Origin of the sequence: Salegentibacter maritimus (genome assembly GCF_016236915.1) — a bacterium.
GTDB classification, from domain to species: Bacteria; Bacteroidota; Bacteroidia; order Flavobacteriales; family Flavobacteriaceae; genus Salegentibacter; species Salegentibacter maritimus.
This window is the reverse complement of record NZ_JAEHOK010000001.1, coordinates 287553-345223: the sequence shown is the minus strand read 5'-3', so window position 1 is coordinate 345223 and position 57671 is coordinate 287553. Positions and strand designations below refer to the sequence as shown.

The 57671-nt window shown below is 36.1% G+C and carries 55 protein-coding genes (2 of these 55 cut by a window edge); 28 read left to right on the top strand and 27 right to left on the bottom strand.

All coding sequences use genetic code 11. From position 1 onward, the window contains the following. Window positions 1-369 carry the start of a carboxypeptidase-like regulatory domain-containing protein gene (locus tag I6U49_RS01605; protein WP_193709759.1) on the bottom strand. The gene continues 894 nt to the left of window position 1, outside the view, so only the first 369 of its 1263 coding nucleotides appear in the window; the start codon lies at window positions 367-369; its stop codon lies beyond the left edge, outside the window. A 172-nt stretch (window positions 370-541) separates the two neighbouring features. On the opposite strand from I6U49_RS01605, the gene I6U49_RS01600 reads away from it, so the two are divergent. Then, window positions 542-1417: a cation diffusion facilitator family transporter gene (locus I6U49_RS01600; protein WP_198627324.1), complete on the top strand. Its 876-nt coding sequence runs from the start codon at window positions 542-544 to the stop codon at window positions 1415-1417. A 336-nt stretch (window positions 1418-1753) separates the two neighbouring features. Beyond that, window positions 1754-2227, top strand: a complete 474-nt coding sequence (locus I6U49_RS01595; RefSeq protein ID WP_193709757.1) for a UpxY family transcription antiterminator — start codon at window positions 1754-1756, stop codon at window positions 2225-2227. Window positions 2228-2271: 44 nt separating this feature from the next. On the opposite strand, the gene I6U49_RS01590 is transcribed toward I6U49_RS01595, so the two are convergent. Both I6U49_RS01590 and I6U49_RS01585 read right to left on the bottom strand, forming a co-directional pair. Further along, a complete protein-coding gene (locus tag I6U49_RS01590) occupies window positions 2272-5298 on the bottom strand; it encodes an SbcC/MukB-like Walker B domain-containing protein (protein WP_198627323.1) in 3027 nt (1008 codons plus the stop codon). A 3-nt stretch (window positions 5299-5301) separates the two neighbouring features. Further along, window positions 5302-6519, bottom strand: coding sequence for an exonuclease SbcCD subunit D C-terminal domain-containing protein (locus tag I6U49_RS01585; RefSeq protein WP_198627322.1), 1218 nt, complete (start codon window positions 6517-6519; stop codon window positions 5302-5304). 209 nt (window positions 6520-6728) lie between these two features. Between I6U49_RS01585 and trhA the strand changes: the two genes are divergently transcribed. The 3 genes from trhA (at window position 6729) to I6U49_RS01570 (ending at window position 8968) form a co-directional block, all read left to right on the top strand. Beyond that, window positions 6729-7379 (top strand): PAQR family membrane homeostasis protein TrhA, encoded by a 651-nt coding sequence (gene trhA / locus I6U49_RS01580; protein ID WP_193709754.1) that lies wholly within the window; start codon window positions 6729-6731, stop codon window positions 7377-7379. Between the two features lie 97 nt (window positions 7380-7476). Continuing rightward, entirely contained in the window at window positions 7477-8109 is a 633-nt protein-coding gene (locus tag I6U49_RS01575; protein ID WP_198627321.1) for a Crp/Fnr family transcriptional regulator, read from the top strand. 70 nt (window positions 8110-8179) lie between these two features. Continuing rightward, complete coding sequence (locus I6U49_RS01570) at window positions 8180-8968, top strand: sulfite exporter TauE/SafE family protein (protein WP_198627320.1); 789 nt, start codon at window positions 8180-8182, stop codon at window positions 8966-8968. A gap of 39 nt (window positions 8969-9007) precedes the next feature. Here the strand turns inward: I6U49_RS01570 and I6U49_RS01565 are convergent, their stop codons facing one another. Further along, window positions 9008-9889, bottom strand: coding sequence for a helix-turn-helix domain-containing protein (locus I6U49_RS01565; protein ID WP_198627319.1), 882 nt, complete (start codon window positions 9887-9889; stop codon window positions 9008-9010). Window positions 9890-9980: 91 nt separating this feature from the next. Here I6U49_RS01565 and I6U49_RS01560 point away from each other — a divergent pair, with 91 nt between their 5' ends. The 4 genes from I6U49_RS01560 (at window position 9981) to I6U49_RS01545 (ending at window position 13549) form a co-directional block, all read left to right on the top strand. Next, window positions 9981-10331, top strand: coding sequence for a DUF983 domain-containing protein (locus tag I6U49_RS01560; protein ID WP_193709750.1), 351 nt, complete (start codon window positions 9981-9983; stop codon window positions 10329-10331). Between the two features lie 251 nt (window positions 10332-10582). Further along, complete coding sequence (locus I6U49_RS01555) at window positions 10583-11884, top strand: cytochrome ubiquinol oxidase subunit I (protein ID WP_198627318.1); 1302 nt, start codon at window positions 10583-10585, stop codon at window positions 11882-11884. Between the two features lie 2 nt (window positions 11885-11886). Continuing rightward, a complete protein-coding gene (locus I6U49_RS01550) occupies window positions 11887-12927 on the top strand; it encodes a cytochrome d ubiquinol oxidase subunit II (protein WP_198627317.1) in 1041 nt (346 codons plus the stop codon). A gap of 7 nt (window positions 12928-12934) precedes the next feature. Continuing rightward, window positions 12935-13549 (top strand): class I SAM-dependent methyltransferase, encoded by a 615-nt coding sequence (locus tag I6U49_RS01545; RefSeq protein WP_198627316.1) that lies wholly within the window; start codon window positions 12935-12937, stop codon window positions 13547-13549. Window positions 13550-13702: 153 nt separating this feature from the next. Here the strand turns inward: I6U49_RS01545 and I6U49_RS01540 are convergent, their stop codons facing one another. The 5 genes from I6U49_RS01540 to I6U49_RS01520 form a co-directional block, all read right to left on the bottom strand. Beyond that, a complete protein-coding gene (locus I6U49_RS01540) occupies window positions 13703-15358 on the bottom strand; it encodes a bifunctional metallophosphatase/5'-nucleotidase (RefSeq protein ID WP_198627315.1) in 1656 nt (551 codons plus the stop codon). A gap of 69 nt (window positions 15359-15427) precedes the next feature. Next, entirely contained in the window at window positions 15428-15847 is a 420-nt protein-coding gene (locus I6U49_RS01535) for a DsrE family protein (protein ID WP_198627314.1), read from the bottom strand. Between the two features lie 34 nt (window positions 15848-15881). Next, complete coding sequence (locus I6U49_RS01530; RefSeq protein WP_198627313.1) at window positions 15882-16298, bottom strand: DsrE family protein; 417 nt, start codon at window positions 16296-16298, stop codon at window positions 15882-15884. Window positions 16299-16329: 31 nt separating this feature from the next. Beyond that, window positions 16330-16737 carry a DoxX family protein gene (locus I6U49_RS01525; RefSeq protein WP_193709743.1) on the bottom strand — a complete coding sequence of 136 codons (408 nt, stop codon included), beginning with the start codon at window positions 16735-16737 and terminating at the stop codon, window positions 16330-16332. A 52-nt stretch (window positions 16738-16789) separates the two neighbouring features. Further along, window positions 16790-17152 carry a hypothetical protein gene (locus tag I6U49_RS01520; RefSeq protein ID WP_198627312.1) on the bottom strand — a complete coding sequence of 121 codons (363 nt, stop codon included), beginning with the start codon at window positions 17150-17152 and terminating at the stop codon, window positions 16790-16792. Between the two features lie 517 nt (window positions 17153-17669). Between I6U49_RS01520 and I6U49_RS01515 the strand changes: the two genes are divergently transcribed. Together I6U49_RS01515 and I6U49_RS01510 are read left to right on the top strand one after the other, a co-directional pair. Continuing rightward, window positions 17670-18602: a sterol desaturase family protein gene (locus I6U49_RS01515; protein WP_198627311.1), complete on the top strand. Its 933-nt coding sequence runs from the start codon at window positions 17670-17672 to the stop codon at window positions 18600-18602. Then, a complete protein-coding gene (locus tag I6U49_RS01510) occupies window positions 18583-19929 on the top strand; it encodes an MBL fold metallo-hydrolase (protein WP_198627310.1) in 1347 nt (448 codons plus the stop codon). Before I6U49_RS01515 ends, I6U49_RS01510 begins: the two co-directional genes overlap by 20 nt. 79 nt (window positions 19930-20008) lie before the next feature. Here I6U49_RS01510 and I6U49_RS01505 read toward each other — a convergent pair whose 3' ends face one another. After that, entirely contained in the window at window positions 20009-20422 is a 414-nt protein-coding gene (locus I6U49_RS01505) for a PepSY-like domain-containing protein (RefSeq protein ID WP_198627309.1), read from the bottom strand. Between the two features lie 165 nt (window positions 20423-20587). Between I6U49_RS01505 and I6U49_RS01500 the strand changes: the two genes are divergently transcribed. From I6U49_RS01500 to I6U49_RS01465, 8 genes are all read left to right on the top strand, one after another. Continuing rightward, window positions 20588-21073, top strand: coding sequence for an acetyl-CoA carboxylase biotin carboxyl carrier protein subunit (locus tag I6U49_RS01500; protein ID WP_198627308.1), 486 nt, complete (start codon window positions 20588-20590; stop codon window positions 21071-21073). A 55-nt stretch (window positions 21074-21128) separates the two neighbouring features. Further along, complete coding sequence (gene accC / locus I6U49_RS01495; RefSeq protein ID WP_198627307.1) at window positions 21129-22571, top strand: acetyl-CoA carboxylase biotin carboxylase subunit; 1443 nt, start codon at window positions 21129-21131, stop codon at window positions 22569-22571. Window positions 22572-22694: 123 nt separating this feature from the next. After that, entirely contained in the window at window positions 22695-24236 is a 1542-nt protein-coding gene (locus tag I6U49_RS01490) for an acyl-CoA carboxylase subunit beta (RefSeq protein WP_198627306.1), read from the top strand. A 54-nt stretch (window positions 24237-24290) separates the two neighbouring features. Continuing rightward, window positions 24291-24431, top strand: coding sequence for a hypothetical protein (locus I6U49_RS01485; protein ID WP_193709735.1), 141 nt, complete (start codon window positions 24291-24293; stop codon window positions 24429-24431). Between the two features lie 211 nt (window positions 24432-24642). Next, window positions 24643-25224 carry a helix-turn-helix domain-containing protein gene (locus I6U49_RS01480; RefSeq protein ID WP_198627305.1) on the top strand — a complete coding sequence of 194 codons (582 nt, stop codon included), beginning with the start codon at window positions 24643-24645 and terminating at the stop codon, window positions 25222-25224. A 28-nt stretch (window positions 25225-25252) separates the two neighbouring features. Then, a complete protein-coding gene (locus I6U49_RS01475; RefSeq protein ID WP_198627304.1) occupies window positions 25253-26149 on the top strand; it encodes an NAD(P)-dependent oxidoreductase in 897 nt (298 codons plus the stop codon). A 107-nt stretch (window positions 26150-26256) separates the two neighbouring features. After that, complete coding sequence (locus I6U49_RS01470; RefSeq protein ID WP_193709732.1) at window positions 26257-26814, top strand: YeeE/YedE family protein; 558 nt, start codon at window positions 26257-26259, stop codon at window positions 26812-26814. A 9-nt stretch (window positions 26815-26823) separates the two neighbouring features. Beyond that, a complete protein-coding gene (locus tag I6U49_RS01465) occupies window positions 26824-27237 on the top strand; it encodes a DUF6691 family protein (protein ID WP_198627303.1) in 414 nt (137 codons plus the stop codon). Between the two features lie 158 nt (window positions 27238-27395). On the opposite strand, the gene I6U49_RS01460 is transcribed toward I6U49_RS01465, so the two are convergent. Continuing rightward, complete coding sequence (locus I6U49_RS01460; RefSeq protein WP_193709730.1) at window positions 27396-28022, bottom strand: trimeric intracellular cation channel family protein; 627 nt, start codon at window positions 28020-28022, stop codon at window positions 27396-27398. A gap of 252 nt (window positions 28023-28274) precedes the next feature. Here I6U49_RS01460 and trxB point away from each other — a divergent pair, with 252 nt between their 5' ends. After that, window positions 28275-29267 carry a thioredoxin-disulfide reductase gene (trxB, locus tag I6U49_RS01455; RefSeq protein ID WP_198627302.1) on the top strand — a complete coding sequence of 331 codons (993 nt, stop codon included), beginning with the start codon at window positions 28275-28277 and terminating at the stop codon, window positions 29265-29267. A gap of 90 nt (window positions 29268-29357) precedes the next feature. Here the strand turns inward: trxB and I6U49_RS01450 are convergent, their stop codons facing one another. The 4 genes from I6U49_RS01450 to I6U49_RS01435 form a co-directional block, all read right to left on the bottom strand. Continuing rightward, window positions 29358-30326: a Gfo/Idh/MocA family protein gene (locus tag I6U49_RS01450; protein WP_198627301.1), complete on the bottom strand. Its 969-nt coding sequence runs from the start codon at window positions 30324-30326 to the stop codon at window positions 29358-29360. A gap of 46 nt (window positions 30327-30372) precedes the next feature. Next, entirely contained in the window at window positions 30373-32079 is a 1707-nt protein-coding gene (locus tag I6U49_RS01445) for a sodium:solute symporter (protein ID WP_198627300.1), read from the bottom strand. Window positions 32080-32187: 108 nt separating this feature from the next. Further along, window positions 32188-34674, bottom strand: coding sequence for a PIG-L family deacetylase (locus tag I6U49_RS01440; protein WP_198627299.1), 2487 nt, complete (start codon window positions 34672-34674; stop codon window positions 32188-32190). 260 nt (window positions 34675-34934) lie between these two features. Next, the gene (locus I6U49_RS01435) at window positions 34935-35474 is read right to left on the bottom strand and encodes a mechanosensitive ion channel domain-containing protein (RefSeq protein WP_198627298.1); all 540 of its coding nucleotides are present in this window, start codon (window positions 35472-35474) and stop codon (window positions 34935-34937) included. A 474-nt stretch (window positions 35475-35948) separates the two neighbouring features. Between I6U49_RS01435 and I6U49_RS01430 the strand changes: the two genes are divergently transcribed. Beyond that, window positions 35949-37184, top strand: a complete 1236-nt coding sequence (locus I6U49_RS01430; RefSeq protein WP_193709724.1) for a U32 family peptidase — start codon at window positions 35949-35951, stop codon at window positions 37182-37184. Then, window positions 37184-37414, top strand: a complete 231-nt coding sequence (locus I6U49_RS01425) for a ferredoxin (RefSeq protein ID WP_193709723.1) — start codon at window positions 37184-37186, stop codon at window positions 37412-37414. The genes I6U49_RS01430 and I6U49_RS01425 overlap by 1 nt, the downstream gene beginning before the upstream one ends. 53 nt (window positions 37415-37467) lie before the next feature. Here the strand turns inward: I6U49_RS01425 and I6U49_RS01420 are convergent, their stop codons facing one another. From I6U49_RS01420 to I6U49_RS01400, 5 genes are read right to left on the bottom strand one after another with little or no spacing between them, the layout of a single operon-like run. Beyond that, window positions 37468-38052: a Maf-like protein gene (locus I6U49_RS01420; protein ID WP_198627297.1), complete on the bottom strand. Its 585-nt coding sequence runs from the start codon at window positions 38050-38052 to the stop codon at window positions 37468-37470. 7 nt (window positions 38053-38059) lie between these two features. Beyond that, on the bottom strand, window positions 38060-38971 hold the full coding sequence (locus tag I6U49_RS01415) for a geranylgeranylglycerol-phosphate geranylgeranyltransferase (protein WP_198627296.1): 912 nt from the start codon (window positions 38969-38971) through the stop codon (window positions 38060-38062). 8 nt (window positions 38972-38979) lie between these two features. Next, window positions 38980-39306 carry a DMT family transporter gene (locus I6U49_RS01410; RefSeq protein ID WP_198627295.1) on the bottom strand — a complete coding sequence of 109 codons (327 nt, stop codon included), beginning with the start codon at window positions 39304-39306 and terminating at the stop codon, window positions 38980-38982. Next, the gene (locus tag I6U49_RS01405) at window positions 39306-39818 is read right to left on the bottom strand and encodes a KdsC family phosphatase (protein WP_193709719.1); all 513 of its coding nucleotides are present in this window, start codon (window positions 39816-39818) and stop codon (window positions 39306-39308) included. The genes I6U49_RS01410 and I6U49_RS01405 overlap by 1 nt, the downstream gene beginning before the upstream one ends. After that, the gene (locus I6U49_RS01400; RefSeq protein WP_198627294.1) at window positions 39802-40563 is read right to left on the bottom strand and encodes a Rossmann-like and DUF2520 domain-containing protein; all 762 of its coding nucleotides are present in this window, start codon (window positions 40561-40563) and stop codon (window positions 39802-39804) included. Before I6U49_RS01400 ends, I6U49_RS01405 begins: the two co-directional genes overlap by 17 nt. 122 nt (window positions 40564-40685) lie before the next feature. On the opposite strand from I6U49_RS01400, the gene ccsA reads away from it, so the two are divergent. Then, on the top strand, window positions 40686-43874 hold the full coding sequence (gene ccsA / locus I6U49_RS01395; protein WP_232804605.1) for a cytochrome c biogenesis protein CcsA: 3189 nt from the start codon (window positions 40686-40688) through the stop codon (window positions 43872-43874). A 214-nt stretch (window positions 43875-44088) separates the two neighbouring features. Here ccsA and fumC read toward each other — a convergent pair whose 3' ends face one another. Then, on the bottom strand, window positions 44089-45486 hold the full coding sequence (gene fumC, locus I6U49_RS01390; RefSeq protein WP_198627293.1) for a class II fumarate hydratase: 1398 nt from the start codon (window positions 45484-45486) through the stop codon (window positions 44089-44091). Window positions 45487-45670: 184 nt separating this feature from the next. On the opposite strand from fumC, the gene I6U49_RS01385 reads away from it, so the two are divergent. Continuing rightward, window positions 45671-45847: a hypothetical protein gene (locus I6U49_RS01385; protein WP_176132705.1), complete on the top strand. Its 177-nt coding sequence runs from the start codon at window positions 45671-45673 to the stop codon at window positions 45845-45847. A 192-nt stretch (window positions 45848-46039) separates the two neighbouring features. Here the strand turns inward: I6U49_RS01385 and I6U49_RS01380 are convergent, their stop codons facing one another. From I6U49_RS01380 to prfB, 4 genes are all read right to left on the bottom strand, one after another. After that, complete coding sequence (locus I6U49_RS01380; RefSeq protein ID WP_198627292.1) at window positions 46040-48568, bottom strand: outer membrane beta-barrel family protein; 2529 nt, start codon at window positions 48566-48568, stop codon at window positions 46040-46042. Between the two features lie 119 nt (window positions 48569-48687). Further along, window positions 48688-49062 carry a hypothetical protein gene (locus tag I6U49_RS01375; protein WP_193709715.1) on the bottom strand — a complete coding sequence of 125 codons (375 nt, stop codon included), beginning with the start codon at window positions 49060-49062 and terminating at the stop codon, window positions 48688-48690. Between the two features lie 30 nt (window positions 49063-49092). Continuing rightward, window positions 49093-49434, bottom strand: coding sequence for an arsenate reductase (glutaredoxin) (gene arsC, locus I6U49_RS01370; RefSeq protein ID WP_193709714.1), 342 nt, complete (start codon window positions 49432-49434; stop codon window positions 49093-49095). Between the two features lie 67 nt (window positions 49435-49501). Further along, a protein-coding gene (gene prfB / locus I6U49_RS01365; RefSeq protein ID WP_193709713.1) for a peptide chain release factor 2 occupies window positions 49502-50600 on the bottom strand; the annotation gives its coding sequence in 2 pieces (ribosomal slippage) (window positions 49502-50536 and window positions 50538-50600; 1098 coding nt in all). A gap of 287 nt (window positions 50601-50887) precedes the next feature. Between prfB and I6U49_RS01360 the strand changes: the two genes are divergently transcribed. Continuing rightward, window positions 50888-51916 (top strand): threonine aldolase family protein, encoded by a 1029-nt coding sequence (locus tag I6U49_RS01360; RefSeq protein ID WP_198627291.1) that lies wholly within the window; start codon window positions 50888-50890, stop codon window positions 51914-51916. Between the two features lie 150 nt (window positions 51917-52066). On the opposite strand, the gene I6U49_RS01355 is transcribed toward I6U49_RS01360, so the two are convergent. Continuing rightward, window positions 52067-52390, bottom strand: coding sequence for a YbaB/EbfC family nucleoid-associated protein (locus tag I6U49_RS01355; protein ID WP_193709711.1), 324 nt, complete (start codon window positions 52388-52390; stop codon window positions 52067-52069). 63 nt (window positions 52391-52453) lie between these two features. On the opposite strand from I6U49_RS01355, the gene I6U49_RS01350 reads away from it, so the two are divergent. The 3 genes from I6U49_RS01350 to I6U49_RS01340 all read left to right on the top strand — a co-directional run bounded on the left by I6U49_RS01350 (window position 52454) and on the right by I6U49_RS01340 (window position 57322). Further along, complete coding sequence (locus I6U49_RS01350; protein ID WP_198627290.1) at window positions 52454-54580, top strand: S9 family peptidase; 2127 nt, start codon at window positions 52454-52456, stop codon at window positions 54578-54580. A 289-nt stretch (window positions 54581-54869) separates the two neighbouring features. After that, window positions 54870-55910 carry a PLP-dependent cysteine synthase family protein gene (locus tag I6U49_RS01345; RefSeq protein WP_193709709.1) on the top strand — a complete coding sequence of 347 codons (1041 nt, stop codon included), beginning with the start codon at window positions 54870-54872 and terminating at the stop codon, window positions 55908-55910. Window positions 55911-56056: 146 nt separating this feature from the next. Further along, on the top strand, window positions 56057-57322 hold the full coding sequence (locus I6U49_RS01340) for an aminotransferase class I/II-fold pyridoxal phosphate-dependent enzyme (protein WP_193709708.1): 1266 nt from the start codon (window positions 56057-56059) through the stop codon (window positions 57320-57322). 184 nt (window positions 57323-57506) lie between these two features. Here I6U49_RS01340 and I6U49_RS01335 read toward each other — a convergent pair whose 3' ends face one another. Continuing rightward, window positions 57507-57671 carry the end of a transporter gene (locus I6U49_RS01335; protein ID WP_193709707.1) on the bottom strand. Its footprint extends 810 nt past the window's final position, so the window shows 165 of its 975 coding nt (coding positions 811-975); its start codon lies off the right edge, out of view — the gene reads right to left on this strand; it ends in the stop codon at window positions 57507-57509.

Below are 57671 nucleotides of genomic sequence, written 5' to 3'. Positions count from 1 at the left end.
AACTTTTATTTCAGAAAGCTCTTCTACTACAGGATTAAGGTAAATTAGGGTTCCTTTCGCTTTAAAATAGCTTAAAGGTAAGTTTTTACTAAGGTAGCCCAAATAGGAAATACTAACCGTGGCAGGAGCTAAACCCTTAGGTACTTTTAAGGAAAATTTTCCTTCAGAATTACTAATTGTAGAAATATTGGTCTCGTTTACCGATATATGAGCATTGGCAATGGTGTTTTTATTATCGGCATTAAGTACTTCACCTTTATATTCTACAAAATCCTGGGAATTGGTTTGTGAAAAAGCTTTTGTATCCAGGGATATATAGCCAATAAGCATACCCGAAACAACAAGTAGTAGGATTTTTATATTTTTCATAGCTATAAGGTTTTGATATTCATATTAATATACGAAAAAAATGAAAAAAATAATAATAGTAGATTTTATATTTAGAAAATAAATTGGGCTGTTTTGTTTGGTAGGAATTGATAATAAACTAAAAAAATAACTAATTTCGAAAACGAGGCATAATTACATTCATTTCGTCATTATGGGGCACGAGCATCATCAGCATTCTTCAGGAAAAAATCTTAAACTGGCGTTTTTCTTAAACCTGGGATTTACTATTCTTGAATTTATTGGTGGAATCTATGTAAATAGTATCGCTATAATTTCAGATGCGGTACACGATCTTGGAGATAGCCTTTCGCTTGGAACCTCCTGGTACCTGGATCATAAATCTAAACAAAAAAGCAATTCTAAATTTTCTTTTGGTTATAGAAGGTTCTCTTTGTTGGGAGCTCTTATTAACAGTGTAGTACTTATTGGAGGGTCTGTTTATGTTATTTATGAAGCGGTGGAAAGGTTGATGTATCCAGAACATTCTGATGCTCAAGGGATGATGTTTTTCGCCATAATAGGAGTGGCTGTTAATGGGTTTGCCGCCTATAAATTAAGCAGTGGTAAAACCTTAAACGAAAAAGTAGTATCCTGGCATTTAATGGAAGATGTATTAGGTTGGGTTGCGGTATTGGTGGTCTCTATTATTTTACAGTTTAAGGATATTCATTATCTGGATCCCGCGCTTTCACTTGCTATTACTTTATATATTCTCTGGAATGTATTTAAAAGGTTAAAAGAAACGCTTTTTATTTTTTTACAGGGAACGCCGCGGGATATTAATTTAAAGGAGGTAAGGGAGAGAATTGAAAGTATTAAGGGGGTTGCTTCTACACATCACGTACATATTTGGTCTCAGGAAGGTGAACACCACGTTTTTACAGCTCACGTTAAACTTCACAATGTAAATGGGTTTCAAGAATATTTAAAATTGAAGGCTGAAGTTTTAAAAACTCTCGAAACCTATAATTTTGAACATTTTACGGTACAGTTTGAATTGGATTCTGAAACCTGTATTTTAGAATAACGAGTACTTTATTTGATAATCCAAAATCCGGGGCTTACCTCGAAATAAAAGTATATATCCATAGTATGCCTCGTTCCCTTACCTCGTGGTAATTCACTTCACTTTTTGCCCGAAAATTTTGCCTTGTGCTTTATTCTGTTTAAAGATTTTTCTAATTAATTCGCTATCAGTATTTCAATGTTTTATTTACCTTTTCATCAATTATTGCTATCTAATGTTCATTAAAATCTTTGTATTTTTGAATTAACTAATTAACCTAAATATCTTCAGAACCCCCTAATTTAAAGCAAGGGAGTTTGAAGTCCTGTATTGCATACAGACTGACAAAACTTAATTATGGCGTGGTACGTTTTATATACCAAACCTAGAACCGAAAAGAAAGTGGCTCAACGTTTGGAAGAAATGGGAGTAGCAGTTTATTGTCCTCTAATCACTGAAATAAAGCAGTGGAAAGACCGTAAAAAAAAGCTAAAAAGCCCCCTTTTTAAGTCTTATGTTTTTATTCAATTAAAGGAACAGGAACGTAATTTGGTTTTTGATGTTCCTGGTGTGGTAAAATATTTATTTTGGCTTGGAAAACCAGCCATTGTAAAAGACGAAGAGATAGAAGTTATTCGGAAATGGTTGAATGGCGAAAATGTAGATGATGCAAAAGTAGATCGCTTAAATGAAGGTGACCATATAAGTATTAAAAGTGGTGTCTTCAAAAATCAGGAAGCCATTATTCGTGAAGTAGGTAAACGAAAAATGAGGCTTATACTTCCAAAACTGGGATGTACCGTAGAGGTTTTAACGAAAGAAGTGGTTTAAAAAGTAATAAGTATTGCACAGAAAAGTTATCTGTTGTCATGAACTTATAACTTAAGCTCCAAACTACTATATCCCTGTCCGTTTCGGGTAAGTTGTATCTGAGTTGCAATACGCTCTTTTAAAGAGGCCACGTGACTAATAATTCCAATGGTTTTTCCAGATTCAGCCTGTAATTTTTCTAAAGTATCAAGGGTTTGGTCAAGAGTTTCAGGATCTAAAGTCCCAAAACCTTCATCTATAAATAAACTGTTAATCTCAACATTTCTTGAAGCCAGATCAGATAAGGCCAACGCGAGCGACAAGCTTAGTAGAAAGGTCTCTCCCCCCGAAAGGGTTTTAACAGATCTTCTTTGTCCGCCCATATCTTCATCAATGGCAATCAGTCCGTCGTCTTCATCTTCATTTGCTTTATCTATTTTGTATCGTTCACTCAGGTCCTTTAACCTTTTATTGGCCAGGTAAATTAATTGCGAAAGCGTAAGATCTTGTGCAAAATCATTAAATTTTTTCCCCTGTCGGTCTCCAATAAGTGTATTTAAAAGTCGCCAACGTTTACTTTGTTTTTCCTTTTCTGTAATTTGCTTTTTCAGTTGCTTTAACCTGGCCAGGTACTCATTATTATTTCCAAGTTTTCTTCGCAATTCTTCACAAACTGACTGTTTGGACTTAAATTCCTCCTGTTTTTTAGATTGTTCAACCCTTAAATCATTAGTAGTACGTTCACTTTCATTTTCTTTAAACTGCTTTAATTGCTTTTGCAGAGTAGAAATTCCGGTGGCAACAATACTTTTTTCTTTTAAAATAGCATCTTTTTTATCCTTTAACTCCAGAAAATTCTGACCCGGCAATAAAGCCCGGAATGCATTTTCAATAGACGTAAATCCTTTTTCTGTAACTTCCGGTTCGAGCTTTCGTGATAGTGCTTCATATTTCTTTGACTGCTCACTTAAATTTTGTTTTTGTTCTTTTAGGTTTTCTCCAAGATATTTTTTTTCGTGATTTAAGGCGTTCCATTTATCTGTTAGCTCTCGGTGGTCGTTTAGGATATTATTTCCCGAATAATTGGCTTCCAATTGCCGCCTTAGCAATGTGCCTTTGGTCAAAATATCATTTAAATCTTTTAAAATTGGTAAACCGCCGGCAATAGCGGTTAGTTTTTGTTTTATTGTTTCAAAGGCATCTAGACTTTCAAGTTTTGAATTAATTTTTCCGATATAGTTTTCCCAATCAATCTCTTCACTAAAATTGAAATCGGGATATTTTTCACTAAATCGTTGCTTGTTTTCCGAAATGCGATTTTCAATTTCAATTAATTCTTTCTTAGCTTTTTGCAAAGAGTCTTTTATATGTTCAAATCTAGATTGAGCCTTTGTAAGTTTCGTGTTTTTATCTTCTATTTCTTTACTTTTTGCTGCTATTTTTATTTCAAGCTCATCTTCAAAATCCGGAACATGCTCAGAAAAAGGATGCTCTAAAGCACCACAAAGCGGACAGGCTTCCCCGGTTTTAAGCGACTTTCTAAGCTCTTCTAATTTTGCGGTTTTTAGCTGATTTAATTTTTTAAGTTGAAGAATTTCTAAATCTTTTTTTAATGAAGAAAGATGGTCTTTTTGTAGCGTTATGGTTTTGGGCAGGCTTTCAAATTCCGGTTGGTTAGCCTCAATATCTTTTTTGATTCTTAAACCGCTTTCTTCAAGTTGAAGTTTTCTTTCAGAAAATTGCCGTGCTTCACGCGTCTTTTCTAAATGGTTTTTTAAACGCAATTTTTCGGAACTCAGTTTTTCTAAATCCACTTCTTTTAGCGCAATTTCAAGTTGCTTTTTCTCCCGAAGTTTTTTAGTTTGAAGTTTTTCCAACAGTTCCTTCCCGGTTTTTAAATCATGTTCTGGAAAGTCGATTTTTAATTCTCTTACTTCAGCTTTAAATAGCTGTAATTTACTTTTATATTCCAGTCCAAGTGAGTTTTTTTCATCCTGAAGTTTCCCTATTTTTTCGGTAAAAAGATTCAGTTTCTGTTTAAGGTTTTCAGCCTGAACATCTTCCTGAACAAATTCTTTTACCTGTTCAATAAAACTGCTGATATTCTTTTTAGTATCATTAATCTTTAAGGACGTCTTTGCCAGGTTGCTATCTAAGTCTTTTAATTCTTTTTGAAATCGGTTCCAGGATTGTAATTCTTCGGCAATACTTTGTATTTTTTCGTGCCGGTTGAGACTCGTACCGTATTCACTTTCAAATTCCTTAAACTGCCGATGCAGATTAACTTCCTGCTCCTCTAATTTATTGATTTCTTTTTCCTGTTTCCCGATGTTTTCTTTTAATTCTAATTGTTTTTCAATAAGCTTTAGGTCTTTTTGTAAAGCTTCGGTATCAGCGGTATTTTCTTTTAAATCTTTATTGAAATTTTCAAGATCTTCTTCAGAAAGTAAATAGGATTCAAAGAGCTTTATTTCATTTTGCTGGGCTTCAATTTCTTTAGTTTCGGCTTTAAAACGTTCAAAAGCCATCATACCTAATTGACGGTAAATGCCTGTACCGGTAATTTTTTCCAGTAGTTCGCCACGTTCTTCTTTTTTAGCCGAAAGAAATTTGGCAAAATCCCCCTGTGCCAGTAAAACCGACTTAATAAACTGATCGTAATTTAAACCGATTAACTCTTCATTTTTAGTAGGAACTTCAGATTTTTTAAGGTCTAATAACGAGTTATCTATAAGATTGGCAATTTCCATATTGTAATCGTTGAGATTGCCATTACGGTTTATTTCTATGCTCCAGGAAGAGGTAAAACGACCTGCTCCCGTTTCATAAGTTACTTTAGCATAAGCTTCTTTTTGGTTTCGGGTAAGGATAGCGCCTTTTTCCCTAATCTCTTTTTTACTAATCTTCCCAAGCCGGGGCACCTGGTTAAAAAGTGCCAGCGAGATTACATCTAGAATGCTGCTCTTTCCACTTCCGGTGGGGCCTGTAATGGCAAAAAGCGTATTTCCAGAAAAAGGAGTTGCTTCAAAATCTATGAAGTTCTCACCTTTTAATGAATTAATATTTTTAAAGGCTATATTTAAAATCTTCATAGGTTAAGCTTTTTTAGATTGGTGAACTTCCTCAAGAATTTCATTAAAAGCACTCATTAAATCTTTTCTGGTTTCTTCATCTTCTTCCTGTACTTCTACTAATTTTTTAAAGACATCTAAGGGTTGCAGATCTTCTAGTTGTTTTTTTTCTTCATAGAGTTCGCCGCTACCACTTATTTTATTTTTAAAACTTGCGCGATGCTTTACAATCTCATAGCCTTTAACCTCAAAATTACCCACTAATTGATCTAGTTCAAATATTTTGTTAGCATCAAAATGTTCTTCTTGAAGTTCAATTTCAATTAAAGAAGGCAGGCCTTCCCGGTCTTTTAATTCCCCTAGTTTTTGTTGAAGTTTTTCCAGGTTTCCGGTTATTTTTATTAATGCTCTAAAGCCTGGTATTTCTATACTTTTAGGCTCCCAATTGTTTTCAGTGTCCAATAGAAGGATTCGGTTTTTATTACTGCGTTCACTAAATGAAAGTGGAATAGGGGAACCGCTGTAAAAAGTGGGAGTGGCGGCATTTACCCTTTGTGGTTTGTGAATATGTCCTAGTGCGATGTACTTATAATAATCGCCAAACTGAAGCGCATTAAAAGCCGCCTGGTTTCCAATTTGAATATCACGCTCACTCTCTGAAGTTTCTGCACCGGCCGCAAAAAGATGCCCCATAGCAATACAGTCTACTTCCGGAAATTTGGTTTTGCAAATCTTAGCGGTGTCCACAAAGGTTTGTTGAATTCCTTTTCGTAAAGCTTCTAATCTATCTTCATAAGAATTTCCCTGGGAGGCTGTTCTTAAATCGGCATCCCGTAAATAGGGGATAGCTGCAATAAGAAGTTCGGTTTCGTTTTTACCATTTTTAACAGGAATAATGCACTCTGAAAGTTCTTGAGGCAAACCGCCAATAATATGTATATCTAATTCCCGCAACACTTCCTGAGGCGCATTTAGCATAGTAGGGGAGTCGTGATTTCCGCCGGTAAGTATTATTTTGCAGTCCAGACGCCTTAGCTTCATTAAAGCTTTAAAGTATTGTTGCCTTGCTTCCGAAGAAGGGTTGGCTAAATCAAAAATATCTCCCGAAACCAATAATACCTTTACATCGTTCTTAATAATACACTGGCAAAGCCAACTTATAAAAAGGTCAAAATCGGGTTGTAAACTATGCTTATGCAGTTTTTTACCTATATGCCAATCGGCGGTATGCAAAATTTTCATAGGATTCGATTAAAAATTGTGCTGGAGTGAAAGCCCGAAAATAATAAAAATTGATCGTTTAAATGATTCCATTTCATCTTGAATATTTTTACTTTTAAGTATTTAAGAAATTTACCTGCTGGCAAGGCAAAGAGCTATTTAATTGAATAGCTGAACTTCGGCAGGTCTTTTATTATTAAATATTAATTATTGAGCAAATGGCCGATGCTATGGAAAAAAATCCTCATCAAAAATACGATGCCCTTGAAGAAAAATTAAATATTATTTCTCACGGTTTTGGCCTGTTTTTAAGTGTTCTTGGACTCATTTTATTAATTATACGAGCTAGTAAACTTGGCGAAACGGTACACCTTGTAAGCTTTAGCATTTTTGGGGCGAGTATGATTTTATTGTACGCGGCTTCTACGTTTTACCATAGTGCAACCAAAAAGAGTCTTCGGTATAAATTAAACATCCTGGATCATGCCTCTATTTATGTACTTATAGCCGGAAGCTACACCCCTTTTGCACTTGTAACTTTAGAAGGCTGGATAGGCTGGACAATTTTTGGGGTGGTTTGGGGGTTGGCCCTCACCGGAATTATTCTTAAACTTTTCTTTACGGGAAAGTATAAAACCCTGTCTACTATTATGTATGTTTTAATGGGATGGATTATTGTTTTAGCCATCAAACCTTTATACGATAATTTAAGTTCGGGAGGTTTATGGTGGCTATTTGGTGGCGGAATTTCTTATACTATTGGGGCTGTATTGTTTAGTTTGGATAAAGTGAAATTTAACCATGCTATTTTTCATATTTTCGTACTTTTTGGAACCTTTTGCCATTATCTTTCAATTTATTTTTATGTGTTGCCCGGATAGACTTTCCATCAAAAACATATTTAATTATCAATTTAAACACTAATTTTAGCTTTTAAAAAACATCATTATAATATTTATAAATAGCGGAAACTAGTATATGTTACAGGAATTAAAAGATGCTTACGGTTTTATTTTTGAAGATAAACTTATTGAAGAGATTAATAGTGTAGGCCAACTTCAATTCAAAGCAAAAGGCGAAAAAATTATAGAAATTGGCGATTATGTAAAAATGATGCCTTTATTGATTGAAGGAGCTATTAAAATAATGCGTGAGGATAAGGAGGGCGATGAACTTTTGTTATATTTCCTGGAACGTGGTGATACCTGTGCCATGACGCTTTCCTGTTGTCTAGGTCAAACCAAAAGTGAAATAAGGGCTGTAGCTGAACGCGATACAAAATTAGTGATGATTCCTATTGAAAAAATGGAAGAATGGACTTCTAAGTACAAGTCCTGGCGTGATTTTGTTTTTGCAAGTTACCAGGCTCGTCTCACAGAAATGCTAGACACCATAGATACCATTGCTTTTATGAATATGGATGAGCGTTTAATGAAGTATCTTGAAGATAAAGCAAAAATTAACCAAAATGAAGTAATTAGCGTTACCCACCAACAAATTGCTTACGATTTACACACTTCCAGGGTGGTTATTTCCAGGTTGCTCAAAAAACTTGAACTAGACGGAAAGATAAAACTTCAAAGAAACAGTATAGAAGTCATGGCACTTTAGCCTTCTGTAACCCTTGTTACTGTAAAGACCCCATATTGCAATTAATTTTGCATAAACTTAAAAATAGAATATGGAAATACTAGGTTACTTTGGAGCATTAATTATTGGCGTTGTTTTAGGCTTAATTGGTGGTGGAGGCTCTATACTAACCGTTCCTGTGCTGGTTTATTTACTGGCTGTGAACCCTGTAACGGCTACAGCTTACTCTCTCTTTGTTGTAGGTACTTCTGCCCTGGTTGGGGCGCTTAAAAATATGCAAAAAAAACTGGTAGATTTTAGAACTGCTATTGTGTTTTCTATTCCTGCTTTTATAGGCGTATATGCGACACGAAAATATATAGTGCCTGCTATTCCAGAATCATTATTTAGCATTGGGGATTTTGAAATCACAAAAAACATCGGGATTATGTTGTTTTTTGCGATTATCATGATTCTGGCTTCAGTTTCTATGATTCGTGAAAACAGAAAAAAAAGGTCAGAGCCAGTGGCAGTAAGTTATAACTATCCATTAATTATAATTGAAGGTATAGTAGTAGGGGTGTTAACCGGGATTGTGGGTGCCGGTGGCGGATTTTTAATTATTCCGGCCCTGGTACTTCTGGCTAAATTGCCCATGAAAAAAGCGGTGGCCACTTCATTATTAATTATTGCAATTAAATCGCTTATAGGCTTTATTGGTGATGTTCAAAATATGAATATCAACTGGGCGTTTTTAGCTATTTTCACGGGACTTTCTATGATAGGAATGTTTATAGGGATATATCTCAATAAATTTATAGACGGAAAAAAATTGAAGAAAGGTTTTGGTTGGTTTGTCTTACTTATGGGAATCTATATAATCTGGGCAGAGATTTCCTAGAATTTTATAAGCTTAGATGAGAACAAAATTGAAATAATATCAATACTTCATTAAGTATCTTTTTTTAAACTCTAAAGGTGTTATCCCTGTTTTTGATTTAAAAAATTTAGAGAAATAGGCATAGTCTGAAAAGTCAAGTGTAAATGCGGTGTCTGCAAGATTTCCATTAGAATGTACAATTAAACGTTTTGCTTCCAGAATTATTCTTTCGGAAATTAATTGGCTAGTCGTTTTATTTATTGTTTTTTTTACCACTCTGTTAAGATGCTTAGTGGTTATGTTTAATTTATCGGCATAAAATTTAGGGAATTTCTCATTATAGAAATTCGTATTTATTAAATTCTCCAGAGTAGCAAGTATGTTGGGATAATTTGAGGAACTAAGTTTTTCTAAATCAATATTAAGTGTGTAGATTCTCGTTAGCTCTATATAAATGTTGTTAAGTAAGTTTACAATTTTTAGTTCCCTTAGAAGGTTCCTTTGTGAATACTCTTTATAAACTTCTAGAAACTTAAGCTGTAATTCATAATTTTTCTGGGAATCTAGTTCTATTACCGGAGGATTTTGATACGAATAAAAAAACGGAAAAGAAAAAAGCGTATGCTCCAAAAACTTAAGTTCATAAAACTCTTGAGAGTGAAAAAAGATAAATCCTTCGGGAGCTGTTTTAAATTTCCAAAAATGCGTTTGCCCCGGCTTTAAAAAGAAAACCATGCCGGGTTTTATAGTATAAGAATTAAAGTCAATTTCGTGCGTTCCGGTACCTTCGGTAAAAAGTACACACAAGTAGAAGTTATGACTATGTGGTTTATTAATCAAATTCTTATTAATCTGTATATGGTTAGAGAATGTATTTACATATACATCATTTATGGAGGCAGATTCTTTAAATTGATTAATATTTAAAATTGGTATTTCCATACAAATGTCCTAAAAGTACAAAATGTTGCGAATATATTGCAAGGATAACTCTTAAGTACTGCTTTATTTTTGCGATAAAATAAATGCTTTTATGAATAAAGTTATAAATGCTTTGCAATGTAAATGTCCTAATTGTAAAAAAGGTAACATTTTTAGGAATAGTGGAAACCTACTTTTATTGAGATTTCCCAAAATGAATGATTTGTGCCCTGTTTGCAATTATAAATTTGAGATAGAAACCGGCTTTTTTTTTGGAGCCATGTATGTAAGTTATTCTCTTTCTGTAGCACAAATGATAGCGAGCCTTGTATTGTTTTGGTGGCTTATTGATTTATCACCTTTAAGAGTTTTCTTTATTATTGTTCTAGTCGCATTTTTGTTGTGTACGGTTAATTTCAAATTATCAAGATCTATATGGATTTATCTGTTTTTCAGGGATTAAATAAAAAAGCCGTTGTATTATGTATGATGGAGGCTTAGGGATTCAATTCGGCTCCATGCAATTTTGGCCTATAAAAATAGCATCAAATTCTTATTCAGCTATTTTTTGATACACTCTAAAATGAATAAGAACAATTGTGCCTAAAGTATCCAAAATATGCCGATTACCGTCAGGATACCGCCAGGTTTTTCCCTAAATTTATGGGTTCAAAATTGAAATTTCTTTACACCTTAATTCGAAACTAAAAGTTGATGGAAAATTTAGATTACGCCCGTCTACAAATGGCCTTTACCCTTGGCTTTCATATTATATTTGCCTGTATTGGTATGGTTATGCCATTTTTTATGGTATTATCGCATCATAAGTGGCTTAAAACCAGAGATCCTATCTATAAAAGATTAACTATGGCCTGGCTAAAAGGAGTTGCCATTTTTTTTGTTACCGGGGCAGTCTCTGGTACCGCCCTTTCTTTTGAACTTGGAATGCTATGGCCAGAATTTATGAAGCATGCAGGCCCTATAATAGGGATGCCTTTTTCTTTAGAAGGTGCTGCATTTTTTGTAGAAGCCATTGCGCTTGGATTTTATCTCTACGGTTGGAATAAATTGCCCGAGAAATTTCATTGGTTTACCGGGATAATTATTGGTATTTCGGGTGTGGCTTCAGGTATATTGGTAGTTTCGGCCAATGGGTGGATGAATGCCCCTTCTGGCTTTGATTATATTAATGGCGAATTTACCAACATAGATCCTGTGGCAGCCTTGCTAAATCCTGCCTGGTTCACCCAAGCATTGCATATGACTTTAGCTGCGTTTGTAGCCACCAGTTTTGGGGTAGCCGGGGTGCATGCATTTCAAATTTTTAGAAAAAGAAATGTAGAATTGAACACTAAAGCTTTTAAAATCGCAATTGTTTTTGGGGCAATAGCTGCTTTCCTACAGCCTCTTAGTGGAGACCTTTCTGCAAAAGATGTAGCCGAACGCCAACCGGTAAAATTGGCAGCTATGGAGGCACATTATGAAACTAAAAAAGGTGCGCCACTTTATATTGGAGGGATAGTAGATGAAGAAAATCGAACAGTATCCCATAAAATTGAAATCCCGAAAGCTTTATCCTTTCTGGCATTTGGTGATTTTGATGCAGAGGTAAAAGGATTAAACGATTTCCCCGATGATGAGCTGCCTCCGGTTGCTATTGTTCATTACGCGTTTCAAATTATGGTAGGGATTGGGACTTTATTGATTTTTGCCGGACTTATTTATTTCATAAGTCTAAAAAAGAAAAACTGGCTTCATAGCAAATATTATTGGTTACTCTTTATAATAGTGGCACCCTTGGGCTTTGTTGCTGTAGAAGCCGGTTGGGTAGTTACCGAAGTTGGTCGCCAACCCTGGATAATTCACCAAATTATGCGTACAGAGGAAGCAGTGACACCAATGCCGGGTATGAAATATAGCTTTTTCTTTTACTTGTTCTTGTATACAGTTTTAGGATTAACGGTTACCTGGTTAATGAATCGACAAATAAAATCCCTAAATCAAACTAAAGATTAATTATGCTGTACGTAGTTTTATTTTTTCTGTTGTTTTCATTGCTCCTGTATGTGTTGCTTGGTGGTGCCGATTTTGGTGCCGGAATTGTAGAACTCTTTTCTTCTGCAAAAAACAGGGAACAAACCAAGGATACCATTTATAGGGTTATGGGGCCAATTTGGGAAGCAAATCATATTTGGTTAATCATTATGCTTGTAATTTTATGGGTAGCATTTCCGGCCTACTTCAACATTATGATAATATATTTACATATTCCCTTAACCCTGGTGTTGTTAGGAATTACCTTGCGTGGGGTTGCTTTTGTTTTTAGACATTATGATGCCGTTGTAGATGGTTCCCAATTTTGGTATAACTGGCTTTTTAGAATAGGAAGTTTTGTAACCCCGGTATTTTTAGGAATGTCTTTTGGAACATTAATTGGCGGTAAGATTATTATTACCGAAGATTATGAAAACTATGGGTTTTACGATCTTTTTATGCAACACTGGCTTAATATTTTTAGTTTGTTAGTGGGCTTATTTTATGCTGCGCTTTGTGCGTTTTTAGCTTCCACGCTTTTAATTGGAGAGGCCGATGGCAAAGCCCGAAAACACTATGTGAAAAATTCAGCTTTTTTTACTTCGGTTTTGGTAGGGCTGGGATTTATATTAATTAGTTTTGGATATCTCAACAACGTAAAATTTATAAAAGATTTTATACATAACCCGGTTTCCCTGGCGTGTGTAGCGCTATCTGGAGTTTTGTTAATTCCACTCTGGAAAGCTATTAAAAAGGAATATAGAATTGCCAGTAGATATCTGGCCATTTCCCAGGTTATTTTAATTCTTTTTGCAGCACTTTATGCTCATTTTCCCTATATTATAATTACTTCAGATAAGGAAGTAAGTCTGTTGGAAAATCTTGCGCCAGATGCTACCATTAGTAACCTGGCAATTATGCTCTTAATTGGTGGTTTTATAATTTTACCGGGCCTTTTTCATTTAATGCGTTCTTTTAATATGATTAAAGTACTTGAAAAACCTCAAAAAAATAACTCTAAATAATTCAGCTATGAATGAAGCAGAATCACATTGGCAAAATGTATATACAAAGAAATCTTATCCTGAAACAAGTTGGTACCAGAAAAAACCCGGTACTTCATTAAGTTTTATTCAGGAATTGGAACTGCCCTTTACTTCTAAGATTATAGATATTGGTGGAGGAGACTCTAATTTGGTAGATTTTTTATTGAAAGATGGTTATCGCGATATTTCAGTGTTGGATATCTCTAAAGCATCTTTGGAAAAGGCAAAAAACCGATTAGGGGAGGAGGCCGAAAAAGTAACCTGGATAAATGCCGATGTCACTTCATTTAAACCTACAAAAACTTATCATCTCTGGCACGATAGGGCTGCTTTTCACTTTCTAACGGAAGACCAACAAATTGAAAATTATTTGCAAATCCTGGAAAAATCGGTTATTCCCGGGGGTTATGTGATTATAGCAACCTTCTCAAAAAATGGGCCCGAGAAATGCAGCGGCCGTACTATCAAACAATATAATGATGAAGATCTCAAAAATTTATTGGCAGATAATTTTAATCTTCTAAAGAGTAAAAATATAGACCATACAACCCCAACAGGAGCCGTTCAGAATTTTACGTTTTGTTGCTTTAGAAAAAAATAGAAAACATTTAAAATTATCCAAATAAACAAGGCCGGATGAAAAGCTTATAGAATCTTTATTATTCCCCCAATCAGATTGACGATAACAGGCTTTTCATCCGGTCTTTTCTTTTATTAGCACCGCAAAAGGGTATAACACCCCGAGGTGGTTTACTTAGTGAAACTCATAGTTTGTGCCGGGTACGGTTGAGAATGATTTTTCTCCCAAAAACTCACAGTAAGACCTACCATCTAAACCTGGCGAAACAGGGGAGTTTTTTTGTAGGTACTCTTCTACCACTTCATGAATAGTATAATCTTTTACCTCTACATCTTTTACGTTTGGCATTCGGCATAAATTATCTATGGGGTCACCGGGGCGCACACAAGCTGAAATAGTATAATATTCCTCTTCTTGCATTTCTTCTCCGTTTACAGTAACCGATTGTATGCGTTCTCCTTTTTCATTTTGAGAATTAAAATCTACTTCCATGCCAGAGAATCTTACTAACCAACCGCCGAAGCGTTCGGTGGGGTTTTGGGCAAATGCATTGTGCATTTCATTCTCCAACCAATCTTTTATTTGTTTTCCACTGGCTCTCCCGGTTTTTATTTTTTCGTTTACCGGAAGCAAATTCCATAAATTGGCCCGGGTTATGGGAGCAGGCTCACCATTTTCTGGTACTATTGGATTTCCAAAACGAAAACCGTTAGAAATAGAGATATCGGCACCGGTTTTCCACCTTGCTGCATCGGTAATCATATTATCCATAGGGTTTTCTGCCGTTAAATATCGGTAAAGTGGGGTTGTGGTATAACCAACCACAGTTTCTAAATGTTCTTTGTAAGGTGCTTTTGCCTCTTTTACCAGTTTGGCAATTTCGGGGTCGGCCGGATATTTTTTAGGGTCTACTTCTATCAGTTCATACTCCTCATCTACAATTTCTCCATCCTTAAAGTATAGGTTAAGCTTTCCTACAAACGAACCAAATGCACCTGGCTCGGTTACTTTGGCATATTTGCCCTTAATGGGTTGCCTAACACGTTCGTGGGTGTCATTCCCAAAAATATAATCTACATCTTTGGCAATTGGGTTGCTGGCCAATTCTACCTGTTTAAAAATACCAAAATGGGTCACCAGGAACAGGGCATCAACTTTTTCCTCTTTTTTTACTTTCTGAATCAATTCTTTTACACCATCTTCCAATCCGCTAAAGTCAATGCCTTTACTAAAAATAGGGTTTTGCCTTACAGGAACATCGGGGTCATTTATTCCAATAAAGCCTAGTTTTACACCTTCAATTTCTTTAATCCAATAAGGAGGAAAAAGCTCTTTTTTATCTTTTTCGTGAAACATATTTTGAACAATAACAGGAGTTTCAAAGCCCTGCAAAACGTCCATCATTATTTTCTTGCCATAAACTACTTCCCAGTTTCCGGGTACAATAAGGTCATAATCCATATTTTTAATAATTTCTGGGAATATTTTTCCCTCAGAAAGTGCTGCATAGCCACTTCCCTGGATAAGATCGCCACCGTCAAAAATTACTGTATTAGGATTGTTGGCCCGTTCTTTTTCAAATAAGGTCTTAATATGTGCCAAACCACCACGTTCTTTAAATACAATTTCTTCATTTTCCCAAAACAATTCCGGGTGGGCATCTAATTGCCCATGAATATCTGCGGTTTGTAAAATGGTAATTTTAGTAGCTTTTTCTTTATTATTTTCCTGATCTTTCTTCTCTGCATCTTTACACGAGGCAAATAGCCCAATGGCTATAATCCCGGAAAACAAGAATGAGAGTTTCTTTATTCTTTTTTTGAAATTCATATGATAAGTATTGTTTTAAACTTTAATCAACCAGTATTATTAGCAGTTTTAGCTATAAGGGCTGAGACCCTAAAGCTCTATACTGTAATAATTTTTATTCTTCTGCAATTGTAAAAGATGGGTAAATGCATGGTTAACCACCTTTATATGCGGGTGTAGATCTTTGGGATTAATGTTTAGGTGATTTATAGAGAGTTTACAAACATAAATTTGTACACCCGCAGCCTCAGCTTTTTTGGTATAGCTGTCCATTTGCTCTTTATTTGTTAGTCCTTCTACATTACTGCCATAAAGCACTATCTGAAAATCGCCAAACTTGTTTCCGTCTTCTTTTTCTAAAGCTTCCGCAGTAAATATAATGGGGGTTAATTGTGGAATCTTTGAGGTTAAAACCACATAATTGTTTTTATTGGATGCTGGTTGGGTTTGTGCAAATCCCGAACCTCCCAAGATTATTAAAATGAATAGAATTCCTATTTTATTCTTCATCTCTATTATTTTATTTCGTTAAAATCAAATTCTTTTATAGCTCTATACTTGTATATCCTTTTTTCTGAAGTTGAAAATTATAGAGAATGCCATTTTCCACAATATCCATTTCAGACGGAATTTGTTTAGGGTCTACACCAAATTTATTGAGAGAGAATCCACAGGCCTTAAGACTAATATCCAGTTCTTTTGCCTGTTGAACAAAGCCTTGCATTTGGTTTTTATCGGTTAAGCCTTTTACGGTCTTACCGCAAACAATAATCTGAAAATCACCAAAATGATGTCCATCTTCTTTCTGTAATTCTTCTACTGTAATTAAAATAGGTTTTAGCTGCGGAATTTTTTTGGTTAAAACCACATAGTTGTTTTTTTCAGGATTGTAATTTTGGGCTTGTGAGCCTACAGAGAACAGCATAATTAAGGCCGTGAATATTAAAATTGAATTTTTCATTTTTGATAAATTTTATGGCTGAAGCAGCCGATTATATTTTTGTTGTTTGTTGATCTTTAAAATTGTTTAGGATAAAAAACAGGAGTCCGCCGGCAATGGCGATGTTTTTAAAAAGTGGCCCCAGGCTCGTAATTTGTCCAACCTGTACGGTAAGGGTTATAGGGATTAGAACAAGCATTAGAATTATTGCTGCCCAGCGTGTTTTAAAGCCTATTAGAAGGCCAAAACCTGCAATAAGCATAACTACACCAGACAGAATTACCAATATTTCGGGGTTTCCAAAAAAATAGGCGACTCCTTTAAAATTGGCTTGATCTATTCTTTTTACTGTTTTTTCGATATTAAGTAAATGATGTAAACTGGCCACGAGAAATATCCCGCTGAGCATCACCCTTAACAATTGAATAGAGCGACGACTCACTAAAATTTGTGAATTCATAAAACTTTAGAATTAGTGAATAATAATAGGTTCCGGGAAAAGGTCCCAGATTTTATATCATGTATGTCACTAATGCCTTTGGAGGGGGATAGTCTTTGGAGAAATAGCTGGAAATTACAGCTGGGTTTTGATAATTAAAATCGTGAAAATTATTTTTAATCTCCTGTCCAGGTAAATAAGGACTGCTAAAATAAAAGAAGCTATTGCATACAGCATCACTGGATATGACCAAAACAGAAGAATCCTGACTTAAAATATCGTCGGTAGTTTGTTGGGCACTTTTCTTACAAAAGGGATTTATCAATGCAATGCCTTCGGCATCCATTACGCTGTGAAGCATTCGGGCATCCAGTACCAGGAATTTTCCGAGGAAAATAGCGGTAAAAAAAATTACTATGTAAGTCTTGAATTGCATTTAAGGCGCGAAGATAAAACAAACCGTAGAAGCTATTTGTTACAAATGTTACAAATAGTTGTTAAAGAATATAGGCCTTAGAATTCTATTCAACTTTTAAAAGAAGAACTTGTTGTTGGGTGAAGCTGTCTGAAAATGTTTTAAAACCGTCATCTTAAATTTATTTAAGAGCCTGCCCCGATTCTTTATCGGGGATCTAACGTGTTGGTAATTAAAAACATGTTAAAAGCTGAAACAAGTTAAGCTTGACGAGAATAGACTTTTCAGACAGCCTCTAATCTATTAGTGTATATATCCCGGAACTAATACAGCCTTTAAACTTTTAAAATCATATTATTGGCACCGCCAAAGGTTTTATTACCCCGGGGCTTGCATGAAATTAAAAATTTGTTTCCAACGAATGCCTCGTGGGCTTGCCCCGAGGTAGTTTACAAAGTTGCTTTATGGCAACTGTAACAAAAGTTACTGCCCGAAGTGTAAGATTATTATATTTTTGCTGCAAGAAATTTTTAACTGTTTGGAAAAGTACATTCAAATAATAACCAATTCTTTTACCGGATATTTTAATTATTTGGTAAATGAAATTAGTAATCCATCCTGGACCAATTATTTTTATTGGCTTATAGGATTGTCAGTTTTGGTTTGGTTGCTGGAAATAGTGATTCCCTGGAGAAAAGATCAAAAGCTTTTCCGTAAAGGGTTCTGGCTGGATACGTTCTATATTTTATTTAATTTTTTTCTGTTTTCGTTGGTTGGCTATAATGCACTTTCTAATGTGGCTGTAGAATTATTTAATGATTTTCTGGGGCTTTTTGGAATTACCAATATTGTAGCTATAGAGGTTCAGGATTTTCCGGTTTGGGCGCAGTTGCTAATTATGTTTGTGATTGCAGATTTTATACAATGGAACGTTCATAGGCAATTGCATAAACAGCCCTGGCTATGGGAATTCCATAAAGTACATCACAGCGTAAAGGAAATGGGTTTTGCAGCACAGTTTAGATTTCATTTTATGGAAACCATAATATATAAATCGGTGCAGTATATTCCCTTGGCTATGATAGGATTTGGAATTCAGGAGTTTTTTGTAGTACATATGTTTGCAGTCTTTATAGGACATCTAAATCACGCCAATGTAGGTTGGAACTATGGGGTATTTGGGTATCTTCTCAACAATCCGAAGATGCATATTTGGCATCACGCAAAAGCGCTTCCGGAAGATAGGCCATACGGTATGAACTTTGGCTTAAGCCTTAGTATTTGGGATTTTTTATTTGGCACGGCCTATATTCCGAAGGAAGGCAAGAGTATAGAACTGGGTTTTGAAGGAGATGAAGAATTTCCTGAAGACTTTAAAAATCAAATGGCTTTTCCATTTAGAAAAAGTAAAGTGAAGAATCAATTTAATAACAATAAAAAAAGTATATATAATGAAAATAAAACAATTTAAAGACGAAGCCTTAGCGCATTATTCTTATGCCCTTGTAAGTAATGGTGAAATGGCACTGGTAGATCCCAGCCGTAATCCTATGCAGTATTACAAATATGCCGAAGAAAACGGGGCGAAAATTGTGGCAGTTTTTGAAACGCATCCGCACGCCGATTTTGTAAGTGGGCATTTACAAATCCAGCAAGAAACCGGTGCTAAAATTTATATCAGCGAGAAAGTTGGGGTAGACTATCCACATACAGCTTTTGATGAAGGAGATGATGTTAAAATAGGCAGTGTTAGTGTAAAAGCCTTGCACACGCCGGGTCACTCGCCAGATAGTTTAACTTTTATAGCTGAAGAAAATGGTGAAACAGCTATGTTTAGTGGAGACACCCTGTTTATTGGTAATGTAGGAAGACCAGATTTACGCGAAAAAGCCGGGAATATGAAGGCAAAACGCGTAGAATTGGCAAAGCAAATGTACCACACCATGCAAAACAAGTTTACTCATTTGCCCGATGATACTTTAATTTACCCGGCACACGGTGCAGGTTCCCTTTGTGGGAAAAATATGAGTGATGCTTCTTCCAGTACCTTAGGTAATGAGCGACAGGGCAACTGGGCTTTTAAAGACCAAACCGAAGAAGAGTTTGTAGCAGAAATCTTAAAAGATCAGCCTTTTATTCCTTCTTATTTTGGGTTTAATGTAGACTTGAATAGAAGTGGTGCTTTAAATGTACAAAAAGCAAAATATGGCGTGCCGGTAAAACTTAATGTAGATGAAGCACCAGAAGAGGGGGTAACTGTTGTAGACGCTCGTGATGGAGATGTTTACAAAAAAGGTCATCTATCCAACAGTATCAATATTATGGCCAGATCTCAAGGTGATAAATACGAAACCTGGCTGGGTGCAATTATAGAGCCCAATGAAGCTTTTTACCTGGTAGTTGAAAGCGTAGATCAAATTGATGATTTATTGGAAAGAACTGCAAAAATTGGTTATGAAAAGCAAATGAAAGGTGTATTAACTTTATCTGAAAAAGCTTCTAAAACTTCAGATAATTTCGACCTGGAAGATTTTAAAGCAAATAAAGAAAACTATACCATTGTAGATATTAGAAATGAAGGTGAAGTTGCAGAAGGTAAGATTTTTGAAGATGCGGTAGCTATTCCATTAAACGAACTAAGAAACCGTGCCGACGAGCTTCCCGAAGGTAAACCTTTTATGGTGCATTGCGCAGGTGGGTATCGTTCGGCTGCCGGAAGCAGTATTCTTGAAAATAAATTCAAAGATGCTAAAGTGTACGATTTAAGCGAAGCAATTAAAGAGTTTAGCGATAAATAATTTTTAGGCACTTATTTAATCAAAAATCCCCGTAAAATTATTCTCTACGGGGATTTTTTAATTTAAAGGGAAAAATCTATTAATTCATTTCTACAAAATTTCCTTTTGAATCAAATTTCAGTTCATCTCCATTTTCCAGTTTAACTTCGTGTCCTTCTTTATCCATTTCATATTCTATAATTTTAATATTTGAATGGTTTTTAGTTATGTAACCAGCAATATTAAGCGGTAAAGCTGGTGCAGGAATTCCGCTTTTACACTTTATTTCAGTCGGCTGGTTATTCTGGTCGAAACTAAGTTCGGTACCTTCAGACATTTTAATTTCAAATTTTTCCCAATTATCTCCTTTATCAATTTCTACAGTTTTAATTTTTTCATTCGGAAAAAGTTGCGAAACGTAGGCCGATACCATTTCGGGTAATTCAGATTTTTGAGCATGCCCAAAAGTGATTCCTAAAAATACCAATAAGCCTGTTAAAAATAATTTTTTCATAATTCTTAGTTTTTTGGTTTTACCCTAAAATAAGAAATGTAATTCAGGATTATTTTAAACTTTTGTGAATTTATACCGGGTAATTCTGATTTGTCTTTAAATTAGTTTCAAACGATTTTCTATATTTACAAAACAAGCTTCAAATTAAATTTGAAAAAAGAAACTATGGATAAAAATTATAAGGTTACCGTAAATGATGCCTATACATTTGAATTTACTAAAAACCAGATTGCTTCTCTAGATACTCAACAAATTACAGATAAACATTACCACTTATTGCAGGAAAACCGCAGTTTTAAAGCTGAAGTTGTTTCCAGAGATTTTCTGCAGCGACAATACAATATCAAAATTAATTCTAATACCTATAAAGTGGCCATTTCTAACGAGTTGGATTTACTTATAGAAGAAATGGGGCTTTCCCTTGGTGCTGCCCAAAAGGTCAATGATCTTAAAGCACCAATGCCGGGACTTATCCTTGAAGTAAATGTTAAGGAAGGTGATACGGTAAACGAAGGAGATTACCTGTTGGTTTTAGAGGCCATGAAAATGGAGAATACACTTGTAGCTCCCAGAGATGGAGTAGTTAAATCTGTTTCAGTTCAAAAAGGGGAAACCGTAGAAAAGAATCAGTTGTTAATTGAAATGGAATAATTCAGAAAATAAGGTTTAAAAAGCTTTTACTGAATTTAAATTCAAAATTATTAAAATGAAGAAAATATTAATAGCAAATAGGGGAGAGATTGCACTTAGGCTTATGAAGACCATTCAAAAAATGGGAATTAAAACCGTTGCCATTTTTTCTACAGCCGACAGGAATGCACCCCATGTAAAATTTGCCGACGAAGCCGTTTGCGTTGGTGAAGCACCGTCTAACGAGTCGTACCTTAAAGGAGATAAAATAATTGAAGTTGCGAAAGATTTAGGGGTAGACGGCATTCATCCGGGGTACGGTTTTTTAAGTGAAAATGCCAATTTTGCCGAAAATGTTGAAAAGAATGGTATTACCTGGATAGGTCCCGGCTCTAAAGCCATTAAAATTATGGGAAGTAAACTGGCCGCTAAAGATGCAGTAAAAGCATACGATATCCCTATGGTTCCCGGTATAGATAAGGCCATAACCAATGTGGATAAAGCCAAAGAAATTGCCAGGAAAATTGGCTTTCCTATTCTTATAAAAGCCTCTGCCGGTGGTGGGGGAAAGGGAATGCGTATTGTAGAAGAAGAAAAAGACCTTGAAGACCAAATGAAACGCGCTATCAGCGAGGCAGAGTCGGCTTTTGGTGATGGGGCCGTTTTTATCGAAAAATATGTTTCATCACCCAGGCACATAGAAATTCAGGTGCTGGCCGATTCCCACGGAAATTACCTTCATCTTTTTGAACGTGAGTGTAGTATTCAACGTAGACATCAAAAAGTAGTAGAAGAAGCACCCTCGGTGGTGTTAGACTACAAACTGCGGAAACAAATGGGAAAAGCAGCCGTAAAGGTGGCAAAGGCCTGTGATTATGTAGGTGCCGGTACGGTTGAATTTTTATTCGACGAACATAAAAACTTCTATTTCCTGGAGATGAATACCCGTTTGCAGGTAGAACATCCCGTTACCGAATATATAACGGGGATAGACCTGGTAGAGCAGCAAATTAAAATAGCCCGGGGCGAAAAATTAAATTTGCTACAGGAAGACTTAAAAATTAGAGGACACGCAGTTGAACTTCGAGTGTATGCTGAAGACCCTATGGATAATTTTATGCCAAGCGTAGGTAAATTGAAAAAATATACTATTCCAAAAGGAGCAAATATTCGGGTTGATAATGGTTTTGAAGAAGGGATGGAAGTTCCTATTTATTACGACCCCATGTTGTCAAAATTAATTACGTACGGGAAAACCCGTGAGGAAGCAATTCAATTAATGCTGAAGGCCATACATGAATACGAAATTGAAGGGGTAATGACCACGCTTCCTTTTGGTAAGTTTGTTTTTGAACATGAGGCATTTAGAAGTGGAAACTTTGATACCCATTTTGTAAAAAAGTACTATACCGCTGAAAAACTTGAAGATGAAATTCAGGAAGAAGCAAAACTTGCGGCATTGGTAGCTTTAAAAAAGTACCTTGAAGATAAGCAGCAATTGCGTATCCCTCAAAACTGAAATAATAATTCTTTTTGAGTTAGCATAAAGCATCTCTTGTCCATAAAATATTAAAGAAAAAATCAATTTCGAGTGATAGCTTGGAGTATGTAAATCTCGATAACTGAGTAAAAGAAAATATTGATGAGTCAGAATATAGAAAAGTTACAGGATAAAATTAAGAAGGCGAAACTAGGTGGAGGAGAAGATCGAATAGCCAGGCAACATGAGAAAAAGAAACTTACGGCCCGCGAACGTATAGATTATCTATTAGACGAAGGTTCTTTTGAAGAAATGGGGATTTTGGTAACCCATAGAACTACCGGGTTCGGAATGGAAGACCAAAAATTTTATGGGGATGGCGTGGTAACCGGATACGGTACCATTAACGGAAAACTGGTTTATGTTTTCGCCCAGGATTTTACCGTTTTTGGTGGTTCTCTTTCAGAAACACATGCAGAGAAAATTTGTAAGGTAATAGATCTTGCGGTAAAGGTAGGAGCCCCCATGATTGGCTTAAACGATTCAGGAGGAGCCAGAATTCAGGAGGGAGTAAAATCTTTGGGAGGCTATGCCGATATTTTTCATAGAAATGTAAAAGCTTCAGGTGTAATTCCACAAATTTCAGCTATTATGGGGCCTTGTGCCGGCGGAGCTGTTTATTCGCCTGCCATGACAGATTTCACCCTTATGGTGCAGGATACCAGCTATATGTTTGTAACCGGTCCAAATGTGGTAAAAACGGTAACCAACGAAGAAGTGACTTCCGAAGAGCTAGGAGGAGCTTCTACCCACGCCACAAAATCTGGGGTTACACATATCACTTCTTTTAATGATATTGCCTGCCTGGAAGATATCAGGAAACTGGTAAGCTATATGCCGCAGAATAACAAAAAAGCACCGGAAAAACTTCACTATACAATGGGAGACGAAATTCGGGAAGAACTGGATAGTATTGTACCCGACAGTTCTACAAAGCCTTATGATATGCATGAGGTAATAAAGGGAATTATTGATACAGATTCGTTTTTTGAAATCCATAAAGACTATGCCGAAAATATTATTGTTGGTTTTGCCCGCCTGGGCGGAAGAAGTATTGGAATTGTTGCCAACCAACCCATGAGCCTGGCCGGGGTTTTAGATGTAGATTCGTCTAAAAAAGCAGCTCGTTTTACCCGGTTTTGCGACTGCTTTAATATTCCATTGTTGGTATTGGTAGATGTTCCGGGGTTTTTGCCGGGTACAGACCAGGAATGGAACGGTATTATTTTACACGGGGCCAAGTTACTTTATGCACTTAGTGAAGCTACGGTACCAAAAGTTACCGTAATTACCCGAAAAGCTTATGGTGGGGCTTACGATGTAATGAATTCCAAGCATATTGGTGCCGACCTTAATTTTGCCTGGCCAACTGCCGAAATTGCCGTAATGGGAGCCAAAGGAGCTAGTGAGATTATTTTTAGAAAGGAAATTAAAGAAGCTAAAGATAGTGAAGCAAAACTGGCCGAAAAGGAAGCTGAATATGCCGAGACTTTTGCCAATCCTTTTGAAGCTGCGCAACGCGGATTTATAGATGAGGTGATTATGCCACAGGAAACACGTAGAAAATTGCTGAAAGGTTTTAGTATGCTGGAAAACAAGGAGGTACTAAGGCCAGAGCGTAAACATGGGAACATTCCCCTATAAATTAATTTGTTTTTGTTTATTTTTAGAACAATTAACACATAAAGATTAAAGAATATGTCTAAAATTACTACATCAAATATAAAGCTTGAAAGAAAAAAGTTAGAGTTGGAATTTGAAATCGCTCATAGGGTTTATGAAGACGATATATTATTAAGCCAGGCTTACGATGAAACAATCCTTCCTGAATGGGAGTAATACATATAAGATTTTTTTTAAGTACCATTAAAACTTAGGTTTATTGGCAAGGCCAAAGGGTGTAACACCTCGAGGTAGTTTACTTAAATTTAAACCAACAAAAATGTGTCTTATCCTACTGTGGGACAGACCTGGCGTAAATATGTCATAAGTGTGTCGCAAGATTTTTCCAGGCTTCAGTATAGATTTGCTAAAACATTAAATGATATTTATGAAAGATAATGAGTTAGCAAATAGATTAATTGAACTAAGAAAAAGAAAAGGTTTTTCCCAGGAGTTTTTAGCAGAAGAATCCGGTATTAGTTTAAGAACCATTCAGCGTATTGAGAAAGGAGAGACCCAACCAAGAGGAGATACTTTACAACGCATAGCTAAAGGGCTTGGTGTAACATCAGAGGAGCTTATTGATTGGAAGTTAGAAAAGAACAGCTCTTATTTGGTTTTGCTTAATACTTCGGCACTAAGCTTTCTTTTCTTCCCAATTTTAGGTGTTCTAATTCCTTTGGTGATGTGGGTTTCTAAGAAAAATAATGTTCATAAAGTGGACGAATTTGGAAAGGAAGTAGTCAATTTTCAAATAACGTGGTGTCTTTTCATATTTTTATTTTACCTGTTAATTTTTGTTAGGATTATTTTTGATATTTCTATTTCGTTGCGTTTAAACCCGTTAGTGATTACGGCATATTTTGTTATTCTTTATATTTTGAATGTAACTTTGATTGTTTATAATTCAATTAGAATAAAAAAGTCCAAAAGCCCTAAATATTTCCTTAGAATACCATTTTTAAGATAATTTTCAAGGATACGTTAGTGTAGATTATATGAAATTCAATAAAGTTGTTTGTGTAGACCATACTAAACTTAAAGATTGGGCCATAGAGGAGCTCCAGGAATATAGTAGCGCTGAGGTTACCGTCTATAAAGATAGCCCCGATTCAGAAAAGGAACTTATTGACAGGATTGGGAAAGCCGAAGCAATTATCGTTTCCTGGAAAACACAAATCCCTAAAAGTGTAATTAAAAAATGCGGTCAGCTTAAATATATAGGCATGGCTTGCAGTCTTTATGACGATGAATCGGCGAATGTAGCCGTAGATTTTGCGAGGGAAAAAGGAATTAGCGTAAAAGGAATTTTTGACTATGGAGATCCCGGAGTGGTAGAGTTTATAATCTCTGAATTAATTCAATTACTTCATGGCTTTGGTGAAAACCAATGGCGTGAAATGCCGGTAGAGATCACCGGTAAAAAGATTGGGATTATAGGTTTGGGTACTACCGGTCAATTATTGGCGAAAGCCTTACTGGCCCTCAACGCCGATATTTATTATTTTAGCAGAACCCGAAAAAGGGATTGGGAAGCTAAAGGCCTTACCTATTTACCATTGGAAGAACTACTAAAAACTGCAGAAATAATCTCGCTACATCTTCCTAAAAATACCAGGATATTGGGAGCGAGAGAGTTTAAACGCTTAGGTTCAGGTAAAATCCTAATCAATACTTCATTGGGGCTACCTTTTAACGAAAAAGCTTTTGTTGATTGGTTAAAAATTGAGACTAATTTTGGGATTTTTGATGGGGATGGAGGTGCGTCACTTTCTGAAGCTGTAAAAGAGATGAGTGGACTTATTTCCTATCAAAAAAGTGCCGGCTGGACTGCCGAAACCCAGGAGCGTCTATCTAAAAAAGTACTGGAGAATTTAAAATCTTATTCCGGGTAATACAATCATAATAGCTTTCGTAAATTTGATAGGTTTTTCCTGTAACAATTGTTACTGTCTTAATTGAAAATTTGCAGTTAATTTGCATTTCGAAAAAAAAAGAAACTATGGAATGGATTTTTGAGCCGTGGCCCTGGTATATAGCAGGACCACTTATTGCTTTAATAATGTTTTTACTAATCTTTGTTGGTAAAGGTTTTGGGATGTCTTCTAACCTAAGGACTATGTGTACGCTTTGCGGCGCAGATTCTAAAGCCGATTTTTTTGATTTCGACTGGAAATCTCAACGTTGGAACCTTATTGTAGTTGTTGGTGCCATAATTGGTGGTTTTATTGCCGCAAATTTTTTAAGCAACGATCTTTCTGTGGCTATAAATCCAGAAACTATTAGCAACTTAAAGGAACTGGGCTTTAATAGTGCAGGAGAGGCTTATTTGCCTACCGAACTCTTTACCTGGGAATCTGTAGGTGGTATCAAAGCTTTAATCATTCTTTTAGTTGGAGGAATTTTAATTGGCTTTGGTGCGCGTTATGCCGGGGGCTGTACCTCTGGTCACGCAATTTCAGGTTTAAGTAACCTGCAATTACCTTCTTTAATAGCCGTAATTGGCTTTTTTGTAGGTGGGTTACTAATGGTGCACATTTTATTCCCGTTAATATTTTAAATTGAAATTATGAGAAGTGTAGGATATTTATTGATAGGTATATTTTTTGGAATCGTAATGTTTAAATCTGAAGCTGCTTCCTGGTTTAGAATCTATGAGATGTTCCAGTTTCAATCTTTTCATATGTATGGAATTATAGGTTCTGCTTTGGTTTTAGGTGTAATTGGTGTTCAGGTTATTAAAAGGAATAACCTAAAATCTTTTTTCGGCCAAAGAATCACTTTTATTCCTAAGGAGAAAAGTTTTAGCCGTTATATGTATGGAGGGATTATTTTTGGATTAGGTTGGGCGCTTGCAGGTGCCTGTCCCGGCCCCATCTTTACCTTAATAGGTGCAGGTTTTATGCCTTTATTAATTGTTTTTGCGGGAGCACTACTAGGTACTTTTTTATACGGCCTACTTCGTAAAAAACTTCCGCATTAAAATAAAATGTTTCCCGGCTATATTTTGAATTTAATTAGCCGGGGGGCATTAGGTGCTTTAATTTATTGGCACCGCCAAAGGGTAGAATACCCCGAGGCTTGCCTCGAAATTAAAAATTTGTTTCCAAAGAATGCCTTGTGGGCTTGCCCCTAGGTAGTTTACTTTTTTTCGGAAGAAATATAGAAATAGGGGAGTGAAATATGATATTTTACTACAATTAACCTAATGGCAATTACAATTATTGAGGTGGTGAGATATATAATATCCCGATTAACCTCCAAATCGTGCATAATAACAAAAACCAGTCCGCCAACGATACAGGCAGTAGCGTAGATTTCTTTTCTAAAGATAACCGGAATTTCATTACAAAGTATATCACGAATAACACCGCCAAAAGTACCTGTCATGGCTCCTATGGCAACACAAATTATAGGATCGAGATCATTTCTTATGCCTATTTCTACTCCGGTAATGGTAAAGATTCCTAAACCAATAGTATCAAAAAGAAATAGCGACTTTTTAAGATAATTAATTTTGTTCCGAAAAATTATGGCTAAAATGGTAACTGCTCCAATTAAATACACATAAATGGTATTTTCCATCCAGGTAACGGGAGTATTGCCAATAAGGGTGTCCCTTAGGGTACCACCACCAATGGCAGTAACAAACCCAATAATAAAAATTCCGAAAAGGTCCAGCCTGCGGTCCATAGCTGCCAGGGCACCGGAGATTGCAAAGGCTATGGTTCCCAGGATGTCTAGAATATTAAATAAGGTAAATTCCATTTACTTGATATTCGAGAATTAAAAATCCCGGGGCTTTTCCCGAAATTATAGGTTATAATACAAATGCTTGGCCTATCTTTTTGATAGACGATTTTAGGCAAAGGTATAGTTAATTATGAAAAGCTAAGAATTTTTTCTTTTTTTGAACCAAATCTATACCTTCCAATTATTATTGAATAGTAAAACTTAATTAGATTCGTGTAAGTTTATAAGGAAACTTACTACTTTTGTAACATAGAAAAACAATATAAAATGAGCGATAAACTAGAAAGAATAAAGACGTTGATTATAGGATCTGGCCCAGCTGGATATACTGCGGCGATTTATGCAGCAAGAGCCGATCTTAAACCCGTAATGTATACCGGTCTTGAACCCGGAGGGCAGTTAACTACAACCACCGAAGTAGATAATTTCCCCGGATATCCCGAAGGCGTAGATGGTCCAAAAATGATGATGGATCTGCAAAAACAAGCCGAACGTTTCGGAACCGAAGTGCGTATGGGAATGGTAACCGAAGTAGACTTTAGTGATAAGGTGGGCGGAATTCATAAAGCCTGTATAGATAATTCTACCTGGGTTGAAGCCGAGTCTGTTATTATTTCTACCGGCGCTACTGCAAGATATTTAGGTTTGCCTAGTGAACAACGTTTACGAGGTGGTGGAGTTTCTGCTTGTGCTGTTTGTGATGGTTTTTTCTATAAAGGTCAGGATGTTGCTATCGTTGGAGGTGGAGATACCGCTGCCGAGGAAGCGACCTATTTGGCAAACATCTGTAATAAAGTAACGATGTTGGTTCGCGGTGATCAAATGCGTGCGTCTAAAGCTATGCAGCATCGTGTAAATAACACTAAAAATATAGATCTTCGTTACCACACCGAAGTTGATGAAGTTATTGGGGAACAAGTGGTTGAAGGTTTAAGTATGCTGAATAAAGAAACCGGTGAAAAAGAGAAAATTGAGATTACAGGTTTGTTTATTGCTATTGGCCACAAGCCAAATACCGATATTTTTAAAGACAAATTAACGATGGATGATACCGGCTATATTATTACCGAAGGTAAATCTACAAAAACAAATGTACCGGGAGTTTTTGCCTCGGGTGATGTTCAGGATAAGATTTATCGTCAGGCGGTAACGGCAGCAGGTACCGGATGTATGGCTGCTTTAGATGCTGAGCGTTATTTGGCAGAAGTGGAAAGCGAAGAAGGAGAAGAAGTGAAAACTACCAAAAAAGTAGAAGCTTAATTTCTTGAAAAATTATAGTAAAAAACCTCACAAATCTATAAGAGCTGTGAGGTTTTTTTGTTTTTGGAATATGTTTGCCAATTAGTTCTACTAATATTCTAAACCGATTTTGGTTCTAACCTTATCTAATAAATCAATTAGCTGCAAGCTTTTTTTGAAAGTCATTTCGGTACTTTCGGTTTTGCCTTCACGCAACATTTTTTGAACATGTTCGGCTTCAAAATTATAACCGTTGGAGCTTACGTTAAATTCTTTGGTGTCTTCCAATTCAGGAGTTTGAATAGTGATACTTGTAGGTTCATGAAACCTTTTATGTAAGGTAAGTTTAGCATTTTCAAACTGAATGATGGCCGCAGTAGATGTTTGTTCTATAATAGAGCTGCGCAAATTGGCTTTAACATTTTTTGGATATTTAAAAACCATGTTGCATTCTTTATCTATGCCGGTTTCACTAAATATTGCCTGTGCTTCAATATCTTCCGGAACTCCCAATGCACTTAGCGCCATAAAAATCGGATAAACCCCAATATCTAACAAACTACCACCTCCCAGGCTTTTATTATAGAGTCGTTTGTCTAAATCTACCGGTGCAGGAAAACCAAAATCTGCTTCTAAGCTCTCAATTTTTCCATATTTCTCAGACTCAATTAAATCAAGCACATATTTAAAATGTGGTAAAAATTGAGTCCACATGGCTTCCATTAGAAAAACTTGCTGTTTTTGTGCCCTGGCAATCATTTCTTCTACCTGTTTTTTATTGATCGCAAAAGGTTTTTCGCATAAAACCGCTTTTTTATTATCCAGGCATAGTAATGTATGTTCATAATGGAAAACATGAGGAGTGGCAATATAAACCACATCTAATGCTTCGTCTGTCAGCATGGTTTCGTAGCTGGAAAATAATTTTGTAGCTCCATGTGTTTCGGCAAAACTTTCAGCTTTGGTTATAGACCTACTGGCTACCGCATATAATTCGGCACCTTCTACATCTTTTAATGCAGTGACGAATTTTCCTGCTATTTTTCCGAGGCCAAGAATGCCCCATTTAATTTTTTTCATCTAAAATATAATTTGTCTTTTGCCATCAATTTAATGAACGGCATTATTAGCGATATTCTTTTATTTTATGTTCGGGGGTTTTTATGAATAATTCTAAAATTAAGGCAAGTGCCATAACCAGTAAGCATCCCGCCAAATTAAGCCATAAGTAGGGCATTACATCTAAAGTAAAGATGACAATTATTATAAACTGTGTAATTATAGCCGCTATAAAAACAGAATTACTATTCACTTTTTTAATAAAAAAGGCCAGTAAGAAAATACCTAAAACATTGCCATAGAAAATAGAGCCAATAATATTTACAAGCTGAATAAGATTGTCGAATAAATTAGCAAAACTGGCAAAAGCAATAGCTATAAGTCCCCAAATAAGCGTAAACCATTTAGATGCTTTTACATAATGTTCATCAGATTTTTCTGTTTTTCTACTTCTTTTATAAAGATCTATAGAAGTAGTAGAGGACAAAGCATTTAGTTCTGATGCGGTAGAAGACATGGCAGCCGACAGGATTACCGCCAGTAAGAGCCCGATTAGTCCTCTTGGTAGATTATTAAGGATAAAGTGAATAAAAACATAATCTTTATCGTTGCTTTCTGCATCTTTATCTGAAGCATCTATTAATTTCCTCGCTTTTTGTCTGGTTTCCTTTTCAGAAGCCTGTAACGAAGCCAGGTTTTCACGGTATGCTTCATTATTTTCTTTATTGAAATCATTATTCTCTGCGAATGCTATATGAAGGTTTTGCTTTTTTTGCTGAATGGCATCGTGCTCCTGCATTAAATCTTCGTATTGCCGGCCATAATCTGAATTCAAAACGGTTTCGGTAGCCGCAGGATTAAAATTAAGCGGGGCATTGTTAAACTGATAAAATACAAAAACCATCACGCCCACAAGCAAAATAAAGAACTGTAGAGGTACTTTTAGCATAGCGTTCATAATCATTCCCATTCTACTCTCTTTAACCGACTTACCGCCTAAATAGCGTTGTACCTGGCTTTGGTCTGTTCCGAAATAAGAAAGGGCCAAAAAACCACCTCCAATAATTCCGCTCCAAAAAGTATAGCGGTTTTCAAAGTCGAATGAAAAATCTAAAATTTCCATTTTACCACTGGCACCGGCAATTTCTAATGCATTGCTAAAGTTTATGTTTTCGGGAAGGTAACTTAGAATAATAAAGAATGCTGCAAACATCCCGGTTAAGATCACGGCCATTTGCTGTTTGTGGGTAACATTTACAGCTTTAGTGCCCCCTGCAACCGTATAAATAATAACAAGCGAACCTATAAGTACAGTAAGGCCAGAAAGGTTCCAGCCCAAAACAGCCGATAAGATTATGGCCGGAGCAAATATGGTGAGCCCGGCTGCCAATCCTCGTTGAATTAAAAATAAAATAGCGGTTAGTGTTCTGGTTTTTCTATCGAAACGAGATTCTAAATATTCGTAGGCGGTATAAACATTCAGCCTTTTATAAATGGGAATAAAAAACATACAAATAACCACCATGGCCAGGGGCAGCCCAAAGTAAAACTGCACAAAGCCCATTCCGTCGTTAAAAGCCTGCCCAGGAGTAGAAAGAAAGGTGATTGCACTGGCTTGCGTGGCCATGGTAGAGAGCCCAATGGTCCACCAGCGGGTTTCACTTCCACCGCCAATAAAATTGCGGGCACCTTTATCATTTTTTGTTTTATATACGCCGTATGCCACAATAAAGGCCAGGGTACCAAAAAGAATTAACCAGTCTATTAATTGCATATTATGAGAATAGGGACATGATGAAATAAAAAATTAGAATATAAGCAGCATTGGCTAGAAGAACCATGGTATAGGATTTATTCCATGTAAATTTTTCGGGTTTTTTCATTATTTTCCAATTGAAATCATATTAGCAAAAAGCCTGTAAGCACCAGCTACTCCAGCGGGGAATTGCCTAAAAAAGCTTAATCCGGTATAAATAAAATAACCTTCTCCATATTGCGCAACCAGTAAACTTCCATTTTTAGGAGACTCGTTTTCGTCTTGCATAGATAGGATAGGGGTAAACTCCTCGCTCCAGGAATCCGGAAAATAAAGTCCGCGCTCCTGAACCCAATTATCAAAATCATTTTTGGTGATTTTATTGGGAAAATTTAAAACCGGATGATTTTCGGCTAAAAACCTAACTTCAGCGGTTTCATCGGTTACACGATCGCGAGATAATTCTAATGGGAAGGGAGCTATTTTATTGGTAACCAAACCGCGACTGGTATTGTATTGTACAATTAAATTTCCGCCACTTTTTACATAATCAAAAAGTATTTGTTGCTTGAATTTTAAGTCTTTAAGCGTGTTTAATGCACGAATCCCCAGGACGATAGCATCGTATTTTTCTAAGGAAGAAGCGGAAATTGAAGCCGCATTTAATTTTTCTACACTATAGCCTATTTGCTCTAAACTTTCGGGAACCACATCGCCCGCGCCTTCAATATAACCAAGGAGTTTTCCTTTTTTTTCAATCTCTAAACGAGCAACTTTTAATTTTGAAGGAGTTACCAGGTTTTGCTTTGGAATATGTTTGTAGTCTATGGTGATTAATTTTTCTGAAAATTCCTTTCCGTTCACCAGGGCCGTGGGACTAATAAATGTTTCGTTTTGATTTTTGGGCGGAATAACCTGAAAAGAATGTATTTGAGTGCTACCTTTTTGTTGAAGCTGAAATTTTTGTTCTTCAGGTTTTATAGTCCAGCCTTCTCCGGCCGAAAGACTAACTTCTCCCTGTACATTTGCTTTTCCCGAAGTAAGTTTTACCGAAATTTTTTTGGGTTCGGCATTTTCAAAAATTACAATCTCGTCTTCAAACGAAATAGAAACCTCGGGTATCACCTCAAATGCCTGGTAGGTTTCTCCAAACACAGGGTCGTTGAATTTATAAACTATTGGCCTTTCAAAAGTTAGGCTAAGTCCATTAAAATCTAGTTGAAAAAGACTTTTGCTAAGTTCAGGTGTTTCTGGAAGTCCTCTTAATTGCTGGTCTTTTACTATATACATTCCGTTATTGGCAGTTTCTTTTAACCAATATGGCGTGGTGTATGGCGTGTTTTTAGGGATTTTTAGGCTTACTTCACTGTGCCAGGCGGTATTATTTTTCAAGTTTATTTGGGGGTGGGTTTTGGTGTTATTCGGACTTAATTCTACAGAATTTAAACTAATTGGAAAATCACTTCTATTTATCGCTTCTAGTTTTACCTGAACACTATCTTGCGGTGTAGCCGAAGCCCGGCTGGCTACTGCCTCTAAAAATAAGCCTGCGCTTGCATAGATAATGTCTTTAATTTCTTTGGTTTTTTGTTCTCGCCAGTGCTTATTGGGAAGTTTCTGTATTAAAGTATAAGCCTCTAAAAGTTTTGGCAAACTAGCTGCGGGATCTTTAAAATTGAAATCTTTTTCAACCTGGGTTAGGATTTCACCAATGGCTTTACCACCTTCTAGCTTATTCCAGGAGGTATCAATGTTTTTAAACACATTTTGTGACCGGAGGGTATCCCCTTTAATAGGTTCTAAGTATTCCATTTGACTGCCCCGCGAACCCGTACTCCCAAAGCCCTGAGATTGGTGTTGACTTCGGCTTAAAGAAGAAATTTCTGGATTTGATAGCCCTAGAAGTGGGAAATAGGTTCCGGTATCAAAGCTTATAAATTGGTTTTTATTGGCTTCTTCAAAAGCTTCCTGGCCGCCATAAAACCAGGGGGAAGTATTAAAATAAACGCGTTTAGATTGATGGGGTTTGGTAAATTCTAACTGTTCGTGGAATTTGGCCGGATTTGCTGCCGCTTCAAAAGCTTCCAGGCTTAATAAAGCAGAAGATGTATGATGCCCGTGGGTGGTACCCGGAGTTCTATGATCAAACCTATTAATTATAATATCGGGTTTAAAATTTCTAATAATCCATACCATATCTGCAAGTACTTTTTCTTTATCCCATATTTTTAGAGTTTCTACCGGGGTTTTAGAATAGCCAAAATCGTTAGCGCGGGTAAAAAATTGTTCGCCACCGTCTATTCGTCTGGCTGCAAGCAATTCCTGGGTTCTAATTACGCCTAATTGTTCTCTTAATTCGGACCCAATAAGATTTTGGCCTCCATCGCCCCGGGTTAAAGAGAGGTAGGCAGTTCTTGCATTTTTCTCGTTAGAAAAATAGGAGATTAAGCGAGTATTTTCGTCATCTGGATGAGCGCCAATATATAAGACAGATCCCAGGAAGTTTAGTTTCTTTATTTTCTGAAAAATTTCAGAAGCATTTAATTTTTCGGGTTGCTGTGCGTGTATATTCAGCAAAAAAAAGCAGCAAAGTAAACTAAGTAAGTTACGCATAAATCTTAAGGCAGTTAAATGAGGTTACCAAATATAAAAACTTTAGCCGCCTGAAGATAAGATTTTACCGGATAATAGGAGGTAAATGTCTGGGAACTTTCATTAAATTTAATATTTGTTTGTTATAAAGCAGGAGCTTAAGCCTAAGATCTTAAGTTTTTGAGTTAAACGATTTAAAAACGTTTTTTGAACTTTTTCAGGTAGCAAAATATCGTTGAATTATTGGTGACCTAAGTTGAAAAGAGTGCTTTTAATAAAAATTACAGGCTGCTTTTACCTTCATCAAGAAAAACGTCTTTGGCCACCAGGGATACTGCTTTTTGTAAAATAAGGTTATTGGGGTATGTGATAAGTTCACCGTCTAATGTCCTGAGGTGTAAATGAAAAGCCTTTATGTCTTCAATAACAGCTTCAACAGGTAGGTCTTTGTCATGAATCTTTATTTTATCCCCAATTTTATATGGGAAAGAAAAGAATAGAATAATCCCCGAAGTAATATTACTCAGTATAGACCAGATGGCAAAAAGTGCTACTCCCAGCACTGCAAAAACCGAAGAAAAGATAAGGGAGATTTCTGTAAGGCCAACCCCCCAGGCTAATGAAAGTAAGAATACAGCAATAAGTAGAATTAAAATATTAATATACTTGAACATTAGCCTGGTTCTCGTAAAATTAATTTCACTGCGTTTCCCTACTTTATGGGCTGCTTTTTTTAAAAGAAATTGAACAATTAATAAAACAAAAATGGTGGCTACCGTATAGGAGATTTCGGTTTTATATATTGAAAACACTTCGTACATAATTTATACTAAATTTTGATACAAAGTTAATCTAAAAAGCCAGTTCTAAATAGAAATAGAAGAAACAATTTTTTAAATTATTAGCGTGAATTATAAGTTAATGTGAATGAGTTTAAATTGCTCGTATTTAGCTATTTGTATTAGTTGATGTGCGTGTCTTATTTGTTTTTTATAGCTTGAACCTATTCATGAACGATGGTGTTTTGTATACTTTCAATTATAATACAGAAGCTCGATTTTTAGGTGGCTAGTATATGCAGATTAATGAAGTATAGCTAACAAAGTAAATTACTAATTCTATATTCGAGGTTAATTTTAAAAGCGTGTATAGAAATTTTAAAAAAGAACCAAAAATGTGCTAAAATATGATCGTGGTCAGTATGTGAAAATTGGCTTTTTACTTTTTTTGCAGTGTTTTTTATAGATAAGATACTTTTTGTAATCCCGGTAAAGTAAGCACTAATAAATTTTTGAATGAAGACAAAGATGGAACTAATGGCCCCAGCGGGAAATTTTGAATCTCTGCAGGCGGCTTTGGATAATGGCGCAGATTCAGTTTATTTTGGAATAGACCAGCTTAATATGAGGGCCAGGGCTTCTGTGAATTTTACGATGGAAGATTTACCTGAAATTACTAAAAGATGTAGTGCTAAAAATGTACGCACCTATCTTACCCTTAACACTATTATCTACGATCACGACTTATCGCTTATTAAAAGTCTTTTAAGGCAGGCAAAAGATGCCGGGGTAACGGCTGTTATTGCCTCCGATCAGGCGGTAATTGCTTCTGCAAGAGAGCAGGGAATAGCAGTACACATTTCTACACAACTTAATATTACCAATATTGAAACGGTGAAATTCTACAGTCTTTTTGCCGAAACTATGGTGCTTTCCCGGGAGTTAAGTTTAAGGCAGGTTAAAAAGATCACAGAACAGATTCAAAAAGAACAAATAAAAGGCCCTTCAGGCGAATTGGTGAAGATAGAGGTTTTTGGCCACGGTGCCTTATGTATGGCGGTTTCAGGAAAATGCTATTTAAGCCTTCATTCACATAATTCTTCTGCGAATAGGGGTGCTTGTAAACAGAATTGCCGAAAGAAATATACAGTTATAGACCAGGAAACCGGTTTTGAGATTGAGGTAGATAATGAATATATGATGTCTCCAAAAGATCTTTGTACTTTAGATTTTCTGGACCAGGTAATGGGTGCCGGTATAAATATCTTAAAAATTGAAGGACGTGGTCGTGCACCTGAATATGTAGCTACCGTAACCAGGGTGTATAGAGAAGCTTTAGATGCGCTATATGAAGATACATTTACTTCTGAAAAGGTTGAAATTTGGATGAAGAAGTTGGCCACGGTTTATAATCGTGGTTTTTGGAGTGGTTATTATTTAGGGCAAAAACTTGGAGAATGGAACAATACCTCGGGATCTCAGGCCACCCAGAAAAAAATTTATGTGGGCAAAGGTGTGCATTACTTCCCTAAAGCGGAAGTGGCTGAATTTAAAATAGAAGCTTACGATATCAAAAAAGGCGATAAGCTATTAATTACCGGCCCCAGTACAGGAGCCAAAGAAATTGATTTGAAAGAGTTATTTGTAGATGAAACCAGTGTGGAAAAAGCCATAAAAGGAGATTCTTGTACAATAAAACTGCCTTTTAGGGTAAGGCTTTCAGATAAACTTTATAAAATAGTAGAAGCTTAATGGTGGTAGTAACGCTACAGCGCAATAAATGTATTGGATGTAATTATTGTGTAGAGCTTGCCCCTGCACAATTTCAGATGTCTAAAAAAGATGGGAAATCGGTTTTGCTAAAAGCTAAAGATAATAAAGGTTTTCATACCCTTAAATCTCCAGATTATAGTATCCTGGCACCGGCTGAAGCGGCAGCAAATGCCTGTCCGGTTAAAATTATCAAGGTAAAAGCTATTTAAAATTTGGGTTGACTTTTATAAACTTTTGCTGTAGAACCAGAACAACAAATACCTTAAGCTAGATCTAGTAACTCCTGGTATACCAGGTGTGTGGGTAGGCCTACCACGTTAAAATAACTTCCTTCCAGTTTAGTGATTCCTATAAGTCCAATCCATTCCTGTATGGCATAGCCTCCTGCTTTATCAAAAGGTTTAAAATTTTTTACGTAATAATCAATTTCCCCGGGCGTAAGCTCTTTAAAGCTTACTTTGGTTTCGCAATTTACGGTAGATTGATGCTTATATGTAGTAAAGCAAACCGAAGTGAAAACGCTATGGCTTTTACCTGAAAGAGATCTAAGCATTTCTTTAGCTTCAGGTGCGGAAGAAGGTTTTCCCATTGCCTTTCTATCATTGTAAACAATAGTATCGCTTGTAATTAAAATTTGGTCTTTTTTTAATTCTTTCTGAAAAGCTTCGGCTTTTAATTGAGCGAGGAAATCGGTTATTTCTTCCTTTTGAAGATATTCTGGATGAACTTCTTTTACCGGTCTTACATCTATTTTGAAAGGGATGTCAAGATCTTTAAAGAATTGATGGCGTCTTGGTGAGCCCGAAGCAAGAATTATTTCTTTATTTTTTAAAAGTTCTTTTAACATAATAGGATTAACGTAAAAATTGATGAAAACCGATAGAAATAAGTCCGAAAAATAAAATAATTTTTAATACTAAGCTCAAGTGAGAGTAATCACTCTTTTTTTTCGCCTCCCAAATACGCACCTGAAAATAGAGTAGGGGCGCCAGGATAAAGGTTAAGGTGTAGATTACCAGAAAAGTATTTTCAAAAAGATAATTATAGATATAATATATAATGGCAACTACTGGTAGGATGCCAAGTGCAAAAATTATCTTATTGGTGCGCTTATGTCCTAAAATAATAGGGAGTGTTTGTATACCGGCATTATGATCTCCTTTAATATCTTCCTGGTCTTTTACCATTTCCCGTAATAAATTCAGTAAAAAGGCGAATACTGCGTAATCTATTAGAATAGAAAACAATAAGGATTGTATTTGCTTGTTTTGAGGGGAAATTGCCGGAAAAAGATCAAAAATAGCGGGCAATAGCACTACGAAAGCTACCAGAAAACTAATGATAATATTTCCTAAAAAAGGAATTTGTTTTAGATAACTCGCATATAAATAGAGAAGCGCCGAAGAAAAAATGAATATGGCTACAAAACCGGGTTTTTCAAGCAGGTTTGCCAGATAAAAGCCCAACCCAACGCCAATAATATTTAAAATTATAAATAGGTTGTTCGCTTTTTTTTCTGAAATCTTATTTCCAACAATTAGTTTTTTGGGTTTATTGACTTTATCGGCCTGGATATCATAAATATCATTAATCACATAGCCCGAGGCCGCAATACAAACGGTGGCCAGGGTTAAAAGCGAATAGCCAAACGCATTTAGTGTAATAGTAGCACCAAAGCCCTCAAAAAACGAAAACTTTATAAGGAGCAGGGTGAGGCATATAAAAATAAGGTTAGGCCATCTTACCAGCTTTAAATAGGCGATCATATATTAGATTATTCAGAAACAAACTTTAAACCTACAATTGAAATTATTAGCGTACTTAGAAAGAAAATACGCCAAAAGTTGGCAGGTTCTTTAAATATAAAAATCCCAAGTAAAACAGTGCCAACGGCACCTATACCTGTCCATACTGCATAGGCAGTGCCAATGGGTAGTGTTTGGGTAGCTTTATAGAGCAAAAACATACTGATGCTTAGGGATATTAAAAAACCTGCAAACCAAAGATTAGAGTTGTAACCGGTGGTAAGCTTTGTTTTTCCCAGGCAAAAGGCAAAGCCTACCTCAAAAAGTCCGGCGAGAATTAATAAAACCCAGTTCATTATGCTTTGTCAATCCATTTACCCTGAACTTTCATTACTTGTTCTATCACATCGCGAACGCAACCTTTACCTCCCTTTTTATGAGAAACATATCTGGAGATTTCTTTAACTTCTGCCACTGCATCTTGCGGGCAACAAGGCAGGCCAACAAGTTTCATAGGGTAATAGTCTGGGATGTCGTCTCCCATATAGAGTACGTTTTCGGCATTTATATTATAAATATCAAAGAATTCATCCATTTGTTCCACTTTATCGTGAATACCCAAATAAATATCATTTATTCCAAGGTCTCTTAGCCTTTTTCTTACTCCTTCATTTTTGCCGCCAGAAATAATACAAACCGTATAGCCGGCATTTTTTGCAGCTTTAAGTGCATAACCATCTTTAATGTTCATAGTGCGCAGTAGTTCTCCGCCAGTACTAACCTGAATGCTTCCATTGGTTAACACGCCGTCTACATCAAATACAAAAGTGTTGATGTGATTTAGATATTCTTTATAGTTCTTTTCCATGTAAATCTTGAATAGATTGGGTTATTTCCCTGTATAGGTTTTTGTGTTTATTAGATAAAATTGCTAAATGTGTTTCTATTGTTTTATGATCATTTCTTAGTGCAGGACCGGTTTGGGCTTCGTAAGGCGATAAAGTTTGAATTTTTGAAGCCGTTTCGCTAATAAGTGGCTTTAAAATGCTAAAGTCTATAGCGTGCTTATCACAAATTTCAGCTCCAATAGCATATAGATGATTGCTAAAGTTGTTTACGAAAACTGCGGCCACGTGTAAAGCTTTTCGCTGTTCAGAATTAACTTCACGTACATCTTTTGAGATTGTAAGAGCTAGAGTCTTTATTTTTTCCAGGTTTTCTGCGGAATTTGCTTCTATGCAAATTGGAATTTCAGTGAAATCTATAGTCGTATTCCTGGAAAAGCTTTGCAAAGGATAAAAAACGCCATAGTTAGCTGTATGTTTTAACATATCTATACCTACGGCTCCCGAGGTGTGTAAAATAATGCCTTTGTATTTGCTTAATTGCCGGGCAATTTCGGGAATAACATCATCTTTTATAGCTATAAAGTAAAAATCTGCCTTTTTTAATTGCTGGATATTTGTGGTAGTATTTGTAAGATTGGAGAAGCTTTTTAGGCTCTCTTTATTATGGTTATATACCTGTATAACATCTATATTTTCTTTTTCAGAAAAAGCTTTGAATAGATGAGATGCAACATTCCCGGTTCCTAAAATGACAACTTCTAACATTCGGCTAAATTATTAAAAATAATCAGGCAATAAAATTAACATTTGTGTCGGGAAATGTCTTTGTTTTTCCTTATGCAAACCATTAAAAATCCCTAAATTTGCAGGCTTAAAATAGCTACTTCATGCAAAATAAAATAGCCTCTGTCATATTTTCTACCCGTATCATGGCAGTTTTGTTTGTGGTCTTTTCAGTGGCCATGGCGTTCGGAACATTTATAGAAAGTTGGTATAGTATAGAAACGGCAAGAGTGTTAATTTATAACACCTGGTGGTTTGAAGGTATTATGCTGTTTTTTGTGATTAATTTTATAGGTAATATTAAACGTTATAATCTTCATAAACGTGAAAAATGGTCTTCCCTCTTACTGCACTTGTCTTTTATATTAATTTTAGTTGGGGCTTTTATAACCCGCTATATTAGTTATGAGGGGATAATGCCTATTAAAGAAGGGGAAACCACTAACATTATGCTTTCTCAAAAAACCTATTTTAGCGCTTTTATAGACGGCGAAATAGATGGAGAGCCTCGCAGAAGGGTTTTGGAAGAACCGGTGCTTTTTGCTCCGGAAACAGAGAATGAATATGTGTTGAATACCGATTATAACGGGCAGCCGGTTACTATAGAGGCAACTAATTTTATTTATGGTGCTAAGGAAGAGTTGGTTCCTACTGGAGATGGCGATGTTTACCTTAAACTGGTTGAATCTGGTGGTGGTGGACGTCACGATCACTACTTAAAAGAAGGGGAGGTACAAAATGTTCATAATGTATTATTTGCCTTAAATAAACCTACAGATGGCGCTATTAATATACAATATGATGAAGAAACAGGTAAATATACCATAAACTCACCTTTTGAAGGTGATTATATGCGAATGGCCGACCAGGAGCGAGGAAATTTGTTGCAGGATTCTACCCAAACTTTAATGTTGCGTTCGCTTTATAATATTGGTGCTATGCAATTTGTAATACCCGAGCCCGTAATTAAAGGGAAATATGATATTGTTAAAACACCAGAAAAAACAGATGGCCAGTCTGATGCCTTAACAGTGAAGGTTTCTTCACAAGGGGAGTCTGAAACAGTAACTATAATGGGTGGCCAGGGAATTCCCAGTGAGCCTCATAAAGTAGAACTGGCAGGTCTCGAGTTTTACCTAAATTACGGTAGTAAGGAAATTGAACTTCCTTTTGCATTAAAACTCAATGATTTTATTGCTGATAAATATCCGGGTACCGAAAATAGCTATTCCTCTTTTAAAAGTAAAGTGGAAATAGTTGAAGAAGGAAAGGAAAATGTGCCGTATGAAATTTATATGAACCACGTGTTAGACCATAAAGGTTTTAGGTTTTTCCAGGCTAGTTTTATGCCAGATGAGAGCGGAACAGTACTTTCTGTAAATCATGATTTTTGGGGAACCTGGGTAACGTATATTGGCTATACGCTACTTTATATAGGCCTTATGCTTATTCTGTTTGATAGGGGGTCAAGATTTGGAAAGCTGAAAGAAATGTTGGAAAAAGTAAAAAGTAAAAAGAGCAAGTTAACCACAGTGCTGGCTTTCTTTATGCTGGCAGGTTCTATGTTTGCCCAGGCTCCAAATGATAGCCATCAACATGCTGAATCGGCAAAGAGAGAAGTAGACTCTATTCTTAAGGCCAATGCTATTAGTAAAGAACATGCAGCAGAATTTGGCCGTTTGGTTATTCAGGATGCAGGTGGTAGGATGAAACCGGCTAATACTTATTCTTCTGAATTACTTAGAAAATTAAGTAAATCTGATGAATACGAAGGCTTAAGTTCAGACCAGGTATTGGTATCATTAACCCAAAATCCAATGATTTGGTACAATGTACCTATCATTTATGTTGAAAAGCATAATGATAGTTTACATCACATTTTGGACGTAGAAGAAGGTAAAAAATACTTAACCCTTAGTAATTTTTTTGATGAAATGGGGAACTATAAACTTTCTCCAATGTTGGAGAAGGCTTATAAAGCTGCAGTACCCAATAAATTTGAAAAAGATTTTATTAATACCGATAAAAAGGTAAACTTATTATACAGGGCTCTACAGGGAAAAATACTTCGAATTTTCCCAATTCCGGGACATGAGAACAACAAATGGGTTTCCTATCCTGAATTGGAGGATGAAGGTGTGGTATTTAAGGGGATGGATTCTGTTTATACCAAACAAATTCTACCGTTATATATGACAGCCCTTTCCGATGCAAGTGAAACCGGGGATTATAGCAAAGCTAATCAATACCTTGAAAGCATTAAAGGCTTTCAAAAGAAATTTGGAGAGGAGGTAATGCCATCAAAAGACAGGATAAACGCCGAAATCCTTTACAATAAATACGATGTTTTTAGAAATCTTTTCTGGATGTATATGGTTGCAGGGCTATTTATGCTGGTAATAGTTATTGTTCGAATCTTTAAAGACAACAAGATTACAGAATGGCTGGTTAAGATAAGTGGCGGTGTAATTATAGTTCTGTTTGTAATACATACCTTAGGTTTAATTGCCAGGTGGTATATTTCGGGGCACGCTCCCTGGAGTGATGCTTATGAGTCTATGATTTATGTTGCCTGGGCTACCATGTTTTTTGGTTTAGCATTTGGAAGAAAGAGTAGTTTAACTATTGCTTCTACAGCATTTGTAACTTCTATGATTTTAATGATTGCGCACTGGAACTGGATGGATCCTTCTATTGCCAATTTACAGCCTGTTTTGGACTCTTATTGGTTAATGATTCACGTATCGGTAATAGTGGGAAGTTATGGTCCTTTCACCCTGGGAATGATTCTAGGTGCCGTGGCATTATTGTTAATGATTTTTACCACAGAGGGGAATAAGAAAAAAATGGACCTTAATATTAAAGAGATAACTATTATTACTGAAATGGCCTTAACCGTAGGTTTGGTTATGCTAACTATAGGTAATTTCCTGGGGGGACAGTGGGCCAATGAAAGCTGGGGACGTTATTGGGGTTGGGATCCTAAAGAAACCTGGGCTTTAATTAGTATTATGGTGTATGCTTTCGTGATTCATATGCGTTTAGTTCCCGGACTTAGAAGCAGATGGTTCTTTAATTTTATGTCTATTGTTGCCTTTGCCAGTATTCTAATGACTTATTTTGGAGTGAATTTCTACCTGGCCGGTTTACACTCGTATGCTAGTGGGGATAAAGTGATTACTCCAACATTTATTTACTATGCCGTTGCAATAGTAGCATTATTGGGAGCTGTGTCTTACTGGAGATTTCAAAAGTTTTATGCCAAAAAAGGTAAGAAGAATATAACGAAATAAGTTTCGAGTTTAAATTAGAGAAGAGTTGTTGAATTCTTTTTTCGTATAGCTGAACTTGGTTCAGCTTCTAATGTGCTTCGAATGTCAACAACTTAGATACCCGATAAATAATCGGGGCAGGCTCTGAAATAAATTCAGGATGACTAATATTAATAGGAAAAGCCTGTCTAAAATTCTTAGACAGGCTTTTTAGTTTTTATGAAATTTGAATTAATTATTCTATATTTCCAACCATGTCTTTAGGTTGTACCCACTCATCAAATTGCTCTTCAGTAAGATGGCCTAATGCTACCGCAGCTTCTTTAAGCGTGGTTCCATCTTTATGAGCTTTATTGGCTATTTCTGCAGCTTTGTAATACCCAATTTTAGTATTTAAAGCGGTAACCAACATTAAAGAATTATTTAAATGCTCCTGGATTCTTGGTGTATTTGCTTCAATTCCACTTGCGCAATTTACATCAAAAGATGCACAAGCATCACCAATAAGTTCTGCACTTTGTAAAAGGTTAGCGGCCATTACCGGTTTAAAAACGTTCAATTCAAATTGGCCTTGCATTCCGCCAACACCAATGGCAACATCGTTACCCATAACCTGGGCGCAAACCATTGTTAAAGCTTCACATTGGGTTGGATTTACTTTTCCGGGCATAATAGATGAACCGGGTTCGTTTGCAGGAATGTTTATTTCTCCAATTCCACTTCTAGGCCCTGAAGAAAGCATTCTAATATCATTTCCTATTTTGTTTAAAGATACGGCCAGTTGTTTTAAGGCACCATGAGTTTCAACAAATGCATCGTGGGCAGCAAGAGCTTCAAATTTATTTCCGGCAGAAACAAAAGGAAGTTCGGTGAACTTGGCAATATACTCAGCTACCTTTTTAGAATAGCCTTCGGGTGTATTGAGTCCGGTTCCTACAGCGGTGCCACCAAGTGCTAATTCAGCCAAATGCGGTAGGGTATTTTCAAGTGCTTTAATACCGTAATCCAACTGGGCTACGTAACCGCTAAACTCTTGTCCTAAGGTAAGGGGAGTGGCATCCATAAAATGGGTTCGACCTATCTTAACAACCTCTTTAAACTCTTCTGATTTTTTCTTAAGTGTATTACGTAATTGTTTTACACCTGGAAGTGTTACAGCTATAATTTTTTGATACGCGGCAATATGCATTCCGGTAGGAAAGGTGTCATTAGAAGATTGCGATTTGTTTACATCGTCGTTAGGCTGAAGTGTTTTTTCGCCTTCTCCAAGTTTTTTTCCTGCCAATTGGTGGGCACGATTGGCAATTACCTCGTTTAAATTCATATTACTTTGAGTTCCACTACCGGTTTGCCAAATAACCAATGGGAACTGATCGTCGTGTTTGCCTTGAAGTATTTCGTCGCATACCTGGGCAATTAAATCTCTTTTTTCTTCAGGTAAAACACCTAGTTCGCTATTTGTATATGCAGCGGCTTTTTTTAGGTAAGCAAAGCCGTAAACTATTTCCAATGGCATACTCCCGGCAGGCCCAATTTTAAAATTGTTTCTGGAACGTTCGGTTTGAGCACCCCAAAGTTTATCTGAGGGTACTTTTACTTCACCTATGGTATCTTTCTCTATTCTATAATCCATAATTGTTATATTAGTTGTGACAACACAAATTTACAAGTTAACGGCATTTTAAAGGAATAAATAAAGAGAATTTAGACTTTAATTTTCCTAATGTTAATCAGGTCTTTTGTAATTTCTGAAAATTTAATTGTGATAAGCCGCCAAAGCTTAGTATATTTGACCAGATCAAAAAAATTTGGTAATTATGTTCGAATTCGATCAATATCTCGGTTTTCTGGCTTTCCTGGTTATTTTAACTATGGGATTCTGGCTTATGATTTTCCTAATGGCTATTTTACCTTATTGGATAGGCGGTTCGGTTGGAGAATTGCTTAAAGAAAAGAAAGAAGCAAGGAAAAAGGCAAAAGAAGAAAAAGCATAAAAAAAAGGGACTATTAAAGTCCCTTTTTTTTATGCTTTGTTTTTGTGAAATTAGAAGGAGGCTGTCTGAAAAGTCTATTCTCGTCAAGCTGAACTTATTTCAGCTTCTAACATGTTTTTAATTACCAACAGTTAGATCTTGAAATAAATTCAAGATGACGCTTTTAAAACCTTTTCAGACAGCTTCTTATAATTACCCTTCAAAACCTTCATCAAAGTCCTGATTTCCATTACTACGTCGCTGTTCGCGTTTTTGTTGGTTAAACCTGTAAATTAGAGAAACATTTACAGACTGTCCCTGTCTCCACTGAAATTCACTATCCTGGTTAAAAAATTCTGTAGAGGTAAAGCTGGTTCTTTTTCTACCGTTAAATATATCCCTTACGTTTAAGGAAAGTGTGGCTTTATCGTTTAGAATTTCTTTGCTGAAAGCCAGGTCCACATTTAGAATTCCATCCTGGGTTCCCTGAATTTCGTCTGAAGGCCCGCGATAAAATAAATTGGTTTGCCAATCTATTTTTAGTGGTAAGGTAACTTTTGAGCTAAACCTACCAAACCAACTTGAGTTATCCTGGCTATAATCGTTTCCATTAAATTCTCCGTCCAGTTTAAAACGGAAAACATTCACGCTTCCGTTAAGTCTTAGCCAATCTGCCGGATTGTAAAGAAAACCTAATTCACCACCCATTCTGTCGTTTGTCGCAAGATTAAATGGGATGCTTCTTATCACCTCAATTTGTTCTCCAGATGGGCCGCTAATAAACACTTCTTCTCTTACTCTTTGGAAAGCATCGGTTTCTCTTTGATAGTAAATAGAAGAAGTTAGGGTGAACTTATCCCATTTTTTTAAGTAACCTAAATCAAAAGCGTTAGAAAATGCCGGATTTAGATTTGGATTTCCCTGGAAGATGTTATTACGGCTGCTTCTTGAAGGGAAAGGGTTTATATACCAACCTCTTGGTCTGTTTATTCTTCGGTTATACCCTAGGGTCAAATTTTCATCTTCACCAAGCTCATAAATAAGATTTAGGGTAGGGAATAGGCCAAGATAGTCGTTGTTAAAATCTGTATCTATATCGAATGAAAACTCTTCCTGCAATTCGGCTTCAGTTAATTCTGAATCAATTTTTCCTTGTAGGTTGGTGTTTTCTAATCTTAAACCAAGAAGAAAGCTGAAGTTTCCAAATTTAGTACCGTATTGTGTATACAAAGCCTGCACATTTTCAGAATAGTCAAAAACATTGGTCTGGTTTTTATTCAGTATAAACTCGCCAGGATTGTTTTCCTGAAATAGTTTATAATCTGTTATTTCGTTTTCAAAATTACCACGGTATCCCGCTTCAAATTGTGACTCCTCGCCAATAGGTAATACATAATCTGCCTGTATTAAATATTCTTTTTTATCTTCTTTGGTAAGGGTAGATTCAGATGGTATATCTATAGTCGCATTTTCTGTATTGTTATAGGTGGTGAACTCATTTATGAAAGCGTCTTCAGTTTCACTATCATTTTCAAACTGAAAATCGGCGGTAAGTTTATGCCCTTTATTATCGAACTTTTTTACATAATTAAGGGAGAACTGGATACTTTCATCCTCTTCATTTTCAACTTCCCTTCTGTTAGTTCCTAAAAGCTCGGTATCTCCCAATAGGTAGTCGTTCATATTATTGGTAACATCTCTGTCATCACCAAGTCTATAAAATACAGCACCGGTTATTGAAGACATGTCAGATAGGTAGTATTCCATTCCAACATTAGTGTTGAAACCACGGTTTATCCTGTTGTAGTCCCTATCTTCAATATTTCGATCGTACTTTAGGCTGTCTAAAATAATATCTGTTCTTGGGTCAAAAAATCGCGTGTCGAAGAAACCATAACCGGGCGACTCTGAATACCTGTACCCTGTAGTGGTGAACAGGTTGTATTTATCGGTACGATAGTTTAGGTTGGCAGAAATACTCCCATTTTCAGGAATCCCACCATTTACAGTAACAGAGCCATTAAAGCCAAGTGTTTCTTTTTTTCTAAGAATAATATTGATAATACCTGCAGTACCCTCGGCATCATACCGGGCAGAAGGAGATGTAATTACTTCTACGCGCTCTATAGCTTCAGCCGGTAATTGACTTAAAACATCGGTATTGCCAAAACCTGCCATTGCTGAAGGTTTACCATTAATAAGAATTCTCACATTATCATTTCCCCTTAAGCTTATTCCGCCCTCAATATCTACCGAAATAGAAGGAACATTGTTTAGGGCGTCACTTACAGTACCACCTGCAGTGGTAAGGTCTTTTCCGATATTATATATTTTTTTATCCAGCCTAATATCAACCTGAGTGGTCTCAGCACGAACAATTACTTCATCCAGATTATCAGAACTTACTCCAAGTTCTATGGTTTGTAGATTTAAATCTGCATTAATCTTACGATTATTGAATCGTTTGGTTTCGTAAGAAATAAATTCTACAACAATATTATAAGTTCCGGGTGCTACTTCAATTTTAAAAACACCCTTATTGTTAGTGATGCCTCCATTAACATTTTCTGGATTATTAACATCAACAACTGAAATTGTCGCATATTCTAATGGAACATTTAGTTCGTTGTCCATTACTTTTCCGGAGATTTCGTAAGAATTACCGGAAGTTTGTGCAAAACTGCTAAAATTAAAACAAAGAAAAAACGCCAGGCTTAGCGTGTAAAAGATTTTGGTGGTCATAGAATTTTTTATTCTTAGACCTTAAATTCTTAAAATGGTTTAACGCAATGTGGGTTAAACTCACGTTAAATATTGATTTAGATTGTTAAATCGAGTTTTTTTTGATTGAAAATCAGTTCTTAAGACCTTTGACTAATTTTTTTATTTAATTCTAAGTATTTCTGAAATTGTTTTCCTGTCATTATTTTTTGCAGCTTTGTGTGTTCTGCTTGTTGAATAGATTTTAGTTTGAAAATAATATCATCTTCATGTAATGCGGTAGCATTTATAATTTCATTTTTCTTAAGCGTGTATTCAATTATTAGATCCTCAAGTTTTTCGGTTTGTTCAAAATTAAGATCCAGTTCTTTTTTCCAGGTATAGGCAAGCTCCCTGGCAATTTCAATAAGTTCTTTTCTGCTTTTTCTGTTTAGGTGAAATTGGGAATAAATAAAGCCTGCCGCTATAAAACCGGCGATACCACCTACTATTGCTATTTTATGTTGAGTTTTCATTTCTTTAGTGCTTTGATATATTTACTTTACTTACAATATATCTTCAATATTAGAGCTAGGTCTACCTACTACAGCTGTGTTAGATGTTTCTACAATGGGCCTTTCAATAAGTTTTGGGTTCTCTACCATTACAGTAATTAACTCTTTGTCGCTTAAATCTTTGTTTTTATAATTTTCTTTCCAAATTTTCTCATTACTACGAATTAGTTGCATTGGATAAAAGCTTAATTTTTCTAAAACTTTACCTAGTTCTTCTTCTGAAAGAGGCTCTTTTAGGTACTCTCTAACTTGATATTCTTTTCCAGAGTTTTTTACAAGTTCCAAGCCCTCTCTAGATTTTTTACATCTTGGATTGTGATAAACAGTGATCATAATTTGTTTTTTACGATTTTAAAATAAACAATAAATTTTAAATCTAAAATATAATGGCAGAAATCTATCAATCTTCCTGCCGTTGTCCCATCATCATTAAAAAAGCTTTCAGGAAAACATCAATTTCCCCGTTCATTACAGCATCTACATTTCCGGTTTCTTCTGCTGTTCTTACATCTTTAACCAGTTTATAAGGATGCATCACATAATTTCTAATTTGCGACCCCCATTCTATCTTCATTTTAGAATCTTCAATTTCCCTACGTTGTGCCTGTTGCTTTTGAAGTTCAATTTCATATAACTGACTCTTTAAAAGCTGCATAGCCTTGGTCTTGTTTTCCAGTTGAGATCGGGTTTCTGAATTCTCAACAACAATCCCGGTAGGAGCGTGGCGCAACCTAACTGCTGTTTCTACCTTATTCACATTTTGTCCTCCCGCACCTGAGGAACGCATGGTTTCCCAGGAAATTTCTGACGGATTGATGTCTATTTCTATAGAATCATCGGCCAGTGGGTACACATAAACGGAGGCAAAAGAAGTATGTCGTTTTGCATTGCTATCAAATGGAGAAATCCTTACCAATCTATGTACACCATTCTCACCTTTTAACCATCCAAATGCAAATTCCCCTTCAATCTCTAAGGTAACTGTTTTTATGCCCGCAACATCCCCTGCCTGATAGTTTAATTCTTTGACCTTAAAATTGCGTTTTTCGGCCCACATCAGGTACATGCGCATAAGCATTTGAGCCCAGTCGCAACTCTCGGTACCACCCGCGCCTGCAGTGATCTGTAAAACAGCGCTTAGCTTATCGCCTTCTTCAGAAAGCATATTTTTAAACTCAAGGTCTTCAATAAGCGCCAAAGCCTGCTCATTCTTCTCAATAACATCGTGTTCGCCTGCTTCACCTTCTTTATAAAACTCATAAAGAATATCCAGGTCCTCTACCAGGGTTTCAGATTTCTCAAATTCTTCCACCCATTGTTTTTCAGAATTAAGATCACGCATAATGATCTCGGCTTTTTTGGGGTCATCCCAAAAATCTGGAGCAAAAGTTTTTTCCTCCTGATTGGTGATTTCTATTTTCTTGGCATCAATGTCAAAGATACCTCCTTAACGCACCAAGGCGCTCTCTAAGATCTCTAATATGCTCGTGTGTAATCATACATCTAAATTTTAAAGTAAAAATAGAATTTAAGAATAGGCCGGGAAACTATTTAACGATATTTTTATAGTTTTAAAATTTCCTGAAATTGCCCTAAAAGAAAGGCTTTAGACTTATTCTCCTGTTAGTCAGTTTCTCACTTGCTGAAATTTGATCATTTCATTTTGAAGAAGGAAAATTTAAGAGAATAATAGGGAAAGTATTAAATTGGATTTTTAGAGCTTAAGAGCTTAAACTTCCTATAAAAAATGAATATTTATATTTCGAATTAAGTCAAAATATATTTTATGAAAGAAATAGACCTTAGAAGTGATACTGTAACCCGTCCTACCAGTGGGATGTTAAAAGCCATAATAGGTGCTGAAGTTGGTGATGATGTGTACAAGGAAGATCCTGGTGTAAATGCTTTGGAAGAAAAACTGGCAAAAATGTTTGGAATGGATGAAGCGTTATTTTTTCCAACCGGGAGTATGGCGAACCAGGCCGCTATAAAATTACATACACAACCGGCCGAGCAGCTTATTTGTGATAAATGGGCGCATGTTTTTAATTATGAAGGGGGAGGAGCTTCGTTTAACAGCGGAGTTTCCTGTAAATTGGTAGACGGCGACCGTGGAATGATTACTGCTGCACAGGTTGAAGAAAGTATCAACCCTCCAGATTTTTATCATAGCCCTCTTACCAGTTTGGTTTGTTTGGAAAACACTACTAATAAAGGGGGCGGAGCCTGCTATGATTTGGAGGAGATTAAAAGAATAAGAAAAGTTTGTAATACCCATAACCTGGACCTTCACCTGGATGGAGCAAGGCTTTTTAATGCGCTGGTTGCTCAAAATGAAGATCCCAGGAATTACGGGAAATTATTCGATACTATCTCGGTTTGTCTCTCTAAAGGACTTGGGACCCCTATGGGTTCTGTATTAATTGGAGGCAAAAAAATAATGAAAAATGCCATTAGGGTTCGTAAAGTTTTAGGCGGCGGAATGCGACAGGTTGGTTTTATGGCAGCAGCCGGTATTTACGCCCTGGATAATCATGTAGAACGCCTGGCCGAAGACCATAAAAGGGCTGCCGATATAGCTAAAACGCTGGGAACCGCTAGTTATGTTGGCGAAGTGGAAGAAGTAGAAACCAATATTGTTATTTTTTATCTTAAAAAGGCTTCAGATGAAGCTGCATTTATGAAAAATCTGGCAAAAGAAAATATTAGGATAAGCAATATGGGGCAGGGAAAATTAAGAATAGTCACCCATTTAGATTATTCCGAAGAAATGCACCAGAAATTTTTGAAGGTGCTTAAGGAACTTAAACTATAAGAGACTTAGGTAAAATAACCTAAAAATAAACACCTCACAGATTTTAGAGTCTGTGAGGTGTTTGTTTTTTAACTGAATAGTAAATAACCCGTGGTGAGCCTCTTAGAAGTCTCGATAATTATCGGGATAAATCTCGATTCTCGAATAAAATTACTTAAGCATATCCATTCCTGGAATGTCTGGCATTCCATCTTTGGCAACTGCGGCAAGTTCTTTTTCATGGATATCAGAAGCTTTGGCAATGGCTTTGTTTAAAGTAAGTACCAAATAATCTTCTAATTGCTCTTTATCCTCAAGTAACTCGTCGGCAATATTTATATTTTTAATCTCACGAGTGGCGGTAATGGTTACGCTTAGTAAGCCGTCGGTTGATTTTTCTTCAATGCTAACGGTTTTTAATCGTTCTTTAGTTTCTTCAACTTTTTGCTGGGTTTCTTTTATTTTATTCATCATACCCATCATATCTCCAAACATAGTCTCTTTTTTTAAAATTTATGAAAGGCAAATTTACTAAATTACAGGATTAATCCTGTTAATATGAAGAGACTATTATGTATTTTACTGGGAAGCATTACCTTTGCAGGCGCTCAAAATAATGCAGATTTGAAAAAAGAAATTATACCGCCTAAAGCGAAGAAAATAGCTAAAAAGCTGGAGTTTCACGGAGATGTGAGAGTAGATAATTATTACTGGATGAACGATAGGGAAGACCCCGAGGTAATAGATTATTTAAATCAGGAAAATGCTTATAATAAACAAATGACGGCTCACACCAGTGATTTTCAGCAGCGGTTATTTGAAGAAATGAAGTTCAGGATAAAGGAAGACGATGAGTCGGTTCCTTATAAATTAAATGGTTATTGGTATTTAACCCGGTTTGAAACAGGAAAAGATTATCCTATTTACTCGCGTAAAAAAGATAGCCTGGAAGCGCCTGAAGATTTGCTTTTTAATGTAAATGAAATGGCCGAAGGCTTTGAGTATTACAGTCTTGGCGGATTAAATGTGAGTCCGGATAATAAAATGGTCGCTTTTGGGGTTGATACCTTAAGTAGAAGAAAATATACCATTCAGATTAAAGACCTGGAAACCGGAGAAATTTATCCTGATAAGATAGAAAATACTACCGGTGGTTCTACCTGGGCCGCAGATAATAAAACGCTTTTTTATACCAAAAAAGACGATCAAACCTTAAGGTCTTATCGAATTTACAAACATATTTTAGGTACAGACTCTTCTAAAGATGAGCTAGTTTATGAAGAGGCAGATGAAACTTTTAATACCTATGTTTATAAGTCGAAATCCAGAGAGTATATCATTATTGGGAGCCATAGTACCTTAACTACTGAATACCGCATTTTAAAAGCTGATAACCCTAATGGCGAGTTTAAGGTTTTTCAGCCCAGAGAACGTGGCCTGGAATATAGCATTGCGCATTTTGAAGATAGCTTTTACGTAATGACTAATAAAGATGGTGCTACCAATTTTAAATTGATGAAAACTCCGGTTGAAAAGACAAGTCAGCAAAATTGGGTAGATGTAATTCCACATCGGGAAGATTACTTATTGGAAGATATAGATATCTTTAAAAAGTACCTGGTGGTTAGTGAAAGACACAATGGCTTGAATAAGATAAAAGTAATGCGATGGGATAATTCTGAGGCGTATTATATTCCATTTGATAATGAGACCTATACGGCTTATACCTCAATAAACCCTGCTTTTGATACGGAAATTTTAAGGTTTACCTATAACTCCATGACAACGCCAACATCGGTGGTAGATTTTAATATGGAAACCCAAAAGAAGACGGTTTTAAAAGAGCAAGCTGTTTTAGATAAAAATTTTGATAAGAATAATTATACCTCAGAAAGAATTTGGGCAACGGCAAAAGATGGTACTAAAATTCCGGTTAGCCTGGTTTACAAAAAGGGAACCAAATTAGATGGGAATAGTCCGCTTTTACAATACGCTTATGGCTCTTATGGCTCTACCATAGATCCTTATTTTTCTACAGTGAGGCTTAGCTTGTTAGACCGTGGTTTTATCTATGCCATAGCACATATTCGTGGCGGGGAATACCTTGGTCGTAAATGGTATGAAGATGGGAAGCTTTTCAATAAAATGAATACGTTTACCGATTATATAGATGTTTCAAAATATTTAATTCAGGAAAAATATACTTCTGCAGAACATCTTTATGCTATGGGTGGTTCTGCAGGTGGTTTGCTTATGGGGGCGGTTATAAATATGGCTCCGCAACTATACAATGGTGTTATTTCTGCCGTACCTTTTGTAGATGTGGTAACAACAATGTTAGATGATAGCATTCCATTAACTACTGGTGAATATGATGAGTGGGGTAATCCTAATAACAAAGATTATTATGATTATATGATGCAATATTCACCTTACGACAATGTAGTGGCGCAAAACTACCCTAATATGTTGGTAACAACGGGCTTGCACGATTCTCAGGTTCAATACTGGGAACCTGCGAAATGGGTAGCTAAATTAAGAGACCTGAAAACCGACAATAATTTGTTACTTTTTCATACCAATATGGATGCAGGCCACGGTGGGGCTTCAGGACGTTTTGAAGCTTTAAAAGAGGTGGCTGAAGAATATGCATTTTTACTGGATTTGGAAGGAATTGACCACTAATTAAAAAATTTACCTTAAATTTGGACGGTTTTACTTCTGTGTTTTTAGGAAAAATCGCCTCTTTAGAGGTTTGAGAAGTATTGCAAAGAGAATTTGAATATAGAGGGATAAGCCTCTAAATATTCGAAGGTTTATAATAGAATAGAAATAAAATTGGCATTGAATGTCAGTGTTTTATTTCGATTGGTTCGGAATAAAAAATAAGATATTTTTCAGTATTTCTGAAATGTTTTCACGCTCAAGAATTGGGCAAAATCTTTAACCCAAATTTTGTAAAGAACTTCGATTTATGAAAGAAGATTTGCAAGTATACGATCACGTATTGCAGCTTATAGGCAATACACCTTTGATAAAACTTAATAAAATCACCCAAAAATTTAAAGGAGAATTTTTCGCTAAGGTCGAAGCCTTTAATCCGGGACACTCTGCAAAAGACCGTATTGCACTTTATATTATAGAAGAAGCAGAAAGAAAAGGTATTCTAAAACCGGGTAGCACCATTATAGAAACTACTTCTGGGAATACCGGTTTTAGCATTGCTATGGTAAGTGTTATTAAAGGCTACGAATGTATTTTAGCGGTAAGCTCTAAAGCCTCTAACGATAAAATAGACATGTTAAGAACCATGGGGGCCAAAGTCTATGTTTGTCCTGCACATGTATCGGCAGACGATCCCAGGTCTTATTATCAGGTGGCAAAAACCCTTCACGCAGAAACAAAAGGTTCGGTTTATATCAATCAATATTTTAACGATTTGAATATAGACGCGCATTTTAATTCTACCGGTCCTGAAATTTGGAATCAAACAGAAGGAAAAATAACTCATCTTATTGCTTGTAGTGGTACAGGTGGTACAATATCGGGAACTGCAAGGTATCTAAAACAGCAGAATCCTGATTTGAAGGTTATTGGGATAGATGCGTATGGCTCTGTTTTAAAGAAGTATCATGAAACTAAAGAGTTTGATGCCAATGAAATCTATCCTTACAGAATAGAAGGTTTGGGTAAAAACCTTATTCCTTCAGCTACAGATTTTGAAATTATAGATCGTTTTGTAAAGGTTAGTGATGAAGATAGTGCCCATACGGCAAGAGAGCTGGCTAAAACCGAAGGACTCTTTGTAGGTTATACCAGTGGAGCTGCTACCCAAGGCTTAAAACAACTTGCTGAAGAAGGCGAATTTGATGAGCATAGTAAAGTAGTGGTTATTTTTCCAGATCACGGTTCACGTTATATGGGAAAAGTTTTTAGTGATAATTGGATGGAAGAGCAAGGCTTTTTTGATACCAAAAACGAAATTGAAGCACAACCTATAGAAATAATTAAATAAAGAATATTTTGAAATTGATTCAGAAATAGAAACGAAAAAAGCATCCCCCTAGGATGCTTTTCTTTTATTTGAATTTTAAGAAAAAAATAACTTTGTACAATTGAGCCAATTTTAAGTACTTTTGCGGCTTGACTAAAAAAAGATTGATGAGGGATTTATTTGATAAGATATATAAGGATAAAGGACCATTAGGAAAATGGGCAGAGCAGGCAGAGGGATATTTTGTATTTCCAAAACTTGAAGGCCCTATCTCAAACAGAATGAAGTTTAGAGGGAAAAAAGTAATTACCTGGAGTATTAATGACTACCTGGGGCTTGCTAATCATCCCGAAGTAAGAAAAGTTGATGCTGAAGCCGCTGCAGAATATGGATCGGCATATCCTATGGGAGCCAGAATGATGAGTGGACATACGCATCTTCACGAAAAACTACAGGATGAACTTGCTTCTTTTGTTCATAAACAATCTGCTTATTTGTTAAATTTTGGTTACCAGGGAATGGTTTCTACCATAGACGCGCTGGTTTCTAAACAGGATGTAATTGTTTATGATGTAGATGCTCATGCCTGTATTATAGACGGTGTACGACTACACCTGGGGCAGCGCTTTACTTACAAGCATAATGATCTTGATAGTATAGAGAAAAACCTGCAACGTGCCACGAAAATTGCAGAACAAACAGGAGGAGGAATTTTATTGATTTCTGAAGGGGTTTTTGGAATGCGTGGAGAGCAGGGAAGATTAAAGGAAATTGTTGAGCTTAAGAAAAAATATAATTTTAGGTTATTTGTAGATGATGCTCATGGTTTTGGTACCCTTGGAAAAACAGGTGCCGGTGCCGGTGAGGAGCAGGGAGTACAGGATGAAATAGATGTTTATTTTGCTACGTTTGCGAAGTCTTTGGCCAGTACAGGAGCATTTATTGCCGCCGATAAAGAAATTATAGATTATTTGAAATATAATTTGCGCTCTCAAATGTTCGCTAAATCCCTACAAATGCAATTGGTGGTTGGCGCATTAAAACGTTTGGAAATGTTAAGAACAATGCCTGAGCTAAAAGAAAAGCTTTGGGAGAATGTAAATGCACTTCAAAACGGACTTAAGGATAATGGTTTCGATATAGGGACTACACAAAGCTGTGTAACTCCTGTGTACCTTAAAGGTAGTATTCCAGAAGCTATGGCTTTGGTTAAAGACCTTAGGGAAAACCATGGCGTTTTCTGTTCTATTGTGGTATATCCGGTAATTCCAAAAGGACTTATTTTATTGAGAATGATTCCTACCGCTTCTCACACTCTTGAAGATGTAGAAGAAACCCTACAAGCTTTTTCAGCTATTCGAGAACGTTTAGAAAATGGAACCTACAAAAGATTATCTGCTTCAGTTTCTGCCGCAATGGCAAGTAAAGAGTAGATATTAATTTATAAAAATAAGCGAAATCGTTTAAAGAATTTTTCCTTTAACAGCATTCTGAATTTGTTTTAGAATCTAGTTTCATTTAAACTTAGAAGCTGAAATAAATTTAGTTTGACGTCAATAAGATTATTCTTTAAACGGTTTTTCTGTTTCTTGTTTCCAAGAAAAATCAGGTTAAGATCTATTTACCTGAACCATTTTCTTCTTCCTTTTCTTTATAAAAACCGGTTTCTTCCAGTTCTTCCCCTCTTTGATTGCGTTTTCCTTCGTAAGTGTCTTCAATATATTCGTCATCTTCATGAAAATCGAATCTATAAGAAACTCCGGCAGCTACCTGCCACCTGGA

What these genes read in the sequence shown, in the direction of transcription:
- I6U49_RS01380 (WP_198627292.1), bottom strand. Translation starts at nt 48,568, where the DNA reads ATGACCACCAAAATCTTTTACACGCTAAGCCTGGCGTTTTTTCTTTGT.
- I6U49_RS01460 (WP_193709730.1), bottom strand. Translation starts at nt 28,022, where the DNA reads ATGGAATTTACCTTATTTAATATTCTAGACATCCTGGGAACCATAGCC.
- I6U49_RS01485 (WP_193709735.1), top strand. Translation starts at nt 24,291, where the DNA reads ATGTCTAAAATTACTACATCAAATATAAAGCTTGAAAGAAAAAAGTTA.
- I6U49_RS01565 (WP_198627319.1), bottom strand. Translation starts at nt 9,889, where the DNA reads ATGGAAATACCAATTTTAAATATTAATCAATTTAAAGAATCTGCCTCC.
- I6U49_RS01535 (WP_198627314.1), bottom strand. Translation starts at nt 15,847, where the DNA reads ATGAAGAATAAAATAGGAATTCTATTCATTTTAATAATCTTGGGAGGT.
- I6U49_RS01410 (WP_198627295.1), bottom strand. Translation starts at nt 39,306, where the DNA reads ATGAACTGGGTTTTATTAATTCTCGCCGGACTTTTTGAGGTAGGCTTT.
- I6U49_RS01445 (WP_198627300.1), bottom strand. Translation starts at nt 32,079, where the DNA reads ATGCAATTAATAGACTGGTTAATTCTTTTTGGTACCCTGGCCTTTATT.
- I6U49_RS01480 (WP_198627305.1), top strand. Translation starts at nt 24,643, where the DNA reads ATGAAAGATAATGAGTTAGCAAATAGATTAATTGAACTAAGAAAAAGA.
- I6U49_RS01340 (WP_193709708.1), top strand. Translation starts at nt 56,057, where the DNA reads ATGAGGGATTTATTTGATAAGATATATAAGGATAAAGGACCATTAGGA.
- I6U49_RS01425 (WP_193709723.1), top strand. Translation starts at nt 37,184, where the DNA reads ATGGTGGTAGTAACGCTACAGCGCAATAAATGTATTGGATGTAATTAT.
- I6U49_RS01440 (WP_198627299.1), bottom strand. Translation starts at nt 34,674, where the DNA reads ATGCGTAACTTACTTAGTTTACTTTGCTGCTTTTTTTTGCTGAATATA.
- I6U49_RS01415 (WP_198627296.1), bottom strand. Translation starts at nt 38,971, where the DNA reads ATGATCGCCTATTTAAAGCTGGTAAGATGGCCTAACCTTATTTTTATA.
- I6U49_RS01510 (WP_198627310.1), top strand. Translation starts at nt 18,583, where the DNA reads ATGAAAATAAAACAATTTAAAGACGAAGCCTTAGCGCATTATTCTTAT.
- I6U49_RS01525 (WP_193709743.1), bottom strand. Translation starts at nt 16,737, where the DNA reads ATGAATTCACAAATTTTAGTGAGTCGTCGCTCTATTCAATTGTTAAGG.
- I6U49_RS01435 (WP_198627298.1), bottom strand. Translation starts at nt 35,474, where the DNA reads ATGTACGAAGTGTTTTCAATATATAAAACCGAAATCTCCTATACGGTA.
- I6U49_RS01490 (WP_198627306.1), top strand. Translation starts at nt 22,695, where the DNA reads ATGAGTCAGAATATAGAAAAGTTACAGGATAAAATTAAGAAGGCGAAA.
- I6U49_RS01585 (WP_198627322.1), bottom strand. Translation starts at nt 6,519, where the DNA reads ATGAAAATTTTGCATACCGCCGATTGGCATATAGGTAAAAAACTGCAT.
- I6U49_RS01545 (WP_198627316.1), top strand. Translation starts at nt 12,935, where the DNA reads ATGAATGAAGCAGAATCACATTGGCAAAATGTATATACAAAGAAATCT.
- I6U49_RS01375 (WP_193709715.1), bottom strand. Translation starts at nt 49,062, where the DNA reads ATGAAAACTCAACATAAAATAGCAATAGTAGGTGGTATCGCCGGTTTT.
- I6U49_RS01400 (WP_198627294.1), bottom strand. Translation starts at nt 40,563, where the DNA reads ATGTTAGAAGTTGTCATTTTAGGAACCGGGAATGTTGCATCTCATCTA.
- I6U49_RS01590 (WP_198627323.1), bottom strand. Translation starts at nt 5,298, where the DNA reads ATGAAGATTTTAAATATAGCCTTTAAAAATATTAATTCATTAAAAGGT.
- I6U49_RS01360 (WP_198627291.1), top strand. Translation starts at nt 50,888, where the DNA reads ATGAAAGAAATAGACCTTAGAAGTGATACTGTAACCCGTCCTACCAGT.
- I6U49_RS01560 (WP_193709750.1), top strand. Translation starts at nt 9,981, where the DNA reads ATGAATAAAGTTATAAATGCTTTGCAATGTAAATGTCCTAATTGTAAA.
- accC (WP_198627307.1), top strand. Translation starts at nt 21,129, where the DNA reads ATGAAGAAAATATTAATAGCAAATAGGGGAGAGATTGCACTTAGGCTT.
- I6U49_RS01575 (WP_198627321.1), top strand. Translation starts at nt 7,477, where the DNA reads ATGTTACAGGAATTAAAAGATGCTTACGGTTTTATTTTTGAAGATAAA.
- I6U49_RS01595 (WP_193709757.1), top strand. Translation starts at nt 1,754, where the DNA reads ATGGCGTGGTACGTTTTATATACCAAACCTAGAACCGAAAAGAAAGTG.
- I6U49_RS01500 (WP_198627308.1), top strand. Translation starts at nt 20,588, where the DNA reads ATGGATAAAAATTATAAGGTTACCGTAAATGATGCCTATACATTTGAA.
- trhA (WP_193709754.1), top strand. Translation starts at nt 6,729, where the DNA reads ATGGAAAAAAATCCTCATCAAAAATACGATGCCCTTGAAGAAAAATTA.
- fumC (WP_198627293.1), bottom strand. Translation starts at nt 45,486, where the DNA reads ATGGATTATAGAATAGAGAAAGATACCATAGGTGAAGTAAAAGTACCC.
- I6U49_RS01540 (WP_198627315.1), bottom strand. Translation starts at nt 15,358, where the DNA reads ATGAATTTCAAAAAAAGAATAAAGAAACTCTCATTCTTGTTTTCCGGG.
- I6U49_RS01385 (WP_176132705.1), top strand. Translation starts at nt 45,671, where the DNA reads ATGTTCGAATTCGATCAATATCTCGGTTTTCTGGCTTTCCTGGTTATT.
- I6U49_RS01350 (WP_198627290.1), top strand. Translation starts at nt 52,454, where the DNA reads ATGAAGAGACTATTATGTATTTTACTGGGAAGCATTACCTTTGCAGGC.
- I6U49_RS01520 (WP_198627312.1), bottom strand. Translation starts at nt 17,152, where the DNA reads ATGCAATTCAAGACTTACATAGTAATTTTTTTTACCGCTATTTTCCTC.
- I6U49_RS01555 (WP_198627318.1), top strand. Translation starts at nt 10,583, where the DNA reads ATGGAAAATTTAGATTACGCCCGTCTACAAATGGCCTTTACCCTTGGC.
- I6U49_RS01550 (WP_198627317.1), top strand. Translation starts at nt 11,887, where the DNA reads ATGCTGTACGTAGTTTTATTTTTTCTGTTGTTTTCATTGCTCCTGTAT.
- I6U49_RS01420 (WP_198627297.1), bottom strand. Translation starts at nt 38,052, where the DNA reads ATGTTAAAAGAACTTTTAAAAAATAAAGAAATAATTCTTGCTTCGGGC.
- I6U49_RS01430 (WP_193709724.1), top strand. Translation starts at nt 35,949, where the DNA reads ATGAAGACAAAGATGGAACTAATGGCCCCAGCGGGAAATTTTGAATCT.
- I6U49_RS01450 (WP_198627301.1), bottom strand. Translation starts at nt 30,326, where the DNA reads ATGAAAAAAATTAAATGGGGCATTCTTGGCCTCGGAAAAATAGCAGGA.
- I6U49_RS01355 (WP_193709711.1), bottom strand. Translation starts at nt 52,390, where the DNA reads ATGTTTGGAGATATGATGGGTATGATGAATAAAATAAAAGAAACCCAG.
- I6U49_RS01530 (WP_198627313.1), bottom strand. Translation starts at nt 16,298, where the DNA reads ATGAAAAATTCAATTTTAATATTCACGGCCTTAATTATGCTGTTCTCT.
- ccsA (WP_232804605.1), top strand. Translation starts at nt 40,686, where the DNA reads ATGCAAAATAAAATAGCCTCTGTCATATTTTCTACCCGTATCATGGCA.
- I6U49_RS01600 (WP_198627324.1), top strand. Translation starts at nt 542, where the DNA reads ATGGGGCACGAGCATCATCAGCATTCTTCAGGAAAAAATCTTAAACTG.
- I6U49_RS01570 (WP_198627320.1), top strand. Translation starts at nt 8,180, where the DNA reads ATGGAAATACTAGGTTACTTTGGAGCATTAATTATTGGCGTTGTTTTA.
- I6U49_RS01470 (WP_193709732.1), top strand. Translation starts at nt 26,257, where the DNA reads ATGGAATGGATTTTTGAGCCGTGGCCCTGGTATATAGCAGGACCACTT.
- I6U49_RS01505 (WP_198627309.1), bottom strand. Translation starts at nt 20,422, where the DNA reads ATGAAAAAATTATTTTTAACAGGCTTATTGGTATTTTTAGGAATCACT.
- I6U49_RS01405 (WP_193709719.1), bottom strand. Translation starts at nt 39,818, where the DNA reads ATGGAAAAGAACTATAAAGAATATCTAAATCACATCAACACTTTTGTA.
- arsC (WP_193709714.1), bottom strand. Translation starts at nt 49,434, where the DNA reads ATGATCACTGTTTATCACAATCCAAGATGTAAAAAATCTAGAGAGGGC.
- I6U49_RS01345 (WP_193709709.1), top strand. Translation starts at nt 54,870, where the DNA reads ATGAAAGAAGATTTGCAAGTATACGATCACGTATTGCAGCTTATAGGC.
- I6U49_RS01475 (WP_198627304.1), top strand. Translation starts at nt 25,253, where the DNA reads ATGAAATTCAATAAAGTTGTTTGTGTAGACCATACTAAACTTAAAGAT.
- trxB (WP_198627302.1), top strand. Translation starts at nt 28,275, where the DNA reads ATGAGCGATAAACTAGAAAGAATAAAGACGTTGATTATAGGATCTGGC.
- I6U49_RS01465 (WP_198627303.1), top strand. Translation starts at nt 26,824, where the DNA reads ATGAGAAGTGTAGGATATTTATTGATAGGTATATTTTTTGGAATCGTA.